The 57,671-nt window shown below is 59.7% G+C and carries 50 protein-coding genes (2 of these 50 running past the window's edge); 24 read left to right on the forward strand and 26 right to left on the reverse strand.

The genetic code is table 11. The features are described 5' to 3' along the window. The 6 genes from AKG12_RS13305 to AKG12_RS13330 form a co-directional block, all read left to right on the forward strand. Positions 1-274 carry the end of an ABC transporter substrate-binding protein gene (locus tag AKG12_RS13305; protein WP_080842915.1) on the forward strand. 638 nt of this gene lie to the left of the window's left edge, so 274 of the gene's 912 nt are visible here — the last part of the coding sequence; the start codon falls outside the window, past its left edge; the stop codon is at positions 272-274. Positions 275-345: 71 nt separating this feature from the next. Continuing rightward, a complete protein-coding gene (locus tag AKG12_RS13310; protein ID WP_046801039.1) occupies positions 346-1,848 on the forward strand; it encodes a sugar ABC transporter ATP-binding protein in 1,503 nt (500 codons plus the stop codon). Beyond that, the gene (locus AKG12_RS13315) at positions 1,838-2,815 is read left to right on the forward strand and encodes an ABC transporter permease (RefSeq protein ID WP_052819167.1); all 978 of its coding nucleotides are present in this window, start codon (positions 1,838-1,840) and stop codon (positions 2,813-2,815) included. The genes AKG12_RS13310 and AKG12_RS13315 overlap by 11 nt, the downstream gene beginning before the upstream one ends. Before the next feature lie 39 nt (positions 2,816-2,854). Continuing rightward, positions 2,855-3,586: an SDR family oxidoreductase gene (locus tag AKG12_RS13320; protein ID WP_052819168.1), complete on the forward strand. Its 732-nt coding sequence runs from the start codon at positions 2,855-2,857 to the stop codon at positions 3,584-3,586. Between the two features lie 89 nt (positions 3,587-3,675). Beyond that, positions 3,676-5,286 (forward strand): FGGY-family carbohydrate kinase, encoded by a 1,611-nt coding sequence (locus tag AKG12_RS13325; protein WP_052819169.1) that lies wholly within the window; start codon positions 3,676-3,678, stop codon positions 5,284-5,286. 57 nt (positions 5,287-5,343) lie between these two features. After that, positions 5,344-6,069, forward strand: a complete 726-nt coding sequence (locus AKG12_RS13330) for an SDR family oxidoreductase (protein ID WP_046801119.1) — start codon at positions 5,344-5,346, stop codon at positions 6,067-6,069. A gap of 70 nt (positions 6,070-6,139) precedes the next feature. Here AKG12_RS13330 and AKG12_RS13335 read toward each other — a convergent pair whose 3' ends face one another. Beyond that, the gene (locus AKG12_RS13335) at positions 6,140-6,436 is read right to left on the reverse strand and encodes a PRC-barrel domain-containing protein (protein ID WP_003522015.1); all 297 of its coding nucleotides are present in this window, start codon (positions 6,434-6,436) and stop codon (positions 6,140-6,142) included. A gap of 263 nt (positions 6,437-6,699) precedes the next feature. Here AKG12_RS13335 and AKG12_RS13340 point away from each other — a divergent pair, with 263 nt between their 5' ends. Further along, positions 6,700-7,836: a polysaccharide biosynthesis/export family protein gene (locus AKG12_RS13340; RefSeq protein ID WP_052819170.1), complete on the forward strand. Its 1,137-nt coding sequence runs from the start codon at positions 6,700-6,702 to the stop codon at positions 7,834-7,836. Between the two features lie 9 nt (positions 7,837-7,845). Here AKG12_RS13340 and AKG12_RS13345 read toward each other — a convergent pair whose 3' ends face one another. The 14 genes from AKG12_RS13345 to tssA all read right to left on the reverse strand — a co-directional run bounded on the left by AKG12_RS13345 (position 7,846) and on the right by tssA (position 26,521). Beyond that, positions 7,846-8,706, reverse strand: a complete 861-nt coding sequence (locus AKG12_RS13345) for a protein kinase domain-containing protein (protein ID WP_285277741.1) — start codon at positions 8,704-8,706, stop codon at positions 7,846-7,848. Between the two features lie 31 nt (positions 8,707-8,737). Then, positions 8,738-10,150: a type VI secretion system-associated protein TagF gene (gene tagF / locus AKG12_RS13350; protein ID WP_052819171.1), complete on the reverse strand. Its 1,413-nt coding sequence runs from the start codon at positions 10,148-10,150 to the stop codon at positions 8,738-8,740. 81 nt (positions 10,151-10,231) lie between these two features. Beyond that, a complete protein-coding gene (tssM, locus tag AKG12_RS13355; protein WP_052819172.1) occupies positions 10,232-13,720 on the reverse strand; it encodes a type VI secretion system membrane subunit TssM in 3,489 nt (1,162 codons plus the stop codon). Then, positions 13,717-15,219, reverse strand: coding sequence for a type VI secretion system protein TssL, long form (gene tssL, locus AKG12_RS13360; RefSeq protein ID WP_052819173.1), 1,503 nt, complete (start codon positions 15,217-15,219; stop codon positions 13,717-13,719). The genes tssM and tssL overlap by 4 nt, the downstream gene beginning before the upstream one ends. Further along, on the reverse strand, positions 15,216-16,556 hold the full coding sequence (tssK, locus tag AKG12_RS13365; RefSeq protein ID WP_052819174.1) for a type VI secretion system baseplate subunit TssK: 1,341 nt from the start codon (positions 16,554-16,556) through the stop codon (positions 15,216-15,218). The genes tssL and tssK overlap by 4 nt, the downstream gene beginning before the upstream one ends. Beyond that, positions 16,546-17,748, reverse strand: a complete 1,203-nt coding sequence (locus tag AKG12_RS13370) for a type VI secretion system-associated FHA domain protein (protein ID WP_046801030.1) — start codon at positions 17,746-17,748, stop codon at positions 16,546-16,548. The genes tssK and AKG12_RS13370 overlap by 11 nt, the downstream gene beginning before the upstream one ends. 9 nt (positions 17,749-17,757) lie before the next feature. After that, on the reverse strand, positions 17,758-18,759 hold the full coding sequence (gene tssG, locus AKG12_RS13375) for a type VI secretion system baseplate subunit TssG (protein WP_052819175.1): 1,002 nt from the start codon (positions 18,757-18,759) through the stop codon (positions 17,758-17,760). Positions 18,760-18,768: 9 nt separating this feature from the next. Continuing rightward, positions 18,769-20,550 (reverse strand): type VI secretion system baseplate subunit TssF, encoded by a 1,782-nt coding sequence (gene tssF / locus AKG12_RS13380; RefSeq protein WP_052819176.1) that lies wholly within the window; start codon positions 20,548-20,550, stop codon positions 18,769-18,771. Further along, positions 20,543-21,052, reverse strand: a complete 510-nt coding sequence (gene tssE, locus AKG12_RS13385) for a type VI secretion system baseplate subunit TssE (protein ID WP_046801027.1) — start codon at positions 21,050-21,052, stop codon at positions 20,543-20,545. Before tssE ends, tssF begins: the two co-directional genes overlap by 8 nt. After that, complete coding sequence (locus AKG12_RS13390) at positions 21,045-21,869, reverse strand: type VI secretion system accessory protein TagJ (protein WP_052819177.1); 825 nt, start codon at positions 21,867-21,869, stop codon at positions 21,045-21,047. The genes tssE and AKG12_RS13390 overlap by 8 nt, the downstream gene beginning before the upstream one ends. After that, positions 21,866-23,260 (reverse strand): type VI secretion system contractile sheath large subunit, encoded by a 1,395-nt coding sequence (gene tssC, locus AKG12_RS13395; protein ID WP_046801025.1) that lies wholly within the window; start codon positions 23,258-23,260, stop codon positions 21,866-21,868. Before tssC (AKG12_RS13395) ends, AKG12_RS13390 begins: the two co-directional genes overlap by 4 nt. Positions 23,261-23,315: 55 nt before the next feature. Beyond that, positions 23,316-24,797, reverse strand: coding sequence for a type VI secretion system contractile sheath large subunit (tssC, locus tag AKG12_RS13400; RefSeq protein ID WP_046801024.1), 1,482 nt, complete (start codon positions 24,795-24,797; stop codon positions 23,316-23,318). 97 nt (positions 24,798-24,894) lie between these two features. Beyond that, on the reverse strand, positions 24,895-25,404 hold the full coding sequence (gene tssB, locus AKG12_RS13405; RefSeq protein WP_020010212.1) for a type VI secretion system contractile sheath small subunit: 510 nt from the start codon (positions 25,402-25,404) through the stop codon (positions 24,895-24,897). Between the two features lie 64 nt (positions 25,405-25,468). After that, a complete protein-coding gene (tssA, locus tag AKG12_RS13410) occupies positions 25,469-26,521 on the reverse strand; it encodes a type VI secretion system protein TssA (RefSeq protein ID WP_082178842.1) in 1,053 nt (350 codons plus the stop codon). A 220-nt stretch (positions 26,522-26,741) separates the two neighbouring features. Here tssA and tssH point away from each other — a divergent pair, with 220 nt between their 5' ends. From tssH to AKG12_RS13430, 4 genes are all read left to right on the forward strand, one after another. After that, positions 26,742-29,408, forward strand: coding sequence for a type VI secretion system ATPase TssH (gene tssH / locus AKG12_RS13415; RefSeq protein ID WP_052819179.1), 2,667 nt, complete (start codon positions 26,742-26,744; stop codon positions 29,406-29,408). A gap of 57 nt (positions 29,409-29,465) precedes the next feature. After that, on the forward strand, positions 29,466-29,942 hold the full coding sequence (locus AKG12_RS13420; protein WP_046801021.1) for an Hcp family type VI secretion system effector: 477 nt from the start codon (positions 29,466-29,468) through the stop codon (positions 29,940-29,942). 109 nt (positions 29,943-30,051) lie between these two features. Next, a complete protein-coding gene (locus tag AKG12_RS13425) occupies positions 30,052-30,441 on the forward strand; it encodes a Rap1a/Tai family immunity protein (protein WP_052819301.1) in 390 nt (129 codons plus the stop codon). An 11-nt stretch (positions 30,442-30,452) separates the two neighbouring features. Beyond that, complete coding sequence (locus AKG12_RS13430; protein WP_052819180.1) at positions 30,453-30,953, forward strand: type VI secretion system amidase effector protein Tae4; 501 nt, start codon at positions 30,453-30,455, stop codon at positions 30,951-30,953. Between the two features lie 137 nt (positions 30,954-31,090). Here AKG12_RS13430 and AKG12_RS13435 read toward each other — a convergent pair whose 3' ends face one another. Beyond that, complete coding sequence (locus AKG12_RS13435) at positions 31,091-33,037, reverse strand: putative bifunctional diguanylate cyclase/phosphodiesterase (RefSeq protein WP_052819181.1); 1,947 nt, start codon at positions 33,035-33,037, stop codon at positions 31,091-31,093. Positions 33,038-33,375: 338 nt separating this feature from the next. Here AKG12_RS13435 and AKG12_RS13440 point away from each other — a divergent pair, with 338 nt between their 5' ends. From AKG12_RS13440 to AKG12_RS13455, 4 genes are all read left to right on the forward strand, one after another. Beyond that, positions 33,376-34,215 carry an inositol monophosphatase family protein gene (locus tag AKG12_RS13440; protein WP_052819182.1) on the forward strand — a complete coding sequence of 280 codons (840 nt, stop codon included), beginning with the start codon at positions 33,376-33,378 and terminating at the stop codon, positions 34,213-34,215. Positions 34,216-34,270: 55 nt separating this feature from the next. Next, entirely contained in the window at positions 34,271-34,879 is a 609-nt protein-coding gene (locus AKG12_RS13445) for a dual specificity protein phosphatase family protein (RefSeq protein WP_052819183.1), read from the forward strand. Next, complete coding sequence (locus AKG12_RS13450) at positions 34,873-36,558, forward strand: metallophosphoesterase family protein (RefSeq protein WP_052819184.1); 1,686 nt, start codon at positions 34,873-34,875, stop codon at positions 36,556-36,558. Before AKG12_RS13445 ends, AKG12_RS13450 begins: the two co-directional genes overlap by 7 nt. An 80-nt stretch (positions 36,559-36,638) precedes the next feature. Beyond that, positions 36,639-38,282, forward strand: a complete 1,644-nt coding sequence (locus tag AKG12_RS13455) for a Na/Pi cotransporter family protein (RefSeq protein ID WP_052819185.1) — start codon at positions 36,639-36,641, stop codon at positions 38,280-38,282. Here the strand turns inward: AKG12_RS13455 and AKG12_RS13460 are convergent. Next, on the reverse strand, positions 38,279-39,265 hold the full coding sequence (locus AKG12_RS13460; RefSeq protein WP_046801013.1) for a LacI family DNA-binding transcriptional regulator: 987 nt from the start codon (positions 39,263-39,265) through the stop codon (positions 38,279-38,281). The genes AKG12_RS13455 and AKG12_RS13460 overlap by 4 nt on opposite strands. A 25-nt stretch (positions 39,266-39,290) precedes the next feature. On the opposite strand from AKG12_RS13460, the gene AKG12_RS30235 reads away from it, so the two are divergent. The 8 genes from AKG12_RS30235 (at position 39,291) to AKG12_RS13495 (ending at position 47,898) form a co-directional block, all read left to right on the forward strand. After that, entirely contained in the window at positions 39,291-39,488 is a 198-nt protein-coding gene (locus AKG12_RS30235) for a hypothetical protein (RefSeq protein ID WP_156316050.1), read from the forward strand. 294 nt (positions 39,489-39,782) lie between these two features. Beyond that, the gene (locus AKG12_RS13465) at positions 39,783-41,636 is read left to right on the forward strand and encodes an ABC transporter permease (RefSeq protein WP_046801012.1); all 1,854 of its coding nucleotides are present in this window, start codon (positions 39,783-39,785) and stop codon (positions 41,634-41,636) included. Continuing rightward, positions 41,636-42,769: an ABC transporter ATP-binding protein gene (locus AKG12_RS13470; RefSeq protein WP_052819186.1), complete on the forward strand. Its 1,134-nt coding sequence runs from the start codon at positions 41,636-41,638 to the stop codon at positions 42,767-42,769. Before AKG12_RS13465 ends, AKG12_RS13470 begins: the two co-directional genes overlap by 1 nt. A 34-nt stretch (positions 42,770-42,803) precedes the next feature. Then, on the forward strand, positions 42,804-43,928 hold the full coding sequence (locus AKG12_RS13475; RefSeq protein ID WP_052819187.1) for an ABC transporter substrate-binding protein: 1,125 nt from the start codon (positions 42,804-42,806) through the stop codon (positions 43,926-43,928). 25 nt (positions 43,929-43,953) lie between these two features. After that, complete coding sequence (locus AKG12_RS13480; RefSeq protein ID WP_197283323.1) at positions 43,954-45,093, forward strand: ABC transporter substrate-binding protein; 1,140 nt, start codon at positions 43,954-43,956, stop codon at positions 45,091-45,093. A gap of 50 nt (positions 45,094-45,143) precedes the next feature. Continuing rightward, positions 45,144-46,259: an ABC transporter substrate-binding protein gene (locus AKG12_RS13485; RefSeq protein WP_052819189.1), complete on the forward strand. Its 1,116-nt coding sequence runs from the start codon at positions 45,144-45,146 to the stop codon at positions 46,257-46,259. 62 nt (positions 46,260-46,321) lie between these two features. Then, positions 46,322-47,239 (forward strand): inositol monophosphatase family protein, encoded by a 918-nt coding sequence (locus AKG12_RS13490; RefSeq protein WP_052819190.1) that lies wholly within the window; start codon positions 46,322-46,324, stop codon positions 47,237-47,239. Positions 47,240-47,271: 32 nt separating this feature from the next. After that, complete coding sequence (locus AKG12_RS13495; protein ID WP_052819191.1) at positions 47,272-47,898, forward strand: dual specificity protein phosphatase family protein; 627 nt, start codon at positions 47,272-47,274, stop codon at positions 47,896-47,898. A 119-nt stretch (positions 47,899-48,017) separates the two neighbouring features. On the opposite strand, the gene AKG12_RS13500 is transcribed toward AKG12_RS13495, so the two are convergent. Both AKG12_RS13500 and AKG12_RS13505 read right to left on the reverse strand, forming a co-directional pair. Further along, entirely contained in the window at positions 48,018-49,574 is a 1,557-nt protein-coding gene (locus tag AKG12_RS13500) for a TerC family protein (RefSeq protein WP_052819192.1), read from the reverse strand. A 378-nt stretch (positions 49,575-49,952) separates the two neighbouring features. Next, on the reverse strand, positions 49,953-50,969 hold the full coding sequence (locus tag AKG12_RS13505; RefSeq protein ID WP_052819193.1) for a DUF1402 family protein: 1,017 nt from the start codon (positions 50,967-50,969) through the stop codon (positions 49,953-49,955). A gap of 230 nt (positions 50,970-51,199) precedes the next feature. On the opposite strand from AKG12_RS13505, the gene AKG12_RS13510 reads away from it, so the two are divergent. Next, positions 51,200-51,868: a transglutaminase-like cysteine peptidase gene (locus AKG12_RS13510; RefSeq protein ID WP_052819194.1), complete on the forward strand. Its 669-nt coding sequence runs from the start codon at positions 51,200-51,202 to the stop codon at positions 51,866-51,868. 46 nt (positions 51,869-51,914) lie between these two features. On the opposite strand, the gene AKG12_RS13515 is transcribed toward AKG12_RS13510, so the two are convergent. From AKG12_RS13515 to AKG12_RS13545, 7 genes are all read right to left on the reverse strand, one after another. Then, positions 51,915-52,127, reverse strand: a complete 213-nt coding sequence (locus AKG12_RS13515) for a hypothetical protein (protein ID WP_225338387.1) — start codon at positions 52,125-52,127, stop codon at positions 51,915-51,917. A gap of 265 nt (positions 52,128-52,392) precedes the next feature. Beyond that, positions 52,393-53,478 (reverse strand): ABC transporter ATP-binding protein, encoded by a 1,086-nt coding sequence (locus AKG12_RS13520; protein ID WP_052819195.1) that lies wholly within the window; start codon positions 53,476-53,478, stop codon positions 52,393-52,395. Next, positions 53,475-54,302, reverse strand: coding sequence for a carbohydrate ABC transporter permease (locus AKG12_RS13525; RefSeq protein ID WP_046801001.1), 828 nt, complete (start codon positions 54,300-54,302; stop codon positions 53,475-53,477). The genes AKG12_RS13520 and AKG12_RS13525 overlap by 4 nt, the downstream gene beginning before the upstream one ends. Next, positions 54,299-55,201: a carbohydrate ABC transporter permease gene (locus AKG12_RS13530; protein WP_046801000.1), complete on the reverse strand. Its 903-nt coding sequence runs from the start codon at positions 55,199-55,201 to the stop codon at positions 54,299-54,301. The genes AKG12_RS13525 and AKG12_RS13530 overlap by 4 nt, the downstream gene beginning before the upstream one ends. A gap of 113 nt (positions 55,202-55,314) precedes the next feature. Further along, the gene (locus AKG12_RS13535; RefSeq protein ID WP_052819196.1) at positions 55,315-56,547 is read right to left on the reverse strand and encodes an ABC transporter substrate-binding protein; all 1,233 of its coding nucleotides are present in this window, start codon (positions 56,545-56,547) and stop codon (positions 55,315-55,317) included. Positions 56,548-56,608: 61 nt separating this feature from the next. Continuing rightward, on the reverse strand, positions 56,609-57,511 hold the full coding sequence (locus AKG12_RS13540; protein WP_046800998.1) for a sugar phosphate isomerase/epimerase family protein: 903 nt from the start codon (positions 57,509-57,511) through the stop codon (positions 56,609-56,611). 12 nt (positions 57,512-57,523) lie between these two features. Beyond that, a protein-coding gene (locus AKG12_RS13545) for a Gfo/Idh/MocA family protein (RefSeq protein WP_052819197.1) crosses the window boundary here: on the reverse strand, positions 57,524-57,671 show its final stretch. 887 nt of this gene lie beyond the right edge of the window; 148 of the gene's 1,035 nt are visible here — the last part of the coding sequence; its start codon lies off the right edge, out of view — the gene reads right to left on this strand; the stop codon is at positions 57,524-57,526.

Genomic DNA, 57,671 nt, shown 5'->3' on the forward strand with positions numbered 1-57,671 from the left:
GAATGACGGCGGTGCGATGGGCGCTCTGGCTGCTATTCAGGGTTCCGGCAAGGACATCAAGCTGACCTCGGTGGACGGCGCTCCGGAAGCGGTGAAGGCAATTGCTGACGGTGGTCCTTTCATCGAAACCACGGCGCAGTTCCCGCGTGACCAGGTGCGTGTCGGCCTTGCCATGGCGCTTGCCCAGAAGTGGGGCGCACGCGTCGTGCCGAAGGAAGTCCCGATCGACGTCATGGTCGTCGACAGCAAAAACGCCGGCGAGTTCAGCTGGTAAGAACTCCTCCCAAGCCCCGTCCCCATCTAGTATGGGGGCGGGGTTAAATCCCGACCATTGAGGAGGGTGAAATGCTGGAACTGAATGGAATAAGAAAAAGCTTTGGCAAGATCGAAGTCCTGCGTGGCGTCGACCTTGAGGCGCGCGCCGGCGAGGTGCATGCGCTTCTGGGCGAAAACGGCGCCGGCAAGTCGACTTTGATGAAGATCCTGTGCGGCATTTTGCAGCCATCGGAGGGAACGATCCGCATTGACGGCAAGGATCGCCGCTTCGCCAATTATGATGAGGCGATTGCCGCCGGCGTCGGCATCGTGTTTCAGGAATTCAGCCTGATCCCCTATCTCAATGCCGTGGAAAACATGTTCCTCGCCCGCGAAATCCGCGGGCCGCTTCGCCTTTTGAACAAGGGCGCCATGCGCAAGCGTGCGGCCGAGATCATGAGCCGTCTGGCAGTGGATGTTCCGCTCGATGTGCCCGTCCATCACCTTTCGGTTGCCCAGCAACAATTTGTCGAAATTGCCAAGGCACTGTCGCTGGATGCTCGCATCCTCGTTCTCGACGAGCCGACCGCGACACTCACCCCGTCCGAGACCGAACACCTCTTCAAGGTCATGCGCGAGCTGCGGCGTCAGGGTGTGGCGATCATCTTCATTTCGCATCACCTCGAGGAAATATTCGAGATTTGCGACCGCATCACCGTTCTGCGCGATGGCGAACTGATCGGCTCCTGCCTGACTTCGGAGGTCGATAACGACCGTCTGGTCGAGATGATGGTCGGCCGGCGCATCGAATCCAGCTTCCCGCCGAAGCCGCAGCTCGATCCTTCCGCCGCAAGCGTGATCGAAGTGGAAGAGCTGCAATTGAAGAAGGGCGGCCCCGTCTCGCGCTTTGCGCTGCGCAAGGGTGAAATTCTCGGCTTTGCCGGCCTTGTCGGCTCCGGTCGCACGGAAACGGTGCTGGCGATGCTCGGCGCGCACTCCGCTTCGCGCCGCAAGGTCAAGGTCGACGGCGTGGACACGCGTTTTTCCGGCCCTGATGAAGCGCTGATGCGCGGTATCGGCCTGTTGCCGGAGAGCCGCAAGGAGGAGGGGCTGATCACCAGCTTCTCCATCCTGCAGAATATTTCGCTCAACAACTATCGCAAATACCGCAAGGCCCACTGGTTCCTCGACCTCAAAAAGGAACTGGAGCACACGACAAAGGCCATGGCGCAAGTGCAGGTGAAGGCGCAAGGGCCCTACGCCCGCGTCGACACGCTGTCCGGCGGCAACCAGCAGAAGATCGTGATTGCCCGCTGGCTGAACCATGACATGCGTGTGCTGATCTTCGATGAGCCGACGCGCGGCATCGATGTGGGCGCCAAGGCGGAAATCTATTCGCTGATGCGCGAATTTGCCGCCAGGGGACATTCCATCATCATGATCTCCTCGGAGCTGCCGGAAGTGATCGGCATGTCCGACAGGGTCTGCGTCTTCCGCTCCGGCGGCATCGTCGCCACCGTGGAAGGTGACGACATCAATTCAGAAACAATAATGACAAACGCCACCACCGGGAGAGTTGAACATGTCGCTTGATGCAAACACCGGCATTGCCGCGAAAACGGGCGGCTTCAGTCTCAGTGCCATGCTGCGCTCGCCGCTCGCCCTGCCTCTGGCGGGCCTGATTGTCGTATCGATCCTGATGGGGCTTGCGAGCGACAATTTCTTCAGTGTCAACAACATCATGAACGTGCTGCGGCAGGTTTCCGTCGTCGGCATTCTCGCCGTCGGCATGACCTTCGTCATCCTCACCGGTGGCATCGACCTGTCTGTCGGTGCGGTCATGGCGCTTGTCGGCACGCTGTCCGCCGGCCTCATGGTGAACACCGGCCTGTCTCCCGCAGTTGCCTTGCCGGCTGGCCTGTTCATCGGGTTAGGCATCGGCATCTTCAACGGTGCGCTTGTCGCCTGGGGCAAGATGCCCGCCATCATCGTCACGCTTGCCACCATGGGCATGGCGCGTGGCCTCGGCCTCATCTATTCCGGTGGTTATCCGGTCAGCGGCATTCCGAGCTGGATCTCCTGGTTCGGCGTCGGCCGTGTCGGCGTCGTTCCGGTGCCGGTCATCATCATGGTGGTGATTTACGCGGTAGCATGGGTGCTGTTGCAGCGCACGGCCTTCGGCCGTCACGTCTACGCACTTGGCGGCAACGAGTTGGCGGCCCGCCTTTCGGGCGTAAAGACCCGGCGCGTCAAGCTTGCCGTCTATGGCATCTCGGGCGTCACGGCAGCACTTGCGGCCCTTATCCTCACGGGCCGCCTGATGAGCGGTCAGCCGAATGCCGGCGTCGGTTTTGAACTGGATGCCATTGCAGCGGTCGTTCTCGGCGGTACGGCGATTGCCGGCGGCAGGGGTCTCATCCTCGGCACGCTCATCGGTGCGGTGCTGCTCGGTATTCTCAATAACGGCCTCAATCTGATGGGCATCAACCCCTATCTGCAGGATGTCATCAAGGGCGGCATCATCCTGCTGGCTATCTATATCGGGCGCGATTGGCGCTGAGCCGGCCCGGAAATATCTTCATAAACGCAGGAGAATTAAATGTCTGAATCGCTGCAAGGCAAGATCGCGGTCATCACCGGCGCCGCATCCGGCATCGGGCTTGCCACAACAGAAGCGCTCTTGGAACAGGGCGCAACCGTGGTCATGGTCGACTGGAACGAGAAAGCCTTGAAAGATCTGGCCGCCAAGCTCGGCGAGCGCGCCATTCCGCAGGTCACCAACCTTCTGGATGCCGACAGCTGCAACGCCATGATCCCCGAAATCCTTGGGAAGGTCGATCATATCGACATTCTCTACTGCAATGCCGGCACTTATATCGGCGGTGAGCTGACCGAAACAACGCCGGAAGCCATCGACAAGATGCTGAACCTCAACGTCAACGCCGTGATGAAGAATGTGCAGGCCGTCGTGCCGCATATGTCTGCGCGCAAGACCGGCGATATCGTTGTCACCTGCTCGATCGCCGGCCATTTTCCGACCTATTGGGAACCGGTCTATTCGGGCTCGAAATGGGCGATCACCAGCTTCGTGCAGGGCATGCGCCGCCAGATGATCCCGCACGGCGTGCGCGTCGCGCAGGTCTCTCCCGGCCCGGTCGTCTCCGCACTTCTGGCGGACTGGCCGGAGGAAAACCTCCGCAAGGCCAAGGAATCGGGTAGCCTTATTGATGCGAGCGAAGTGGCGGATGCCGTTATCTACATGCTGACGCGCAAGCGCACCGTCACCATCCGCGACATGCTGGTTCTCCCGACCAACTTCGACCGCGTCTAAAAACTTCAGGGGCGGCTGGAAAAATCGGACCGGTCCAGCCGCTCCATATCGTTCAAGCACCGGATGATCCGCTCCGAGGAGTATCGCAAATGGCTTCCTACCTTGTTGGCGTCGATGTCGGGACAGGCTCGGCGCGGGCCGGTGTCTTCGATGTCGCGGGCAAGCTTCTCGCTACTGCCAAGCGCCCGATCGGCATGCACCGCGAGGATGGTGGCATTGCCGAGCAATCGAGCGGCGAGGTGTGGCTGGCGGTTTGCGATAGTGTCCGTGAAAGCGTTTCGCGCGCCGGTATCGATCCGGCCGAGGTTGCCGGCATCGGTTTCGACGCGACCTGCTCGCTCGTCGTTCGCGGGCCTGATGATGAGACCCTGCCGGTCGGCGCTGCCGATCATCCCGAACGCGATATCATCGTCTGGATGGATCACCGCGCCGTTGAACAGGCTGAACGCATCAATGCCGGTGAACATGCCGTCCTGAAATATGTCGGCGGCCGCATTTCCCCGGAAATGCAGACGCCCAAGCTGCTGTGGCTCAGCGAAAACAGGCCGGATATTTATGCGCGTGCCGAGCATTTCTTCGACCTGACGGATTTTCTGACATGGAAGGCTTCCGGTGCGCTCGATCGTTCCGCCTGCACGGTAACCTGCAAGTGGACTTATCTTGCCCATGAAAACCGCTGGGATGCGGAATATTTCAACCGCATCGGGCTTGGTGATCTGGCGGAGCAGGGCTTCCGCCGCATCGGTGAAAACGTCGTGCATCCCGGTACGGCACTGGGCGCTGGCCTGACCGAAGATGCGGCGAAAGCCATGGGGCTGGTGGCAGGCACCGCCGTCGCCGCAGGTCTTATCGATGCCCATGCCGGCGGCGTCGGCACGGTGGCTGCAGGCGGTGATGCCTCGCGATGCCTCGGTTATGTCTTCGGCACCTCATCCTGCACCATGACCACCACCGCCGAACCCGCTTTCGTGCCGGGTGTCTGGGGTCCCTATTATTCCGCTATGGTTCCCGGCGCGTGGCTCAACGAAGGCGGCCAGTCTGCCGCCGGTGCGGCCATCGATTATCTGGTGCAGTTGCACCCCGCCTTTGCCGAGGCGAAGGCGCTTGCGGAGAAGGAAGGCAAAGCCTTGCCGGTTTGGCTTGCCGACCGCGCGCTCGGAATTGCCGCATCCGCTTCCGCCGCAGCTGAGATCGCCGAGGATTTTCATGTGGTGCCGGAGTTTCTCGGTAACCGTGCCCCCTTTGCCGATCCCCATGCCCGCGCGGTCATTGCCGGTTATGGCATGGAGACCGGCGTCGATTCGCTCGTCGCGCTCTACGTCGCGGGGCTTCTCGGCCTCGGTTACGGGCTTCGCCAGATCATCGAGACCCAGGCTCGCAACGGCGCGCCTGTCGAAACCATCAGTGTCAGCGGCGGGGCAGGCGCTCATCCGCTTGCCAGGCAATTGCTGGCGGACGCGACGGGGCTTCCGGTCGAACTCACCGAATGCGAAGAGCCGGTGCTTCTTGGATCTGCGATGCTCGGTGCGGTTGCTGCCGGAAGCTATCCGGACCTGATGGCAGCGATGCCCGCCATGTCGCGTATCGCCAGCTGTGCAACGCCTGATCCTGCTTTTCAGAAGGTCCACCAGTCGCGTTACGACGCCTTTCTGGCGTTGCAGAATGCGGCGCGCGCCATTCGATCCGCCAGCCATTCCTGAGCCGCGTCACTAGTTTAGATCATCCGGCCGTATTGGCCGCAAAATAACGAGGATTCCATGCAGTTTTCCGGAAAATCCGTCATCATCACCGGCGCAGGTAAAGGCATCGGCCGCGCCTGTGCGCAGTTGATGGCCGCACGCGGTGCGGAAGTCGTGGCGATCAGCCGCACGCAGTCCGATCTCGACAGCCTGAAAAGCGAAATCGGCGGCCGTTCGATCCGTGTCGATCTTGCCGATGTCGCCGCCACCCGCGCCGCCATGGCGGAGGCTGGTCCTTGCGATTTCCTGATCAACAGCGCCGGCATCAACGTGCTGGAAAGCGTGCTTGACATGAGCGATGCCGGTTACGAGGCCGTGCTGGGCATCAACCTGCGTGCCGCTCTCGTCACCTGCCAGGAATTTGCCCGCGCGCGCGTTGCGCTGGGTGGCGGTGGCGCAATCGTCAACATCACGTCTATCGCCGGCCACCGCGGTTTTCAGGATCATCTATGCTATGCGGCGTCGAAGGCCGGGCTTGAAGGCGCAACCCGTGTTCTCGCCAAGGAGCTTGGCGCGCACGGTATCCGCGTTAACGCTGTTGCGCCGACCATTACGCTCACCGAACTGGCGGCGGAAGCCTGGAACGATCCCGTCAAGAGCCAGCCGATGATGGTTCGCCATCCGCTCAACCGTTTTGCCGAAGCTGAAGAGGTGGCACAGAGCATCGCGCTGCTGCTATCCGATGACAGCAAGATGATTTCCGGTGCCGTGTTGCCTGTGGATGGCGGTTTCCTCGCCGTCTGACGTTTGGCAGACGCAAGTGCCGCCTGTAAGCGGAGAAAACGCCCGGCAAATCGCCGGGCGTTTTTTTAGATCAATGACGATGCTCGGGCATGTCCTTCAGCTGGTCCTTCGTCCATGAGGTAACCGCGTGGACATCGCCGTCCTCATCCCGCATGAAATCGAGATCGCTGAGCGGCACGGCGACGGGCTTTGCGCCGATGCCGAGAAAGCCGCCGACATCGATGATTGCGGTGCTGCCGGCTCCAACGCCGTGGACATGGTCAACCTTGCCGACCTTGTGGTCGTCCGCACCATAAACGGTCGCTCCTTCGAGCACCGAAGGTGTGAGTTCCGTTTCAACCAGACGTACGTGATTGGTGTGATCCATTGTTCTTCCTCCTGTCTTGGTTTGCAGAAAACAAACTCCCGCATTGCAAAACCGTTCCATCCAATTTTGCGGCGGGCGGAGGCAGGTTATTTCTCATCGGTACATTGTTGGGGTCTCGGGTGAATGCCGGTGAAAAGGTTGCGGAATGGTCACACCTTTTCTTTGGAAAACAAGCATTCTCTGAATTACAACCGCCAAAGTTGTTGCGGTGACGTATCGTGATGTTATCTCTGCGTCAGGTTGAATCATCGAGGGGATGCGGGATGAAAAAGTTGGGGGCGGTTCTGCTGGTTGCTCTGCTGAGCGCATGTGCAAAACCATCTGACGGGCCGACTGCGGGCAATATCCGGTCTGCGACTTTCCCTCGAACCAACGAAAAAATCCCGGTCATCGAACTGGCGAACGCACCTGCGGCCACCGTCTCCGCGTCAGGCCTGCAGAGTGCTTCCGGCCCTGGGCTCACCGCGCTTCGCAATACCGGTTACAACGCCCAGAGATTGCGGCGCGGCGACGTGATCGACATCACCGTGCTGGATACGGGTGAGGACGGGCTTTTCTCCCCGACACAAAGCAAGACCCTCAACCTTGGCCGCTTCACTGTGGATCAAAGCGGGTCGGTCAATATTCCGTTCGTCGGCAAGCAGAGAGTGGTGGATTCGACGCCTGAGGGGCTGCAATCCCAGGTCGTCGCCGGGCTCAAGGGCTCGGCCGTCAACCCGCAGGCGGTCGTCACCGTCGTCGACAAGCCGACGAGTGCAGTGATGCTCAGCGGTGCGGTCAAGACCCCCGGAAAGATCGTGCTCACCGCCCGTCAGGAGCGGGTGCTCGATGCACTCAATCAGGCCGGTGGCCCGACGGTTGCCCCGGGTGCAGCCACGGTCACCGTCGTTCGCGGCTCGCAGAGAGCCAGTGCACCGCTTGACCGCGTCATGCGGGAAGATCGCCAGAATATCCGTCTTTCGCCTGATGATCAGGTCATGATCGATGGCGATGCCGCCAGCTACACGGCGCTTGGCGCTTTCAAGAGCGCCGGGGAATTCCAGTTCGAAACCGGGAAGCTGACATTGGCGCAGGCTGTCGGCCGCGCTGGCGGTTTGCTGGATGACCGCGCCGACGCCCGCAATGTCTATGTCTTCCGCAACGAGATCACTCAGGTTCCGGCAGCGACTGCTTCCGGCGCCAAGGGTCCGGTTGCGACGGCAACGAGCATGCGGCCGGTGATCTACCACGTCAATATGCGGGATGCGTCCAGCATCGCGCTCATGCAGCTCTTCCAGATGCAGAAGGGCGACGTGCTTTACGCCAGCAACGCACCGCTGGTGGATTCGGCAAAGCTGCTGACCGTGTTCCAGAAGAGTGTGCCGACGGCTGCCGCTCCTCAACCCGGCAGTGGCAACTGACAGGCTGCGCTACAAAAGCTGTAGCGCATCCATTACCGATTGCGGCCGCGAAGCGGGATCGTCATGGCAACAGGCGGAGGCGAAATGCGAAAGCTTTTCCGTTGCCTGCTCCCCCATTGTTGCGATGAGCCGTGAGGCAAGTCGTCCGACTGAGAATATATCCTGATTTGGGTTTGCTGCCGCACCCTGCATCTGCTCCGGTGACGCAAAGCCGGCCGAGGCGGCAAATGCCATGCCCCGTTGCCTGTGCTTCTGGCCAATTTCCAGCGCAATGCCGAAATCGCCGAGCCTGCCGGTTGTGACGTCGTCCTCCTGCAGCATAATATTGGCAGGCGTCACATCGCAATGAACATATCCCTGCATATGCATGGCGTTCAGGCCGTCCAGAACACGGCGAAGCACAACAACCGCATCCTGCAAGGTGATTGGCCGGATGTTGGTCTGCGACGCCAGCGATAACGGGAGCCATGGCTGCAAAAGTCCCGGCCGCCCATCGGGCAATCGCAACAGCGCGGATGTTTCCACAAGGCACGGATGGCGCAGGGCAAGCCCGATCTGCGCCTCCTCCCGTAGCCTTTGCACCAGCGTGGCATCGTCCGCCAATGCCGGCGGCACGGTTTTCAGGGCGTGAAGGGAGCCGGTGTCGCGGTGTCGCAATTTCAAGAGCAGCGTCGTCTCGCTCTCATGGGCAATCCCCTCGACGGCAAAGCTGTCGGCAATCCAGACGGGTTTTACTGCGGAAAAATGCGAGACCTTTCGATCGAGCGCATTTCGCAGCTGATCGATCAGGTCGTTCTGTTCTTCGGTGGGCCTTTCCCGCGCGCCGTCATGGCGAATACTCCTCCACAGTTCAGAAAAGCGCGCGCTCACCTGCAAATATGCAGAATCCCGGCCTTGCAGCTCATCGTTGCTCACGCTCGTTTCCAATCACGATGGCGCTGATGTTTTCGCGTGCGTTTTCGATCAGCGCTTCCTGTATCAACGCGCCGGCGCATTCCTTGAGAAGCGTGCCGCTGATGACCTCGGCAATTGTTCGCTCTTTCAGGATCTGTACCAGCGGTGCGCTGCACAGAAGCAGCCTGTCCTGCGGCCCCCAGTCTTCATGAATGATATCCGGACGGAACTGCTGGGAAAGTCCGACACATTGGGACAGCTGCTTTTTCATGCCGACAACGACGTGATCGCGGGAAAGCTGATGCATCGTTCCGTTTTTCAGAAGGTAGGCGCGTGCGTCGCCGGACCAGACGATGCTCAGCCTGTCGCCGCTGATATGGGCGATGACCACACTGGCGGCCGGCCTGTTTTCTGCTGCTGCGGCCTGCCGTGACAAAAGAAGGCTGTTAACGGTGCCGAGCTTTCCCCGGATGTTCTGCGTCATTATCTCCGGATTGTCGGCATCCGGCGTCTCCGCCAGAATATTGGTGACCTGACGGGCAGCCTCCACGGCGGCGTGCGTATCGCCCTGTCCGTCGGCTATGGCGAAAAGGGCGGGGTTTCTGGAAACGAACAGCGAATCCGCATTCAGTGAAAACCGCGTTCCCGCGTGCGTCGCGTAGCTGTAGATGACCGGCGACGGCTGCTCGGCAGAGCGCGCAGGCCGAATGGGTGGAGGCGCTTGCGCGGGCACACTGTCTTGGGTTGGCGCATGGGCGCGCGCGGCACCCGTCCCTTCCTCATCGTTCTTGCCCGCCATTTCGCTGAACAGGCGCATGAAATCGGCAGCCTTCGGCTTGCCATCGAATTTGAGCCCCCGCGGGCGGCGACTGTGGGGATCGATATGCCACCAGAGACTGGTTGGCGGTCGGCCCCGCACCATCTCCGGTTCGTCATCCTCCTCCCGGGGTTTGGGCAGCCGCAGTTTCCTGACCGCGGTGTTGAAGCGCGCAATCTCGAAATCGCCGGTCGTGGATGTCTCGGCCAGGGCCTCGGCCGCCATGAACCAGGTATCGTCCAGATAGAGCGTTCTTGGGTGTTTCCGGAAATTGTTAAGCTGGGCGATGATGGCCAGCGGATATTTCCGCCCCACCCGGTCCGTGCTGGGCAGCAGCACGCCCACATAGGCGCAGTTTCCCCAGATGCCCCTTTCGACAATGAAGCGTATGGGCGGCGACGATGAGAATATGGCTGGCCAGCGGCCCGCGAACATATCCGCACAGGCATGCAGGCCGGATCGCATCCAGTCGTCAAAGGTGCTGATCAATTCCCGTTCAAGGCCGTCGGAGATGAAATCGCCGTGGCTGGGTACCTTGCCGAAGAAACCGATGCGGTCGCTTTCCGCTGCGGTTTCCGCGGGTCTCGATGCCTGATTGACCATCAGACGGAAACGACCGCTGAGGTTGTCGTCATCGCTGCCATCCTTACTCCCCTCCGTTGCAAATCCATATGCCGCCTGCCGTCAAAACTGCTGAGGGCAGGCAAAGCTCGACATCGCCTCCAGTCTGAATGGGTTGAGAACCGAGCCGAACTGAATATCGAATTCCGCCGTCTGGCCGCTATTATCAAACCGTACCCGCAAAAGATCACCCGATTGGCTTTCGATATTGGCGCCGTCGAACAGGCGGAATGGCGACCAGTCGCCGTTTTCGGTTTTCGCCTGCTGCCAGCCGCCCGGTTGGAAGGCGATGCGCGACAGGCTGGCCGTGTTCTCACGGGATGGCCAGGTGATCGACTTCGCCTGTATTGGACCGTGATAATAAACCACGCGCTCACCCTCGATTTCCAGCATGACGGCGCTGGAGGCATTGGTGAGCGAAACGGGTTTGACATTGATCGCAACCGCCGGCGTCTCGCTGCCATTCGGGAAGAAGGCACGCGAAATCTTGTCGGCATTTTCGAACTGGGCGATGGCGCTGCTTGGAATGCCGGCGGCGCCGAAAGTGCCTTTCCAGCTCCAGGGGGTTGTCGTCTTGTCGACGAAAGGCTCCATGCGCTGCTTGAAGAAGCTTTGGAAAACCCCGGTCGGGCCGAAGAGACGGGTAAAATCCGCAATGGCGACATCGCGGGAAGACGACCGGTCGAAAGGATAACGCCCCGTCACGATCGAAGAGCAGAGAGATGCTGAATCGGCCGCCCAGAGGTCCGCAATACGGCTGCGTGCGGATTTGACCGCCAGCGAGCCGACATCGGCGGCCACACCCGCCACCCAGACATCGAGCGGCGCCGGCAGTTCGCGTGCCTGTTGCAGCAGGTCCTGATTGGCCTTGGTCAGCTGGCTGTCCACATCGAACACCTTGGCAACCTCATCGGAGGTCGTTGCCGAGCGGGCGAGCTGCTCGTTCAGCATCTTGAAATTCGAAAGCAGCTGCTCCGCTGGAGAACCCGCAGCCTTGCCGCCATTGGTTTCCGCGCCCGTTGCCGGGGCCGTTCCCTTGGCTGCCAGCATATCCCGCAATCGCGCATAGGGGTCCGCCGCATTCACGGTGGCGGCAAGAACGGCTGCCGTTGCATCGCCTTCGGTGGCGGAAGCGAGGCTGGCCGGATTTGCTCCCACGCTCGGGCGCAGATCGGTCGCTTCGGCGATGGATTTTGCCGCCTCCACCAGAATGTTGCGTTCATTGGCAAGTGCGCGGGTTGTTTCCACCGCGTCGCCCAGGGTCTGGGAGGGCTTGACCCTTAGATCGGCCAGCGTATCGGCCCATCTCTTCTCGAAACGGTCGAAATAGATTTGCAGCGCGGCCTGTGCCACCTGTTCGACAGTTGCGCCGCGGATCGCGTCGTCGGAACCACGCACCCATCCCTCTGAAAGCGCAATACGCGCTGCGTTGGCGACCTGTGGAATGACGACGCTGCGATATCCTTGCGCCGTGAAGAGGCCTTCTATGCCCTCCGCCATCGGCGCTTTGCTGCGGCGTTCGAAGGCGCGTTCTCCCAGCGGGCCGAAGGCCGTGGCGGGCGTCCATTCCATCAGCTCCTGCGCCTGCGGAAGGCCGGCGAGAATATCATAGGCACGTGTACCGATCGCCTGATCCCGGATGGTTTCGCGGGCGGTGGCGATGAGGCGGGCATCAAGCTCGATCGGGGCGAGTACGCCATCCGCCAGTGCCTTTGCGTGCTGGTCAAGTGCCTCCCGGGCTGCCCCTCTTCCGTCGCCGGGATAAAGGGACGCGAACATCTGATGCGTCTGCATGGTCAGGAAATCCCGGTCCAATGCGCCCATGCCGCCAAGCATTCCATAGAGCTTCAGCGAATTGAACGTGCGGGTCACATCCTTTTCGTCCTTCAGCTGTTTCTGCAATTGCACGATCATGCGTGGCAGCAGAAGGGCGTTGAGCGCGCGCTGATAGGCATCGCGCTGCCGCCCGGCGATCTTGTCTTCCTGATCGAGGCCGAAACTGACATTCCACACGCGCTCCCGTGCAAAGCCGGAGTTGACATCGCGCAGATTGTCGAGCGCCGGAAGAATACGCAGGAAATCGGCGTCGGCGACATCGCGCACGGGAATACCCTGAACCAGCTGCTCATAGGCTCCGAGTTTGCGGTCGGCTTCAGCCAGCGCCTGCGTGTTGGCGAAATAGGTGAAAATCCAGCCCGTGAAGACGACGGCAACCGCGACGGCGCACGCCGTATAGGCAATGCGCCGGACAAGCAGCTGCCGCCTCGAAAGGCGTTTGTCGCGCATTACCAGCGCGGCTTCCGGGAAGATGACGTCCTTGAAGAGCCGCGAAAGGAAATAGCTCCGGCGAGCCCGCGGCGCGCTGACGGGACGTTCCGTTTCCGGCTGTGTTCCCGAAGCGAGGTAGACACCACGCAGAAGCGGCGCTTCGATCAGCGGGGAACTTGCGCAAAGTTCGGTCAGAGCCTCGTGAAGCCGGTCTTTAAGCCGCGCCAGTTCCGCCGGGAACCGGAAGATGCGTCCGCGTATCTCCGCATTCTGTTCCTGCTGCAGGCGTTCGATCAACATCGCATCGACCCGTTGCTGCAGCAGTTCGAACTCTTCCGTCAGCCGTTGCGGCAGGTCCTTTGCGGAATAGCTCTCATCCAGCTTGAAGGTCGTGCCCCAGACCTGCTGGCGATCGGTCTTGTTGAAACCGTCGAAGAATTCCACGAAGCCATGCAGGAGGTCTGCCTTCGTCAGCACTATATAGACCGGCACGCGGGCGTGCAGATATTCATCCAGTTCGGAAAGCCGCTGACGGATGGAGCGCAGCTCCTGCCGCTGCTCCTCGGGATCACGGGTGAGAAGATCGGGGATGGACAAGGTCACCAAAGCGCCGTTGATCGGCTGCGAACGGCGATATCGCCTCAGAAGGCCGAGGAAACCTTCCCAGCCCGCTTTCGATGAGCCATCGAGATCATCCTGCGTGGTGTAGCGCCCTGCCGTGTCGATCAGTATCGCCTCGTCGGCGAACCACCAATTGCAGTTGCGCGTGCCGCCGATGCCTTTCACCGCGTTTTCGCCAAGCGCATCGCCAAGCGGGAACTGCAGGTCGGAATTGGTGAGCGCGGTCGTCTTGCCGGAGCCCGGTGCGCCGAAAATCACGTACCAGGGCAGATCGTATATATAACCGAACCGCTTTTTCGTGACACGCCGCAACAGCGCCAGGGCTTCTTTCAGGCGTGTCTGGATTTCGCCGATTTCAGCCTGACGGTTGGCGAGAGCCTCCCGCTCGATGCTGTCGACGAGTTCCTTGTCCTGCTTGCGGCCGCGGTAAATCGTGACGACGATATAGACCAGCCAGATGGCCACAATGATGCCGATGGCGATAATCCGGGCCTGTGTCGTTCCCAGCGGCTTGAAATCGCCGAGCGCGATCAGATAGCCGTAAAACCAGATAACGACGCAAAGCGCGATCACCCATAGAAGCGACAGGAAGCGGCGTCCGACGAGGGCAGCATAGCTCTCGACATAAGATCGGATCGTATAAAAATAACTCAGCGGATTCATGGGTTTGCATCTCCCGGCTGCTGTCCCGAACTGTTCTCTATGGTCGGCGAGAGAATGCCGGCGTCGCTCAGTTTTTCATCGGGGTTGGTCAGGACCATGATCTCGGTTCTGCGGTTCGTCTCGCGGCCTTCCTGCGTCTTGTTGTCGGCGATGGGATCGCTATCGGCGCGCCCTTCCGTCAGGATCGCCTCGGGTCCGGCAAATTGCGATAGAATGTCTCCGACCGCCTTCGCACGCGCCTCGGAAAGGTGCCAGTTGGATGGGAATTCCACGGTCTTGATCGGCACGTTATCGGTATAGCCGATGACGACGGCGCGGAATTTTTCGGCGGCGAGTGCTCCGCCGATACGCTGGATCAGATCGCGGAACTGCGGGCTGACCTCGGCGCTGCCGGTGGCAAAAAGGCCTGAATTGTTGATGCGCACACGCAGCCGCCCGTTGACGTCAGCCAGTGTGACCAGCTTCTTTTCGACCTCCGGCTGCAGGAAGGCCATCAGCTTTTCAAGCCGGGAAGGCTGCTTCGGTTCCACGATCTTGGGTGGTTCGACAATCTTCGGGACTTCGGTTTTCACCGGTGGCGCTGGAGGGCTCGCGATCAGCACGCTAGGTGTTTCGGTGGGCGGCAAGTGGGTCAGCCTTTCGAAAGTGACATCGGATGCGTTGTTGAGCGACAGTGTGAAGAAAAGATAGCCAAGCGCGAAGGCGAGCGCCATCAGCGACAGCAGCGTCCAGAGTGCCGCCATCGTCCGTAATGGCGTATGCCGGGCCTCGACGCCTTTCCAGTGCGGTGAAAGTTCCCGCTCAAAGGCGCCATATTGGCCGATCAGCGTCTTGTAGAGACTGTCGCGGATGCGCGAAAGCTCCAGAGCCCCCTTCGGTGAAACGCGGGTGCGCCCTTCGAAGGCGAGCGACAGGCACAGATAGATCAGCAGCAGCAGATCCTTGTTGGCGCCGGGCGACTGGTGGAAATGGTCGAGAATGTCGAAAACCCGGTCGCCGCCGGTGACATCATTGTGGAAGGTGGAGACAAGGCCGGAGCGCGCCCAGCCTGCCCGCACGCCCCACGGCTTGCTGAGAATGACATCGTCCACGGTCGCACAGACGACATAATGCGCCGCCCGTGCCCGCTCGGCGCTGATGCGGGCGGAAGAGAGATCGCGCTCATAACGGGTGATCGCCTCAAGGCAGGCGCGGCGCAGATGCTCCGGGTCCGGCTGGGCGTCGCTGAAGCGCAGGAGGTGCGCGAGGTTGAGAAGAGGCGCTGCCGATTGCACCAGCGTCGGCACATCCTCGCCGCCGAAGCGGAAACCGGAAAGCAGCTGGTCGACCGGCATGGCGGCCGTATTGCCCTTCGGCCGCGCGGCCGGCTCGTCGGTCTCGATGATGTCTTCGAGGATCGTCGCCATGTTGCGGGCGTTCTGGTTGCGGCGGCGGCTTTCCTCGGTGATTTCAACCACCGTCGGCAAATCCTGCCAGGAGGAGGGCTTTTCGTTGCTCATTCGCGTAACGCCCACATTTCCAGCTCAAGTCCGGGAAATTCGCCCGCCAGATGCAGGGCGATGGCGCCTGATGTCTCGAGCTGTTTCCAAAGCGGTGATGTCGTGTCGATTTCGAAATAGACGGTGCCCGAACGATAGGGCAATTGCCGCGGCAGAACGGGCAGCGAGCGCACGGGAATGCCCGGCAGCGCGACATTGACCAGTTCCGAAATCCGCTCCACCGGCCCGACTTTGATCTGTGCCGGCAACCGGCGGCGAATGTCCTCGGCGGCCATATCAGCACGCACCGCAAGCACGAAGCCGGCATCGCGCAGCAGGGTGCGGTCGTGGATGGTGCCGACACGCACGCCGTGGCGGCGTTCCACCAGTTCGATGGCAACGGCCGCCTGTTCCAGAACCGCCGAGAGTGAAGTGCGCAGATCATCGAAAACCGCGCCGAAGGTGGCCTTCAGATCATCATGACGATAGGGCGGGAAATTCGTCGCCCGTTTTTTGTCCGTCGTGAAGGTGGCGAGTTCGCCGGCAAGCTGGATGCAGTCCTCGTAAAACCGGATGGGGTGAAAACGCGTGGCGTTGGCGCCGCGATGCGAAAGCAGCGGATCCGCCCGGTTGAGGATTTGCAGCAGGAAATAGTCGCCTACTTCCGCAGTTCCGCGGATCGTCGGGTCACCGATGCGCTCGGCGATCGCCTGGGCGCGGTGGCGCACGATTCCCAAAAGCTCCGTCAGCAACTCGTTGAGACGAGGTGCTGCGGCGCAGGTGAGGCTGGGTGGAATGAAATCCGGATCGAGGATGACAGCACGGTCGGAGCGAACCTCGATCACCCGCGCCAGTCCAATGAGATCGTAACCGGAAAGATCGTCGCCGGTCTTGAGGAATTTCAGGCTGAGGCGACCGACATCAATGGGCGCAATGAAATCCGTCTCGATATTGGTGTCGGAGACCTCATAGCTTGAGGCGGTGAAGCGCACATTGTTGATGTCGTTGCGGCCCGACGCGGACATGTCCGCCTTTCCGGGCTGACGGGCGGGCAGGGCGAGATAGATGATGGCATCCTTGACGCTGTCATCGAGATCAAGCGGCGGCGGCAGATCGGAATCCTCCGGCGCCTCGAAAGGGGTGCCGTCAGGAAGGACACCGCGAAGGTTCGACAGGGCAAACTGCCCGATCGACAGCGCGCTGCGATCCATGCCGATCTCGGCAATGCCCCAGGGATAGGGAGAAAGATTGCGCGTCGTATTGCGCACGAGGCGCTCCGTCCAGCGGTCGGATTGCTGGAAATGCTGGACGCGAAGAAACATGCCTTCGCTCCAGGCAACACGGTTTTCATGTCTCATCGTGGTTGTTTACCCCCTTGGCATCGGTCGTCATCGCGTCAGGCTCTGCAACAGGCGCGGCGTCACCGCGCGCTGCCCGCTGCAGAAACTGCCTGACCGGCAATTGACGACCGTTTTCTTCAAATTGCTTTTTGTAGGCGGACCAGTAGTCGGTCCTGGTGATCAGCGCCTGCCAGTCCCTGCGCTCGATTTTCGAGCGAATATCGTTTCCGGCATCGACCGAAGCTTCGAGAAGCCGCGGCTCGAGTTTCTGCGTGCATGTGTGAATGAGTGTTTCAAGAGAGGCGGTAAGCCGACGCTGCTGATGAATGAGGGTTTCCAGACGCTCGCTCAGCGACGCATGTGGTGCGGCAGCGGCATGATCGCCCTCGATGTCGAGAACGGCCAGGCACTCGGCATTCTCCCTTTCGAGCGCGGACAGAAGATCACTGATCCCAGCCTGTGCGCCGGATGTTTCCGCCGGCCATGTCTCTTCTGCGGTCGGCTCTTCATTTTTATCCGGAAAGACGCTGTCGAAATCCTCGCCCTGCGACGATGATGCCGGACGTGCGATCATGACCGGTGTGTTCAGCGCGTCGGTGTGCTCGTGCCTGCTGCTTGCGGCCGGCTCTTCATCCCAGTCTTCCGGAAGTACCATACCCATTCCACCGGCCTTGGGCGGAGCGCTCCAGCCGATCTCGACATTACGCGAAATGGATTTGGGCTTCTGGCCGGCAGCACTGCCGCTCGTTTCCATCCAGTCATCCTGCGGCAGCGTGCCGCCCAGCACCCCGCCGGCGGAACGCCCGTTCGGGGCGATATCGGCAAGGATTGCGGAAATGGTCAGGGGCTCGTCGCTCATCCGCAGGGAGGCATCGGGATCGGAAAAATCCAGGTCGGCATCGCCGCTGATGGCCACGTGGAAAATCTGCCCGCCGATGTTGATCTGCGAGCCATCCTGCAGGCGCGCGCTTTCTCCTTCGAGCAGCAGCCGGCCATCGACAAGCGTGCCGTTCGCACTCTGGTCGATGATCGTAAAACCTTCGCCGTCGCGGCTTAGCGTGCAATGCAGCTTGGAAACACGCCGTTCATTGTCGTCGATCTGCCAGTCGCAATCCCGCGACCGGCCGATCGCGCGGCGGCCGCGCTCGAAGCTCCATTGGCCGGGTTTTGTGGCCCCGATATTCTGTGTGTGCCTGAGCGCCAGTTTCATGTCATGCCCTCACACGGAGATTACCGAGCCTTCCCGCTCGGTCACGATGGCGTCGGTGCTGTCTTTTTCTGCCGGTGCCACACGGGCCCAGCTGTTCCAGCCAAGACGGGCGGGAGCATCGGGCTGGCCCAGCCGGCAGAAGGGAATATCCTCCTTTTTCAGAATCACCTGCACATCGAAATCGAGCGCGTTTCCGACGAAGAGCCGCGTCAGCGAAAATATCTCGGCCAGCCGTTTCGATCCGGGCGTCAGCGCCAGATAATCCGCATAGGCAACCGGACCGATGACGACCCGGAAGCCGCCGCTCATATCCTCCACGGCGCTACCAGCCGTGGTATTCTGCCCCAGCTGCAGCCCTGATGCCTGTCCGAGCTGGCTTTGTTCGTGAAGCGGGAGCGGCACCCATCGCCTTCGGAACTGTTCGACGACCACCGGAAGCCCGGTAAATTCGCAAAGGGTCGAGGTTAGTGCCGAGACATTGCGATTGCGGCTGGCGAAAAGCCCGCTGAAGCGCAGAAGCGTATCTTCGGTCACCCCGGCCTTCTCGGTCAGGCCGGCCGTGCGAAACCCGGTAAGCGCAAGCAGCGTCTTGCGGAAACCGTTGTTTTTTTCCTGATTGGACCAGCGTAATCCCCTGGCGAGGCGATATTTTTCCGAAGCGGTTACAAACAGCTCGCTGAATCTGGCTGCGAACAGATTGAAGAAGCTTGCCAGTGCGCCGGAGCGACTGCGCTCTTCCCGTTGCAGCAATTCGCCATAGGCTGGCGGCAGCGAACCAAGTGGCCCGACAATCGGGGCGAAGGCCGATTTCAGCTGGGAAATACCGTGTTTGCGGCCGAACCCGCTGATTGCCAGCGCGGTGGGCTGCACACCGCCGTGCGCCGCAATCGTCAGCCCGTCATCCGAGACATGCTGGGCAACGCGAAAAGCGGTGGCGGGGTCGAAACGGCCGGGATCGGCGCTGAGAAGGGCGGCCTGCTGATCTTTCAGTGTCGGTATTTGCTGTTCCATCCCGATCTCCTAGAGCAAAGGCCGGTCTGCCGCGCGGGCTGGCCAGCGGGCAATCGGTTTGGAATGGCCGCGCATCGTCGCCGTCAGCCGGGTGAAACTGTTGATCGAGGTATAGAGGCCGAAGAAGTGGTTCAGCACACTGGCGAAAATGAAGGCGGCGGGGCGTGCGATGAGCGCCGGATCGAATTCCACGGTGATGTCCGTTCCCGGCACCATCGCCGAGCCGATCCGTGCGTGGGAATTCTGGGCCTCGACATTGCTGATCGATTCAACCAGCTGCCGGGTTTCCGGGCTGTCCCTGAAGGAATAAAGCGACAGAATATCCTTCAGCGGAGCCCCGCCATTGTCTGAAAGCGAGAGATGATTGAGCAGCAGATGCGAGATCAGCCGCCATTCGCGCGCCGAGCGTTCGTTGACGCGGATGGCCGCCGTTGGCGGCATCAGGGCATGGATGGACTTCACGGCTTCGTTGCCGGCCGAAAGCTGGAGGAAGGGGTGTCCACCGCCAAAGGGAAGCTGGCTCGGCAATTCGCGGTTGATGCAGAGCGTATCGACGCTTGCCACCATGTCGAGCGGTCCGAGCGGCCCGCGCTTTTGATCCACGAAGGCGATATCGGTATCGGAAGAGCCATCGTCGTCAAAGCGGCGCTGGATCTGCCAGAACACATTCGAGCCGTTATTGCGCTGGGTGCGCCCGAAAAACGGCGAGGTCTTTTCCGTCTGCCCGGAGCGGCTGGTCAGCTCGACATTTTCGACGGCGTAGATTTCACGGGTCCGCTGCCGCCTTGCGTCCGGCAGAAGGCGATATTCCGTGCGTGTTCCATCCAGGCTCAGCGGTTCGCAATTCTGCTTGAACAGGTTGATAACGGGTGAGGCGTTCAGCACGAAATCCTTGACGGAGACCATGCGCTCCAGCCGCGTATCCGCCGCATCCAGATAGATATAGAGTTCACAATTGCCGCCGCTCCATCTGTGCAGACCGTCAATATCGAGAAAGAGGAATTTCTGCGGCAGCGCGAAAAATTCGGTGAGAAGCCGGTATCCGTCAAAACTGTTGGCCGGATAGGGCAGCATGGCCTGATCGCGTGTATAACCCGATGGCCTGAGATTGGCGGCGGGCAGGAAAACCGCCTCCTTGTCTTCGGAGTGACGTGCCAGCGCCATGCCCACGCAGTGGTTGGTCAAAAGCTCGTAAAGCGCTGTTGCCTGCTGCCAGGCGGCAGACAGGAAGATCTGGAGTTTTGTCAGCCCCATTTCCGGGAAGGTGCTGCCGCGTGGCGCCGTGCTACGCAGGGAAAGCCGCAGGCAACTCGCCGCACCGGCGAAGGACGCCGAAAAAGGCGCATCGATCGGCTGGCCGGAAAGCGTCGCCGCGGTGATTTGCAGCGGAACGATCTCCACCTCCTGCGTCGTGCGGAAACGGCAGCTCTCGCCGCCCACCGGTTCGGCGAGAATTTCGCTGTGGCGCGGAAGCGGCTGCACGGTCGCCAGTGCGGGGCTGGGTGCAAACTGAACGACGCTCATCGAAGGGATCGGCGCAAGATAATGCGGATAGAGCGTTTCCAGCAGGCTGTCCGTCAGTTCCGGAAACTCGTCGTCCAGCTTCTGGCGTACACGGGCGGCGGAATAGGCGAAGCTCTGGATCAGCCGCTCGACATGCGGATCGTCGGCGACATCGCCCGTCATGCGTAGCCTGCCGGCGATTTTCGGAAACGCCGCTGCGAAACGCGATGCGCGTTTTCGGAGCGCGAAAAGCTCGTCATTGTATTTTTCGAGAAAGCCGTCAGCCATTCGTCGCCTCCACCAGGAAACGCTGCGTGGACGGATCGATGCGGGATTCAAAGCTGATCGGCGGCATGCCTTCCTGAAGGCGGAAGCTTGCCTGTATGCGCATGCGAAGCGCCCGGTCGCCATCTGTGCGGTTTTTCAGGATCGTCACATGCACGTCGGCCAGACGGGTTTCGAACAGCGAAATCCGTCGCTCGATGCTGCGTGCGAGCCGCGCCTTGGAGGCATCCGTCACCAGATTGGCCGAAAGAATGCCGTCCACGCCATAGCTCACCAGCGCATCGGTAAGCTCTTTCAGCGCTGTCGGCGGGCCGGCGGGGTTGCGGCGGGTATTGAGCAATGCCTCGAGATCGCGGCGGATCACCTCGCGCATCTCGCGCGCCTGATCCGTCAGGCTGACGAGCGCATCCGTTTCAGCATCCGGTGCATCATCCAGCAGCCGGTCCAGAACGGAGCGTGACAGCGTTCGCTGCCGCGCGCGATATTGCTCGAGCGGATCAACCACGGGCGATCTGCCTTTCATCGTCGGAGGCGGCGGAAAGGGAACCGATCTCGTGGAATGGCACAACATCGTCGCCGATCAGCAGGCAGCGCTGGCCTTGCCCCGTCGCCAGCGGTTGGTCGCCTTCGCTCCAGCGCGTTTCGCGGCCGAGGAGAAGGCCGACATCGTCCTTCGCACCGTGATAGATGGCCGGAAGCAGCACGGATGCGACCGCGCCGTCGCGCAGCGTCAGTTCGCCGCCGCGGAAAGCAAGATCACGCGGGCGGCTCATGGGGTCGATGGTGAGGCTCTCGATGCGACCGTAATCGATCCAGAGGTAGCGGCCACCATTGGTCAGCACTTCCAGCGCATGCGGAATCCGATCGTCCAGGTCGCGAATATCGCCGGCGCTCTTGCCATTATGGCTGATCGGCACATTGCCGCGTTTTTCATCGAGTTCAGCCAGTGCGGCTTTGGCGGCATCCGCATCACCGCTGCGTGCGGCGATATTCGCCCTGATCGCCAGCTGATCGAGTTCCGACGGACCGCCGGGGAAATCCGGCACCGCGCCGGTTTCGAACCAGGCATTGCGTGCGGCCATGGCGCGCAGCTGGTGGCGGAAGAGGGAAAAGCCGACGCTTTCCTGCGGCGAGAATGTTGCGGCCAGATTGCATTGCGCATCGGCCTTCTCATAGTCGCCGGCAAGCACAAGCAGGTCGATATAGAAGTGCCGGCCGTCCTTGTCGGTAGGCTTCGTCTTGACGTGTTCGCGCGCAAGACCGATCGCGTCCTGCAGCCGGTCATCATCGAGAAGGCGGGAAATGTCGTCGCGCAGCGTCATGCGGATATCCTTTGCGGCTCGGCTGAAGGCCCGGATGCGGCGGTGGGCTGCATCATGGTTTCGGCAATGAGATGGAAGCTCGTGGAGACGTCATCGAGCTGGAAATGCGGCTGAAGGCGCACGGTGCAGGAGAATGTTCCGGGCTTGCCGGGAACCTCGAAGACGTTGATCCCGGCAGAGCGCAGCGGGTAGCGCGTGCGCAGCGCCGCTTCCGCATCGTCATTGCCGAGTGTGTAGGAGGAAAGCCAGCTTTCCAGCTTGCGCTCGATCGTCGAGGCATCGCTCAGCTGGCCGATATCATCGCGCATGATGACCTTGAGGTAATGCGAGAACCGGGAGGCGCACAGCACATATTGCAGCATGGCAGCCAAGCGAGCGTTTTGCCGCGCCGCTTCGCTGGAATAATGGCCGGGCGCATGCAGGGACTGGTTGGCGTTAAGGATCGCCATGCCGGACAGATAGGTGGTGGAGACGGGCACGATGCCGAGATCGGAAAATTGCTGTTCCTGCCCCGTCGTCAGCTGCACCTCGACGGGTGGCTGAGCGGAAAGGCCGTTGCTCTCGATGCCGAGATCGAGCGGCGGCAATTGCCGGGACGAGAGCATGCCGCCATCCACGGCGTCCTGCGTCACACCGCGCAAATCCGCAAACCAGCCAGAATCGACGAAATTGCGCACAACCACGGTCGCAAAGGCGAAGGCGGCGTTGCCCCACAGCAGGGTCTCTCCACTTTCCACCACTTGCTCGCGGAAGGGAAAACCGTCATCCCGTTCGCGCGCATAGGGCCTGTAGGGGGAGCGCAGCAGGATGCGCGGCGCAACAAGGCCGATGAAGCGAGAATCGTCGCGGGCGCGAAGCGCATTCCATCGCAGCCGGGATTTATCCTGCTTCAGCGAGGAAAAATCGTGAACCCGGCTGAGTTCGGTAAAGTCTTCCAGCCCGACGGCGGAAGGTGCGGCCGCGGCCACGAAGGGGCAAAAGGCCGCTGCCGCCACCATGCCGATCTGCGACAGCGTGGTAATGGAATCGGCGCCTTCGACATCATCGGGGGAAAACGCGTAGTCACCGATCAAAAGGCCGACCGGTTCGCCGCCCGGCATGCCGAATTCGCGGTTATAGACGACTTCGAAAAGATGGCTCTGGTCGAAGTCGGTGGCGCGTTCCGTGTTGCGGGCAAGGTCGCGCCAGCTGGCGTTCAGCAGTTTCACCTTCACGTCGCTGCTTCGGCCTGCCTCGCGAACGACCATGGCAAGCCCGCGCCATCTCGCCTCCATCGCCTGAAAATCGGCATGGTGGAGAATGGCGTTCACTTGGCCGCTCAGCGCATCGTCGATGAGAGCGATGAGCTGGTCGGCGAAAAGACGGGCGTCCGGAAAGGACTGATGCGCCATGAGCGGGCTCCGGATGATGAACGGGGCCGGGGTGGCGGACCACCCCGGTCCGAGCTCAGTTCTTGGACGGAATGCGGGCGACCATGCGCAGCGAGGTCGTCAGTTCTTCCATCTGCAACCAGGGCCGCATCCATGCGACGGCATTATAGGCGCCCGGCTTGCCGGGCACTTCCTGCACGGTCACCTTGGCGTCACGCAGCGGATATTTGGCGCGGCTTTCCTCGCCGGCCTCGTCATTGGCATTGACGTAGTTGGCGATCCAGCGATTGAGCCAGACTTCGCAATCCGACGCTTCCATGAAGGAGCCGATCTTGTCGCGGCCCATCACTTTGAGATAATGCGCAAAGCGCGACGTCGCCATGATGTAGGGCAGGCGGGCCGAAACGGCGGCGTTGGCCGTTGCCTCCGGCTTGTCGTAGAGCTTCGGCTTGTGCGCGGTCTGGGCACCGAAAAACACCGCATAATCCGTGTTCTTGTAGTGGCAGAGCGGCAGGAAGCCGAGCTTGCCGAGTTCGGCGTCGCGGCGGTCGGTAATGCCCACTTCCGTCGGGCATTTCAGGTCGAGATCGCCGTCATCGCTGGAGAAGACGTGCATGGGCAGATTTTCCACCCGGCCGCCATTTTCCGCGCCACGGATTGCCGTGCACCAGCCGCTTTTTGCAAAAGCCTCTGTCAGCTTCGTGCCCATGACGTAGGCGGCGTTCATCCAGCAATATTCATCATGCTGCAGATCGCCGTTCACCGCACCCTTGGTTTCGTCATAGGCGAAATCATCAATGGGGTTGGTCTTCGGGCCATAGGGCATGCGTGCCAGAACACGCGGCAGAGCGAGCGTCACGAAACGGGAATCGTCGCTTTCGCGGAAGCTGCGCCACTTGGCATATTCCACCGTGTCGAAGATCTTTTCCAGATCGCGCGGCCGGGCGAGATCGCGATAGTCCTCGAAGCCGAACATGCGCGGGCTGGCGGCGGAAATGAACGGTGCAAAGGCCGCCGCTGCAATCGACGAGACACCCTGAAGCAGCTGCACGTCATCGAAAGAGTTGTCGAATTCGTAATCGCCGATGATGGCGCCGAGCGGTTCGCCGCCGGGGGTGCCGAATTCGTCTTCGTAGATCGCCTTGAAAAGCCTTGACTGATCGAACTCGACGGCCTTTTCGAGATCCCTTGCGAGTTCCCGCTTGCCGGCGTTCATGACGCGGATCTTGAGGTTGACGCTCGTTTCGGAATTCTTGACGAGATAGTTGAGCCCCCGCCAGGTGCCTTCCAGCTTGGCGAATTCCGGCGCTTGCATGATCGCGGCGAGCTGTTCGGAAATCGTCCGATCCAGCTCGGCGATCGCGTGGTTGAGGGTGACGGTGAGGTTGCGGTCGTATTTGACCGTTCCTTTCAGGGCCTGATCGGTCAGCGTGCGCAGCAGATTTTGTGCGCGGTCCGGTTCGGTCTGGCGGGTTGCGGCAACCACCTTGGACAACAGTCCCTGATCTTCGGCGGTCGTTGCCTGTGCTTCATTCTTCAGCAGGCTTTCAGCGCTCATGTTCCAGTCCTTCCACATGCGGCTTTAAAATGCCGCTTGAACAGTTGAGGCCCTCGCTACAAGGGCCGCTCGGGGAGGTTTTCCTCCGCACAGGCGATTATTTGCTTGCGCCGTTCTTTTCCTTCAGTTCGGAAACCAGCGTTGCGAGGTCCGTCTTGTTCTGAAGGATATCTTCGAGCATCCGCTCCAGATCTTCCGAACGGTCGGCCTTGGAAAGCAGGTCACGCAGCTCGTTGCGTGCATCCAGAAGCGCCTTGAGCGCGGGAACCTGCTGCACGACGGCGCCGGGTTCGAAATCGTCCATGCTCTCGAATTTCAGGTTGACCTGCATGTCCGTCCCGTCTTTCTGCAGCGTATTGGCCACGGAAATGTTGAGGCCCGGCGTCATGCGACGCATCACTTCATCGAAATTGTCACGGTCGATCTGAACGAATTTGCGCTCCCCGAACGGCTTCAGGGGCTGGGTCGGATTGCCCGAGAAATCACCCAGCACGCCGACGACGAAGGGCAGTTCCTTGACCACCATCGCGCCTTCGGTTTCAACTTCGTATTTGATGTGGACGCGGGGCTTGCGAACCCGTTCCAGCTTTTCGTGTACACTTGCCATTTCAACCTCCTTGATGCCCTTTGGCATGGATGACTGTTATGGGGCGGTGTCTGCCCCGAGTTTGTTATTTTCCGTTGTTTTCTCCGCCGGGTTTGATGCCGGCGGCCGTCAGAACTGCGTTGCGGGCCTGCGTTTCGGGCAGAAGCTCGGCCAGCAGTTCCGAAAAATCCATGCGTCCCCTGCGAACCAGCGTTTCGATGGAGAGCGAGATCGGTGAGTGCGGCTCGGTACGGCGAAAGTAACGCGCAACTGAAAGAAGAGTTTCAAAAGCTTCGTCGCGCGATGATATGCCTTCCGGGGAGGCCACGGGTGCGCGCATGACAGGTTGCCCAATTTCATCCGTGCTCGCGGCGGCTGCGGCCGCTTCAACCGGCGCCGGCTCCAGGTCCCGCCCGCCAAGCGTGCGAATGGCGGCGGCTGCTTCGATGAGCGTGTTTCGTATGTTCGAACTCGGGGGAGCGGCCTGGCCGCAACGCTCGGAAAGAACGGCCATGATCGCATCAAATGCTAAGAGACAGGCATTCACCTCCGCCAGATGTGAAGACATGGCGGCAACGCCCGCCTCGGACGCCAGCCGATACAGTTCCTCGCGGCGTTTGCTCTCGTTCGGCCGCTGCGCCAGCTGGAAATCCCAGAGACTGTGTTCGGCAAATTTCCCTCCGGGGATCAGCGGCGCGAGCCGGAGCGGCTGAACAAGCGTTCCTTCGCTGCCAATGCCATTTAATCCCGCGAAAGGTGCGAATTTTTCTTCGTCATTGTCGTCGCTGATCGACCGCAATGAGTCCCAGTGGTTGTAAAAAAGATCACTGCAAAGGTCGTAGATTTCACGTAGTCCGTGAAATCCCCGCAGCCGCAGGCTTGCTTCGGCGAGCCATGCCAATATTTCTATGTCCTTGCTTTCGGAATATATAATCTGCAATCCAAGATTGCTGACACTGTCCCAGCTACTGGAAATCTTCAGGTTATCTTGAGGGGATGCAGCGCGCTCTTCTGTGCGTGCCTGGTTTCTTTCATCCTTAATTCTATAGTATATTTCACGCGTTCTTGAATCGATGCGGATGTTTTCTCCGCAATCTCCAAAAAATTCTATATCTCTTTTAACATGCGGCGCGTTCAAGAGCAGTCTATCCCCAGAAAATAGTAATGGATTTTTTGTAGTTACTTCCCTTACGTAAGGCTATTCCTCAGACAGACTTATTCAAAATGTGTCTAAATTGTGGCGTCTACTGCTTAATCTCACCCGACAAAAAATAAACTTCGGGGTGGACAACTCGGTTTCATCATCATAGTTATTCCACGTCACGTTGTGGAATGGACCGGGGCAGGAGGCTCATTGCATGTCGCATATCGATCTCAATCGCCTCATCGAAGCGCTTGAGCCTGACCTGCGCGTCACCCTTGAAGCTGCGGCTTCTGTCGCGGTGCGTCGGGGGCACAGGTACGTGGATATCCCGCATTGGCTGCTGGCGGTTGTAGATGCCGGTATCTATGCGGAAACATTCGAAGAATTAAAAATTCCACTTCCGGTATTGCAGGCTGAAATCGGCCGCAGTCTCGACGAGGCGATTATCGGGGACGGCGACGCATTGTCGCTCTCGCAGAACGTTCTGACAGCGGGCCGGGAGGCCTGGGTCCTCGCTTCGCTGGAGGCTGGGCGGGACCGGGTGACACTTTGCGACCTGCTGCTGGCGATGGATGAGGAAACCTCGCTCCGTTCCTTCGTCCGCTCTGCATTTCCGTCGCTGAAGGCGATGGATCGTGCGGCGCTGGAGCGCCTCCGCAGTTCAGTTGAAGGCGATACCGGTGCGAATGTGTCTTCCGCGCCTGCAAGTTCCGGACAGGCCGCCGGCCAGAACGATTTTTTGCGCCTTTACACCCAGGATATGACCGCCGATGCCCGCAACGGCAAGGTTGATCCGGTGATCGGCCGCGATGATGAACTGCGCCAACTCGTCGATATTCTTACGCGCCGCCGACAGAACAATCCTATTCTGGTGGGCGAGGCAGGTGTCGGCAAAACGGCGGTTGCGGAAGCGCTGGCGTTGGAGATCATCTCCGGAAACGTTCCGGAAAAACTGCGTAACGTCCGTCTTCTGAACCTCGACATTTCGCTGCTTCAGGCCGGCGCCGGTGTGAAGGGCGAGTTCGAGCGTCGTCTTCATGGTGTGATCGATGCGGTAAAACGCTCGGCGGAACCCGTCATCCTGTTCATCGACGAGGCCCACGGCCTGGTTGGGGCAGGTGGTGCCGCCGGTCAGGGCGATGCGGCAAATATTCTTAAACCCGCTCTCGCAAGGGGCGAGGTGCGGACCGTCGCGGCGACGACGTGGAGCGAATACAAGAAATATTTCGAAAAGGACGCGGCGCTGACGCGTCGTTTCCAGCCCGTGCACGTGCGTGAGCCGGATGAGGCGACCGCAATACGCATGTTGCGTGGTGTCGCCGACACCTTCGTCAGCCATCACAACGTTGTCGTTCGTGATGAGGCGATCGTGGCGGCTGTGCAGCTATCCGCGCGTTATATGCCGGCACGGCAATTGCCGGACAAGGCGGTGAGCCTTCTCGACACGGCAGCCGCCGCCGTTTCGCTGGCGCGGCAGACCCTGCCCGAACGGCTGCGCGCCATGGAAAGCGAACACCGCCTTCTGTCCGATGAGCTGAACTGGCTTCTGCGGGAACCGCAGGATGAAGACATGCAAGGCCGTATCCAGTCGATACGCGACGAGCTTGAGAGGCTTGAAAGCGGGATTGATGATCTGCGCGGCCGTTATGATGCGGAAATGGCCGAACTGGCGGCGCTGGGCGAAGAGCAGTCGGCGCAGCAAACCGACGCATCGAATGTTTCCCGTCTGCGACCCATCGGCGAAGCACAGCCAGCAAACGCGGAAAGACTTGTGCCGACGGTGGTTGACCGGGATGCGATTGCATCTGTGGTGTCCCGATGGACCGGTATTCCGCTTGGCAAGCTTTTGGCGGACCAGATCGAAAGTGCGCGCACGCTGGATGATCGCATGCGGCAGCGGGTTGTGGGGCAGGATGCCGCTATTGCGCGGATTGCCGATGCCATGCGCACCGCCCGCGCCGGTTTGTCCGATCCTCGCCGTCCGCCCGCCGTGTTTTTCCTTGTCGGCATGTCCGGAACCGGCAAGACCGAAACCGCACTGTCGCTGGCCGATCTGCTCTATGGCGGCAACAGCCACCTGACGACGATCAACATGTCGGAGTTCAAGGAGGAGCACAAGGTTTCGCTGCTTCTCGGCTCACCACCCGGCTATGTCGGTTTCGGTGAAGGCGGCGTGCTGACCGAGGCGGTGCGGCGCAGGCCGTTCGGCGTTCTGCTCCTTGATGAAATCGACAAGGCCCATCCCGGCGTCCAGGATATCTTCTATCAGGTGTTCGACAAGGGCGTGCTTCGTGATGGCGAAGGCCGCGATGTCGATTTCAAGAACACCACGATCTTCATGACGGCCAATACCGGCTCGGAACTGCTTTCGGTACTTTCGGCCGATCCCGAAACGATGCCGGAGGGCGAGGCGCTGGAAGCGCTTCTGATGCCGGAGCTGACGAAACAGTTCAAGCCCGCTTTCCTCGGGCGCACGATCATTCTTCCCTTCATGCCGCTGGGTACGGAGGAGCTCTCGAGGATCGTGGATATGCAGATTGGCAAGATCAGCGAGCGCGTCCTTGCAACATATGGCGCCGACCTGAGCTTGTCCGATGTGGCGCGTGACGCACTGGTGGCGCGCGCCGGCGCGAGCGACATCGGCGCGCGCGCCATCGAAATCATGATCGGCAAGGATCTCCTGCCGCCGCTTTCCAGCTTTTTCCTTGAGAAGGTCGTTGCCGGAGAGCGGGTCGGAGAGGTCACTGTCGATTTTGACGGAATCAGGTTCGGCATTCGTGCCGAAGCGGCTGGGGAAACGAATGAATTCGTCGCAACCGAAAGGGTTGGGATGGGTGAAGTTGCCGCGTCGGAAGGGTCTACCCGACGCATGCGGCATTAGACGAAGGGTAACTCGGCCTCGAAGCAAGAGGTCATTTCAGCTACAGGAGCTTACAGCATGCCAATTTATCTGCAGATTGACGGTATCCAGGGCGACGCCACACATGAAGAACATCGCAAGTGGATGGATATCGAGGCCATTCACTGGAACGTGGCCCGCAACATGAACACCTCTGCTGGTTCTGCTGCAAACCGCGAAGCATCCGAACCGACGATTTCGGAAGTCATTCTGACCAAGGTTAGCGATTCTTCTTCCACCAAGCTTTTCCAGGAAGCCTGCGCCGGCCGCACGGGCAAGCTCGCAACGGTCCACATGGTAACCACGGGCAATCCCGGTAACACCTATATCGAGTACCTGCTGACGAATACGCTGATCGCCAGCTACTCGGTGGATTCCAGCGGTGACCGTCCGGTTGAGACCATCAAGCTCAACTTCACCAAAATGGAAGTGAAGTACACACCGTTCGACGACAACAACTCGCCGCAGTCTCCGATGATCGCTTCTTACGATCTGGCGACGACAAAGGCCGCCTGATAGCGACGCGACCCGGTGCCGGTATCGGCCGGCACCGGGTCGTTTTCATCAAAGTTTTGAAGCTCACGTCGTGATGTTTCTCATCCACGTTGGACGAGGCGGGTTTGTCATGCGCTCCCCATTTGCGTTTCTTGTTTCCGTGCCCTTTGTTTTGGCTCTGTCCGGTCTTTCATCGGCTGGCGCGGCCGAGCGGACATGGATTTTCTCCGGTGCCGAACTGAAACAGGCAATCGAAGGAAAACTTGCCCCGGAAGTATCCGATCCGGAAATGCGCCGGCTGGTTTCCATCGCGAAATCCAGCGCCTATATCGCCGGTGTGGCCGATCTGACGAGTGGATCGGACTGGTGCGGTGCGGGTGCCGTGGCGCCCCATGAACTCACCGATCGGATCTACACCTATCTCGGCGATATCCCTGCGGAAAAACTGGATGAACAGGCAGCCACTCTCGTGCGGGAGGCGCTCAAGGTCTCCTTTCCCTGTGAGCAGAAAAGTAACTAGTGGGACAAGCCATGCGCGTTAACTTTGACACTCTATACGGCAATTATCCGAGCAGCGAGCCGTCACATTCCAACTATATCAGCCAGCGTGATCTTTTCACGGAAATCGGCTGGGAAGATTATATCGGCAACCCGAACTACCATAATACCTGCGCGATCCGCGTCAGCATCGCCTTCATAAAATCGGGCATCAACATCGTGCCCGGTTCGCATCGCATCCAGAAGGGCTCCTATGCCGGCAAGGGCATCGAGGTCAATATGCGCCGCCTGGCCAATCTATTGAAAAGAACGGGCTATCTCGGCGAGCCTGAGCCTTTTACACCAGCAACGGCACGAACCGGAATTGGCGCGCGCAACGGCGTCGTGGCGTTCCACAATATCCCCGGCTATAGCGGTGGCGGTCATATCGACCTCGTGCGGGGTGGTGCGGAAGCAGCCCAATGCGCCTCGGCCTGCTATTATAATTCGGAAACGATCTGGTTCTGGCCGCTTCAGTCCGGCCGTGTATCCTGATCAGGACAGGTCCTGAAAACAACCAGCCATCGTCCTGCGATTTCGTTCAGGCGAAGGGTGTTCTGAAAAATTGTCTTCGCCGCCCGGCGAGGACCAGCTTCTGCCGTGGGCAGTTGCGATGAACGGTCGCGATTTTCCTATAATGCGGTGCGTCTTGCCTGGCGCTCGGAAAGAAATTCATCGACATCTTCTTCTCGCAACGGCGGCGCATAAACATAGCCCTGCACCAGCGTGGCGCCGAGGCCTTCCAGGGCTGCAAGCTCTTCCGGTGTTTCAACCCCCTCCACCACACATTCCAGTTCCATATCCCGGCTGAGGGTGAGAAGAGATTTCACGATCTTGTAGCTCGCCGGCTTTTCGTGCAGATTCGTAACGAAACTGCGGTCGATCTTGATCTTGGTGAGAGGCAGGGCATGCAGCCGCGTCAGGCTGGAATAACCAGTGCCGAAATCGTCCAGCGAAATGCCGCAGCCAAGACGCCGCAACATTTCGACCGATTGCCTGACCTGTTCGAAATCATGTGCAAAGGCGGTCTCGGTAATTTCCAAATCCAGACGACGTGCGTCGAAACCGCTGTTTTCAATAATGCCGATCAGCGACAGTACGCCTTCGCAGGAATTGAGATCATGGGCCGAGAGGTTGAATGATAGCCTGAGGGACGGCTCCCATCGTGACGCGGAAGCCAGTGCCTTCTTGAGAAGCGGCCGCGTCAGTGAACTGACGATGCCGGCTCGCTCGGCGATGGAGAAAAATTGGGCGGGCGGCACATGCCCGAGGATCGGGCTATGCCAGCGCGCCAGCGCTTCAAAACCGTCGGTCCCTCCATCGCGTATATCGACGATCGGCTGGAACACAGCTGAAAGCTCGTTTTCCATATCGCGCTGCTTGAGCAGATGCTCGATGCGGGCTTCGATATTGATCTGCTTTTCGTGTTCCGCGTCGAAGAGGACGGCATCGCCGCGCCGGGTCTTCTTGGCATGGTAAAGGGCATAATCTGCCCTGTCGAAAAGTTGTTCCAGCGTGGAGGCGAGATTTGGAAAGACGGCTATCCCCATTGAGGCGGAAACATGCACCGTTCCCTCCGGCATATGGTAAGGTGCTCTCAGCTGTTCCGAAATTGCATTGGCATTGGCAACGAGCTGCGCATCATCAGGTATGATCGGAGCAACGATGGCAAATTCGTCGCCGCCCAGCCGGAACGCCTTGCTGGCTTTCAGACAGACGGTAAGGCGTTTGCTGACATTGACCAGCAGTCTGTCGCCGACGGAGTGTCCGTAGAGGTCGTTGACCGGCTTGAAGCCGTCGAGATCGATAACGCCCAGCGCCAGACGGGTTCCTGCGGCTCTGGCCTTTTCCAGCTCGACTTCCAGATGGGTGAAAAAAGCACGGCGATTGGGTAGCTCGGTCAGGCTATCCATATTGGCGAGCAGCAGGTTCTCGTTGCTCAGCGCTTCCGTACGCTGCTGGGAGACGACCATACGCTCGAAATTGCGGTAGTTGGTCAACAGGATGGACATCATGCCGGCGCAGACCAAGAGAACATTGATGGCAATGGCGATGAATGTCGGTTGCCGTGACGCCAGAAAGAAGACGATGAATGCGCCGTTGACGATGAGGGTAACAATGAAGGCGGCAGAGCGCACATACATCAGACAGAAGATGCAGGAAATCACGGTAATCGCCATGTAGAAGGCGACGTGAGACTGCGTATAGGCGTCCCCGTAAGGCACCAGCGAAAAAGACCAGAGCGTGAATGCCATGGCGATGCCGACCGCCAGGCGGTTTGTGCGCTGGAGTGCCGCGTGCGCCATTTTCGGATTCGGGTCGATGCCGCGTGTCTTCCACCAGAATGCGACCCTGAGGGTGCAGCCAAGGGTGAAAAGAGCAGGAATTCCAACGGTGAGCCAAAACGGCGCCAATTGCATATGCGTAGTGGCAAGCGCCCAAGTACTTGAAAGCAGTATGAAATACATCATCGGCATCTGCCGTGTGAAGGCGCGATACTGTGCTTTCAGCAAGTCCGGATTGTCAGATCGAACAGACATGAAATTTTGAATTTTTTGTTTGGCACTCAGTATTTTCATTGGCCGCTCATCAAGTACAGAGCGGCGTTCATAACATAAGTGCGGTTACATCATTGGAAATACACAGGGTTAATTGAGGAAGAACCAAATCAACCTCGAGATGCATGTGGTTGTCTTTCGCAACATCCCATTTGCATTGAACAAAGCGCGCTGATACGTCTTGAACGATCCAAGACAAGCGTTTAATTCGGCGTCATCAATTGCGATGGATATCGTGCGCTGACAGGATTGGCGATGTCCGATCCGACACAATCAATTCCTCCAAAATCGGGCTTGAAAACAGTGAACACGTGTGCAATATGAACACGCGTTCACTCTAAGGGAAATGGTTGTTGCGCATGGACTCGATGCCTTATCCGGATACATTGACGGCTCGCGCCGAACTCTGCCGCAGCGTTATTCTTTCCGCCGGGGAACTGGTGCTGAAAGGCTTTCAGGGCGAAGCGACGCGCAGCTTTTCGATGAAGGGGCCGCAGGATTTCCTGACGGTGACGGATGCTGCCTCCGAAGCGCATATTCGCGGCGCCATCGCGGCGTGTTTTCCTGACGACAGTTTTTTCGGGGAAGAAGGCGGCGGGGAGATTGGCGAGCGCGTCTGGGTCGTGGATCCCATCGACGGGACTGCGAATTTCGCACGCGGCATTCCGCATTTCTGCATCTCGATCGCTTATGTCGAAAACGGGCAGACCGAGCTCGGCGCGATCTATAACCCCGCCCTTGATGAGCTTTATTTTGCCCGCCGCGGCGAGGGGGCGACGCGTAACGGCTTGCCGATCCGGGTGTCGGAGACGAAACGTTTCGATGCGGCGTCGATCGAAATGGGCTGGTCGACCCGCGTGGCGAATGAGATCTATCTCGATGTCGTCAAGAACCTGCTCGATATGGGCGCCAATGTCCGCCGCGCCGGCTCCGGGGCCATGGCGCTTGCCTATGTGGCTGATGGCCGTTCCGATGCCTATCTCGAATTGCATATGAATTCATGGGATTGTCTTGCGGGACTGCTACTCGTCAGCGAAGCTGGCGGCGATGTCTGCCCCTTCCTGGAAGTCGGTAGTCTTGAGGATGGCGGGCCGGTGCTGGCGGCAGCCGGCGGTGTTGCCAAAGGTGTCAGTGAGGCATCGAGCATACCTTTGGCCGGGCGGCAGCCGTCGGGTGGGCAGCAGGCCGCATCGGCCTGATTTTAGGCGAAGCTTGGTCCTTGAAAGGGCGGCTTGGTGCATGTGGAGGAATGACATGGATGGACCCGTTTATGCCCGGCCTGCAATCAGCCTGATCGCGGAAGGGCTTGGCCCGCATAATGCTGCGCTTTATATCGGCGGCAGCGATGGTGCGAGCGATCTCGGGCTCCTGCGCCGCCACGGCATTACCACCGTTGTCAATTGCGCCGTCAACCTCGATATCAATCTCGTGCAGGCAATGGCGGAAGAGGGCGACAAACGCGCTGTGGGTTATGGCGATATCCGCTATTACAAGCTTGGCCTGATCGACGGGGAGGGCAGCCCCGACACGATGATGCTGGGGGCCTATTATATTCTTGACGGCGCGCTTCGCCAGACCATGCCGAAACGCGAGACCTATCCGTTTCCAGATGGCGGCAATGTGCTGGTCAACTGCCGCAGTGGCCGCAGCCGCTCCGTCTCGCTGGTGGCGCTTTTCCTCCATAAGCAGCAGCCGCATCTTTACCCCACCCTTGACGACGCGGTTTCCGTGATCCGCACCAGGCGGGAATTGCGGCCCGATGAATGGTTCGAGACGCCGAAACCCATGCTTTATGCCGCCGCCCGCCGTGCTTCCGACTGGATCGACATGGTTGAGGGCAGAAAGACCGCCCAATCATGCTGACACGTGCGCTTCCCTCCGTTGCCGTCATTGCAGACGCGCATTTTCATGACACGGCCGCCGATTTCGGATTTCCGGGCATCGAGATCGATGGTGAGCGCATCACCATGCGCAGCTGGTCGGACACACGCGAATCCACCCGGGTTTTCAACGAGAGCGCCGATGCGCTGCATGCCGCACTCGAAGCGGTTCGGCAACGCGGCATCCGCCATGTCGTGCTGCTTGGCGATTATACCGATGACGGCCAGCGGGCGACCACCGAAACGCTGAAGGGCATTCTCGAGCGTCATCGTGACGCCCATGGCACCGCTTTTTATGCATTGCCCGGAAACCACGATATTTTCGGCCCGCGCGGCCGGCACCATACCAAGGAGTTCCTGACGGAAAATGGCCGATGCGTTTCTGTTTCGAGCGATGCACGGCGAGCTGGAGAGCGGGTTGTTATTAGCGACCGGATGTATTGCGAGGGCTATCCAGTGGGCCTCGGGCCCATGTCGGCTTTCGGATATTTCCGCCAGCCGGACTATATTCACTGGGAAACGCCGTTCGGCGTCTCCGACTTGGCGGAGGACCGCCTTTATGAGGTGCGCTCGCCCGATGGGCACAATGTCTACCAGCTGATGGACGCCTCCTATCTCGTCGAGCCGGAGCCGGGTCTCTGGCTACTGATGATCGACGCCAATATTTTCGAACCGCTCGACGGTGCGTTCGAAAAAGGTGAGGAAGCGGCCTTCACCGATAGCACCTCCGGTGGCTGGAACGCGCTTTTGCGCTGTAAACCTTTCATCATCGACTGGATTGCCGATGTGCGGCATAGGGCAGAGGCGCTCGGCAAGACATTGCTCGGCTTTTCCCACTATCCGGCGCTCGATCCGTTTGATGGCGCAAGCGGCGCCGAAGGTGCACTGTTTGGCGAAACCAATGTCGTGCGCCGCACGCCGCGCAAGGCGGTGGAGGATGCGTTGCGTAACGCCGGGCTTGCCATCCATTTCAGCGGGCACCTGCATGTGGAAGGTGTGACAAGGCGCGGGGACGGGGAGAATTCCCTCACCAATATCGCCGTGCCGTCGCTGGTTGCCTTCCCGCCCGCGTTCAAGGTTGTCCACACGTCGCGGCAGGAAATCACTGTGGAGACGGTGGAGATGGATGCTCTGCCGATCAACAGCCGCATTTGCCGAGGCTATGCGCAGGAAACGGCTCTGGCTGGCGAGGATGAGGACCAGGCGTTTGCGGCGGGCACCTACGGTGATTTTCTGCTTGGCCACAAACGGGCGCTGGTCAGGTACCGTTATTTCATCAAGGAATGGCCGGCGGAGGTTGTGGCGGCCATTGCCAATAAAACCGTGCAGGACGTTATTGGCTTGATCGGAAAAAAAGGCGGCTCCCCATCTGATGGCCTCGTGCTGGCTTCTGAACTGCCGATGTTCGAGCTGATTGCCGATTGGTATTGCCTTCGTCAGGGCGCGGGTCTTGCCCTGCCGCATATCCAGCCGGAGCGGCTTTCCCTCTATCGGGTGCTGGCGGAACGCTTCGGCCGTGAGGCGGATCGTCACGACGGTTCCGTTCAAAGCTTTATCGAAATCTTCTTCGGTGCGCTCGGCCTGTTTATAGAGCGTGCTGAAGGCAGTTCGCGTGATCTCACGCTTCAGCTCGCTCCACAATATGAGCGCGTAGCGGTTTGATCTGAAGGTTTTGCAACGGGCCGCTGCATCGCAGCCCTGAGTGCAGAGCGGGCGGCAGGAACGACACGCGAGGTGATCCGATGGAATCGGTCGTTGTCAGCATCAATCTGTTCGGCGCGGTGGCATTGCTGCTTTTCGGCCTTGCGCAGATTAAGGACGGCATGTCGCGCGCATTTGGCGCCAGGCTTCGCACCGGTCTTGCCGCCGGCACGCGGGGCGGATTTCGCTCCTTCTTTGCCGGTCTCGTGGCGACGATCGCCTTGCAGAGTTCGACCGCGACCGCGCTGATGGTCGCGTCCTTCGTTGAAAAAGACCTTATCGCGCCGGCCATGGCGCAGGTTGTGCTGCTGGGGGCCAATGTTGGCACCGCGATGACCGCGTGGATTGTAGCGCTCGGGCTTGGCTGGCTGTCGCCAATGCTCATCCTCGCGGGTGTCATCCTGCTACGGGGGAAATCGGCGCAGCGGCAGGGAGCGGGTGCGGCCCTTGCCGGTGTCGGCCTGATGCTGCTTTCCCTGCATCTTCTTTCCGCGGCGACCGATCCGATCAGACAATCACCGGCGCTTGGTCTCTTCATTTCATTGCTTGGCAATGCCTGGCCGGTGGCGCTGATTTTCTCCGCCGTCCTGGCGGTGCTGGCCTCTTCCAGTCTTGCGATTGTCGTTCTCATCCTGTCGCTCGCGGCAAGTGGCGGCATCGAAACGAGCTTAATCATCGTGCTGGTTCTCGGCGCCAATCTCGGCGGTGCGGTTCCGCCGGTGCTGGCAACGCTGAAAGCGCCGATTGCGGCGCGGCGGGTGACTGTCGGTAACCTTATCGTCAGGGCCATCGGCTGTCTTCTGGCCCTGCCTCTTGCCGGTTACGGTGCGGCGCTTCTGGATATGTCACCCTTTTCGCACGCCAATCTCGCTGTTGATGCGCATCTTTTCTTCAATCTGGCTGTTGCCGCCATAGCATGGCCGCTCTCGCCGCTGCTTTTGCGGGTAACGAAGGCAATGCTGCCGGAAAAAGAGGGAAGCGAAAGCAGCCGCAGCTATCTCGACAGTCACGATCTCGATCAGCCGGTTGCAGCACTTGCCGGTGCGAGCCGCGAGGTGCTGCTGGTCGGCGATCTGATCGAGCGCATGCTACGGCAGGCAAGCGAAGCGATGCGCGATAGCGACGTCTCGAAACTCAACGATATCAGCATGCTGGAAGGCCGGGTCGACCGTATCCAGCATGACATCAAGGTCTATGTCTCCAAGGTCGGGCAGGACGGTCTTTGCCGGAAAGACCAGCGCCGCGCGATGGATATCGTCGAATATGCCATCAATCTCGAACATATTGGCGATATCATCGAGAAAGGCATCCGTCCGGAAATCGCCAAGAAGATCGATCTTGGCCTGCAGTTTTCCGCTGACGGCAAGAGTGAGCTGGAGCGTCTTTTCGCCGTCACACTCGACAATATCCGCATGGCGCAATCGGTTTTCGCGACCCGCAATGCCGATCTTGCCCGGCGGCTGGTGGAAGTGAAGGAAGATGTGCGGCGCCTCGAAAAGCAGTCTTCGGAGCGCCATCTGCAACGCCTGCGTGATGGCCGGGCCGATAGCATCCAGACCAGTTCCGTGCATCTGGACATGCTGCGCGATCTCAAACGCATCAACGCCCATATCGCCGCCGTCGCTCATCCGATCCTTGATGAAAGCGGCCTCCTCATCGAAAGCCGCATCAAGCAGGCGAGTTAGCGCGCGGTGATGCGCTCGACCATGGAAACGGGCACGACCTGAAGCCGGGTTTCCGGCAGGTCGCTGTCGAGCGCGGTCAGGACTTTCTCGGTCAACGCGTCGAAGGATTGGGCAACGGTGGTCAGCTGATAGCTTTTCCAGCCAGCCTGTGGAATATCATCGAAACCGACGATCGAGAGATCTTCCGGCACCCGGCGACCCATTTCCAGACGCGCGGCGTCCATAAAACCCAGCGCCAGCAGATCGGTCACGCAGAAAGCGCCATCGATCGCCTTGTCGGCCAGCAATTCGCAGCCGGCCTGATAACCGCTGTCATAACTTGTCGGCCCGCCGGACCAGGCAACGACCTCGATGCCTTCTATGGTCATGCGCTGGGTGAAGGCGCCGGCGCGGCGCAGCTGCGCCGGGGTCTGGCTGCCGCTGGAAATGACCGCGACCTTCCGGCATTTGGCCGCCACGAGCCGCATGGCGGCAAGGTCGGCACCGTGGGAATCGTCGCTCAGCACCATATTGGTATCGGTGCGGTCGAGACGCTGGTTGATGAGGATGAGGCGCACGCCATTGGCAATACATTCGTCGACGATTGAAGCCGGCGGTTCACCGGAGAGAACGACGATTGCCTGGGCGCGGAACTCGAAAAGAAGCTCGATCAGCGGTGCGATGTCCTTGCGCGCATCCGCCGCATTCAAGAGCAGGCATTGCAGGCCGCGACGCAGAAGGCCGATGCTGAGCAGATCGAGCTGCTTTGAAATAAAGGGCGAACTCAGGTTGGCGCCGACGACACCGATGAGGTTGGAGCGATCATTATTAAGGCCCTGCGCCAGACGATTGACGCGATAGCCAAGTTCCTGCGCGGCTTTCAGCACTTTGCGCCGCACCACCTTCGAAACGCTGCCGCCGGGAGTGAAGGTGCGCGAGACGGCGGAGCGCGAGACCCCGGCCTTTTTTGCCACCTCTTCGGCTGTCACGAACCCTCTCGCCATTCAACTTCCCCGGTTGCGAAATCCTATGCCTGATATCACAGGCGATGTGGCGTCGGCTATTCCTATCGAAATTTTTCGACTGCCTGCCGCTGCGCTGGAGCAGGATGACCTGGCATATCCCGGTGAAACGTCTCATTCGTTCCATTGTCGTCGCGCCGGGAAAAACATTCCGTTGAATTGCGCACTCAAAAAATTACAGTTTTGTGACAAAAAGACGTTTTAAAACAAATAAATAAGATAGTGATCACGTGTGCATTTTTTCGTTGACAAAACATCTTTTAAGACGGATCATGCATTCCAAGGTGAAGTGAGTTATGGAATTTTTATTCCACTTCCGCTTTGCCGGCGATGTTTTCGGGAGGAGCTGGGATCATCGTTGTGGGCGGGTTGGAAGCCCGCTTCTGAAGCATTGATGCATTGTTGAAGGTCACGCACGCGCCGTCTGTTTTTCAGGCTGCGCGAAGGCAGGTGCTTGCCGGCGTGTCGGGGCAATGGTGTGGCCATACGGGGAGAGATAATGGCTCTTTTAAGCGAATCAACGAAGGCGGAGGCATTGGGGCGTCCCCCTGCGACCGCGCCTTCGGCATGGCAGGCCTGGCGATATCGACTCAAGGTCGCGCTCCGGGAGCCGACGACGCTGATCGGCGTTCTGACGGCCCTGCTTTTTACCTATCTGATCGTCGTTCCGATCATTTCGATCATTCTCGACGCTGTCCGCGTCCAGTTTGGCCATGAAAGGCGCCTTGGCAAGGATGTTGGCGACCTCACGCTTTATTATCTCGACAGGGCGTTTTTCTCGCCTGTCGCGACTGACCTCTTCTGGCGGCCGCTCTTTAACACGCTGACAGTGGCTTTCGGGGCGATTTCGCTTTCGCTGGTCATCGGTACCGTGCTTGCCTGGCTTATCAGCCGCACGGATATGTTCGGTCGGCGCTGGTTCGCCACCGCGCTGATTGTGCCTTATATGCTGCCGGCCTGGACCTTTGCGCTGGCCTGGACGACCCTGTTCAAGAACCGCACCGTTGGCGGCCAGCCCGGCTGGTTTGAGGCAATCGGCCTGACGCCGCCGGACTGGGTTGCATATGGGCGTTTCCCGATCACCATCATCCTTGCGCTGCATTATACGCCATTCGTCATCCTGCTGTTCGGCTCGGCGCTTCGCCGTTTCGATTCGCAGCTTGAAGATTCCGCGCGTATTCTCGGTGCACACCGCTATCAGGTGGCCTTGCAGGTCATCATGCCGCTGATGCGCCCGGCGCTGTTGTCTTCCATGGTGCTGATCTTTGCGAAGTGCCTCGGTGAATTCGGCGTACCCTATGTTCTCGGGCTGCCCGTGAAGTTCGAAGTCCTGTCCACCTCGCTGTTTCGCAGCATCGCCTCGCGCCAGACCGGTGTTGCCGGTGTCGTTGCGGCCTCGATCATGCTCATCGGTATCATCACGCTGATGATCGATGCGCGCCTCGTTCGCGAAGCGCGCCGGTTCGTGACCATCGGTTCGAAGGGCTCGATGAACCGGCAAAACCGCCTCGGCAAGATGCGGCTTCCGGCAACCGGCTTTGCGGCCGCCATCTTCATCCTCAGCGTCGGCCTGCCGCTTCTGACGCTGGCGCTCTCGACCATCATGAAAATGCCGGCCAAATTCACGCTCGACAACTTCACGCTCGATTACTGGATTGGCACCAACCTCAATACCGTGGCCTTGCAGACCGGCGTTCTTTTGAGCCCCGATCTATGGGCGGCGGCGAAAAACACGATGATGATCGTCGGGCTTGCCTCGCTGACATCAGGCGTTCTCGGTCTCCTGGTCGGTTATGTTGTCATCCGCACGCCGGTGCGCGCCCTGTCGGTCTATTTGCGACAGGTAACGTTCCTGCCCTATCTCGTGCCTGGCATCGCTTTTGCCGCCGCTTATCTGTCGCTCTTTGCCGTTCCGCGCGGGCCGATGCCGGCGCTCTATGGCACGGTGACGATCCTTATCCTGGCGCTGATTGCCGACCAGATGCCCTATGCCTCACGCGCCGGCATCTCGGCTATGACGCAGCTTGGAAAGGACCCGGAAGAGGCGGCGCAGATTGCCGGCGCCGGCTGGTTCCGCCGCATGATCTCCATTGTGATCCCGATCCAGAAGGGATCGCTGGTGACCGGGGTTCTCCTGCCCTTTATTTCGGGCATCAAGGGCTTGAGCCTTTTCGTGATCCTTGCCGTGCCGAGCACGGACGTGTTGACCACCTATTCGCTGCGGCTGGTCGATTACCACTACACGCAGGCCGCCAACGCCGTGGTGCTGATCATCGCCGGCATCGCCTATTTCGGCACGCTGCTGGCCCAGAAACTGACCCGCACAAATCTTGCAGAAGGACTTGGAAGCTGATGCCTACCATCAACCTGCGCGGTGCGCAGAAAAACTATGGTGTAAATTCCGCAAATGCGGTTTCCGATCTCGATCTCGAAATCCGCGACGGCGAATTCATGTGCCTGCTCGGCCCTTCCGGCTGCGGCAAGACCACGACGCTGCGGATGATCGCCGGCCTTGAAAACCTCTCCGGCGGGGAAATCCGCGTCGGCGACCGGGTGATCGATTCCGTTACCGATGGCATCTTCGTGCCGCCGGAAAAGCGTGAAATGGGCCTCGTCTTCCAGAGCTACGCGCTGTGGCCGCACCTGACGATCGAACGCAACACGGATTTCGGTCTGCGCCTGCGCAAGCTGCCGAAGGCCGAGCGCGAAGCCCGTGTCGAACGCGTCATGCAGGCGCTCGACATCGCCAAATATCGCGATCGTTATCCGTCGCAGCTCTCCGGTGGGCAGCAGCAGCGCGTGGCGCTTGCCCGTATGCTTGCTGTCAATCCCGGCGTTCTGCTTCTGGACGAGCCGCTCTCCAATCTGGATGCGCGGCTGCGGCTGGAAATGCGCGCCGAACTGAAGCGGCTGCACAAGGAGTTCAAGACCACCATCGTCTTCGTGACGCATGACCAGTGGGAAGCCATGACGCTTGCCACCACCATTGCCGTCATGAACGAGGGCACGCTGCAGCAGATGGGCACGCCGAACGACATTTACGACCGCCCGGCCAACCGCTTCGTTGCCGAATTCGTTGGCAGCCCGCCGATCAATATCCTGACCTTCGGCCAGCCTGGCATCTCTGATGTTGCCGACAAGGGGGAAGCCTATTTTGCAGCGCGTTATCCGCAGCTGCGCGGCATTGCCTCGATCGGCATGCGGCCGGAGGCGATGGGTTACGTAATGAAGCCGGAAGATGTGCCGCAGGGCAGCTTCTCCGGTGAAATGACGGTGACGGGCGTGCTGCCGACCGGCGGCAGCTGGATTCTTGAGCTGAGAAGCGAAAACCACACGCTGTTCCTCACCACCCATTCACTGCCGCGTATCGACAGCGGCGACCGCGTGTTTTTCCACGTGCCGCCGGAGGCCCTGCACGCTTTCGATGCAAAGGGGCAGCGGGTCACCGAGGCGGACGCCGTTCTACGCAACAGCACCTACAACTGAAAACGCCGGCAAAAACGGCTGAAGGAGAAACAGTATGAAGCGGACAAAGACGGGTTTGAGCCGGCTGTTATGTGCAACGGCAATTGTCGCAACGTTTGGCGGGGCGGCGAAGGCGGAAGAGCCGTTCGACCTCAATGCCCTGATCGAGGCGGCAAAAAAGGAAAAACCGATCACCGTTTATGACAGCACCGGCAAGATCGTCGAAATGGCGAAAGACTTCGCCGCGAAATATGGCGTGGGCGCCGAGGGTGCGAAGGTCAAGGCCTCGGCCCAGCTGGAAATGATCATCCGCGAGGCGCGCGCCAACAATATTCAGGGCGACGTTTCGATCATCAGCGATGCGCCGGCGGCGATGGCTCAGCTTATTCCTATGGGTTTTGTCGAAAGCTGGTTGCCGCCGGATATGGCCGGCAATATTCCGCCGGAATATCAGGATCCGCTTACCGTCGTCACCAGCGCCAATGTCTGGGCCTATAATAGCGAGCTTTTCGACAAATGCCCCGTTTCCAACATCTGGGAACTGACCGACCCGAAGTGGAAGGGCAAGGTGGCGATGCAGGATCCGCTCGGCAAGGCATCCTATGTCGACTGGTTCAACCAGATGGCCAAGCACGGCGATGGCGAGGTGAAGGCGGCCTACAAGGCGCTCTACGGCAAGGATCTCGAAACCGCAGAGACGAGCGCGACCGCAGCGTGGGTAAAGGCGCTTGCCGCCAACGCCCCGCTTCTGACCGATGCCGATGCGGCGGCCGCTGAAGCCGTGGGTTCGCCCGGCCAGAAGGACGCGTTCATGGGCCTTATCAGCTCGGCCAAGTTCCGTGACAACGCCGAAAAGGGCATGAAACTCGGCCTCTGCAAGGAGCTGAAGCCGTGGGCCGGCTGGCTTTATCCGGGCGTCGGCCTGATTACCAAGGGCACTAACAGCCCGAACGCGGCGAAGCTCTTCATTCACTACATCATGACCGCTGAAGGCATCGCGCCGCAGGCAATCGACGGCAAGATGTCGACGAACAAGGAGGTGAGCCTGCCTGCCGACGAGCCTTCGGGTATCGGCGCGGTTCTCGATGACATCCTGCCATACAGCATGGCCACCAGCCTTGACGACTGGGATGCACGCGAAACCTGGCAGGACTTCTGGCGTGTGAACTACAAAAAATAACGGGGGGACCGACGCAGTGACTACAATGAAGCAGAACCGATATGGTGGGCAGCGTGGGCGGCGAATGGCCGCCTCCGCGCTCTCCCTCATCTTCTCGCTGGCAGTTGGCGCTGCCGCGCATGCGCAGGACGCTTTTAATCTCGATGCGCTGATCGATGCCGCGAAGAAGGAAAAGCCGATCACCGTTTATGCGGTGACCGGCAAGATCGTCGATACGGCGCAGGCCTTCACCGCCAAATACGGCGTGCAGGCCAGCGGCAAGAAGGTGAACGAGGCGACGCAGGTTGAGCTGATGATCCGCGAGCATCGGGCCGGCAATGTTGTCGGCGATGTCAGCGTCGCAACGGATGTCGCCTCCGCCATGGGCGAGCTTCTGCCGGAAGGCATCGCCACCAGTTGGTCGCCGCCGGATATGGAAGGCGATATTCCGCAAAAGCTGCGCGATCCGCTCGTGGTCGTCTCGGACCCGCATGTGTGGACCTACAATACCGAGAAATACGGCACATGCCCGGTCACCAACATCTGGCAGCTGACGGAGCCGAAGTGGAAGGGCAAGCTTGCCATGCTCGATCTCTTCGACAAGCCGCTTTATGCCGACTGGTTCAACCAGATCGAAACCCACCACGATGCCGATGTCGCCAGGGCCTATGAGGACCTCTACGGCAAGAAGCTGGAAACGGGCGAAAAAAGCGCAACCGCGGCCTGGGTAAAAGCCTTTGCCGAAAATGCGCCTTTGCTGACGGATTCGAGTTCGGTTGCGGATGCGGCCGGTGCGCCGGGGCAGGCGGATCCTTTCTTCGTCATTACCTCTGTGGCGAAATATCGTGACAACGAGGCCAAGGGGCTGAAGCTCGGGCTTTGCAGCGGCGTAAAGCCCTTTTCCGGATTTCTCTATCCCGGTTTCGGCCTGATTGCCGGGCAGACGAAAAGCCCGAATGCGGCAAAGCTCTTCCTGCATTACCTGATGACGCAAGAGGGCATCGCACCCCAGACCGCCGATGGCAAACTCTCCGGCAATACGAAAATCGCCCTGCCGACGGATGAGCCCTCGAAGGTCGCCGATCATCTCGATGAGCTGATGGCGTTCGATGCCGCAACGGCGGCCGACGACCTCGACAAGCGCGAAGGCTGGCAGGATTTCTGGCGTGTGAACTACAAAAAATAAACGGAAGGCGGGTGCCAAGCCCGCCTGTCTTTTCCTTGGGAGGGGAAACGATGAAAAGAACGAATTTGAGAACGGCGTCAGTCATTGCTGCGGCAATGATCGGACTGTCTGCCATGACTGCTGCGGCCGAAGAGGCATTCGATCTGGATACGATCCTGGCGGCGGCGAAGCAGGAAACGCCGATCAATATCTATGACAGCACCGGCAAGATCGTCGAAATGGCCGAGAAGTTCAGCGCCAAATACGGGCTGAAGGCAACGGGTGTAAAGGTTTCCGCCAATAGCCAGCTGGAGATGATCATCCGCGAAAGCCAGTCCGGCAATGTGCAGGGCGATGTGGTGCTGATCACCGATGCGCCATCGGCGCTCGCGCAGCTTCTGCCGGCGGGTTTTGTCGAGAACTACCTGCCAGGCGACATGGTGGCGAAAATCCCGGCGCAGTTTCAGAACCCGCTCGCAATTTCCACCAACGCCAATGTCTGGGCCTATAATACCGAAGCCCATGACAAATGCCCGGTGGGCAATATCTGGGAACTGACCGAGCCGCAATGGAAAGGCAAGGTCGCCATGGTCGATCCCTTGAGCAAGAGCACCTATACGGACTGGTTCAACCAGCTCGAAGCCCATGGAAATCAGAAGGTGGCGGCAGCCTACAAGGCCCATTTCGGCAAGGAGATAGAGGAAAAGGGCGCGTCGGCCGCATGGATCAAGGCAATGGCTGCAAACGGCCCGCTTGCCACCGAAGGTGATGATCCGGTGGCGGAAGCTGTCGGTGCGCCCGGCCAGAAACAGCCTTTCTTCGGCCTGCTCAGTTCGGCCAAGTTCCGCGACAATGCCGACAAGGGTTACAAGCTCGGCCTCTGCACGGGCCTCGATCCATGGGTCGGCTGGACCTACATCAAGCTTGGGTTGATCGCCTCCAGGACCAAGAGCCCGAATATGGCGAAGCTCTTCATCCATTATGTCCTGACGGAAGAGGGCATCGCCCCGCAGATGAAGGACGGCAAGCTGCCGACCAATATCGACATCAAGATGCCGGCTGACGAACCCTCGGGGCTTATGAAGGTCGCCGACAGGCTGATGGGCTATGATTCCGCCACCGGCCTTGATGACTTCGACCGGCGGGAGGAATGGCAGGACGTCTGGCGCGTCAACTACAGGAAATAATCCCGGCTGGCGCGGCCAAGCCGCGCCGCCGCCTCCTTCTTTTTTGAACGAACAGACTGGATATGCCAATGCACACCTCATCTTCAACCGAGCGAAAATCTGGAAATGAGGCGGCGCTTTCCCGCTCGATGCGGCTGATGAAAATCGCCGAGACGGCGGCGCGCGCCGTGCGCGATCCGCTGCTTTCGGCGTTCCGCTCGGAAATGGCGGTGGACTATAAAGTCGATCTCCACGACATCGTCACCATTCATGACAAGCGTGCTGAAGCTGCCATTCGTGCCATCATTCTCGCAAGCGAACCTGATTCAGCGATCATGGGCGAAGAAGGCGGCCAGATCGGCAGCGGCGAGGTGCAATGGTATGTCGATCCGATCGACGGCACTGCGAATTTCGCCCGTGGCCTTGCCTTCTGGTGCGTGTCGATTGCCGCCGTCATTGACGGCGAGGCCGTTGCCGGCGTGGTCTATGATCCCGTGGCGGAGCAGATGTTTTCCGCCAACCTTGAAGCTTCCTATCTGGACGGAGACAAGCTGCGCTCCCGCAGTGTTGCAGACGAGACCCGGGCGACCTTGATCACCGGTTATCCTGTCTCGCGTGATTTCCGGCTGGATGGGCGGGAAGCGGCGCTCGCCAATTTCGGCGCTCTTGTCGAGACCTTCTCGACATTGCGCCGGCCTGGCAGCGCCGCGCTCAGCATCGCCCATGTTGCGGCGGGCTGGACGGATGCGGCCGCCGGTTTTGGCGTTAATGCCTGGGATGTGGCGGCAGCCATTCTTATCCTCAAGAATGCGGGCGGAACCTATGAGCCGCTCACCCTCGGAAAGGTGGCGCAGGGTTCCGCAGATTTCCTCTGCCCCGGTTATATCGCCACGGGCAAGGGGGCGAATTACCCGACATTGCAGCGGGTGGCGCGATCCATATCCGCAGACCGCATCGCAAAGGCGGCAGCGCAGCATAGCCAGCCGGCCACAAAGGCCTGAAGACGTAATATCGGCACCGACGGAGACATGACATGCCACAACCGGAAAAGATCCAATCCCCAGAGCAGGAATCCGGCGAATTGCCGAAGCTCAGCCGCATCTATGAGCGGCATCCGCTTTATGGCGTCGATCTGTTCATTTCGGGTAAGGAGGGCGCAAGCGACCTCAACCTTCTGCGTGAGAACGGCATCACCACCGTCGTCAATTGCGCCGTCAATCTCGATTTCAATTTTGTGGAGCAGCCGCAAATCATTTCCGATCATGAGGGCAGTGTCTATGGGCCGGGCGAAATCCGCTATTACAAGATCGGCCTGATCGATGGCGCCGGAAACCCCGATACACAGATGGTGGCTGCCCACTACATTCTGCGGGCGGCGCTGGAGCAGATATTGCCCGACAAGCCGTCCTATCCCCGGCGGGAGCGCGGCAGCGTGCTCATCAATTGCCGGGGAGGGCGTTCGCGTTCCGTCGCCGTCGTTGCGCTCTTTCTGCACCTGACGCTGCCTGCGGATTTCCCGACGCTCGATGATGCGATCAGCTTCGTTCGCGTGAAGCGTGAACTGCCGGAAAACGAATGGTTCAAGGCACCGAAGCCCGTGCTTGCGGACGCTGCCCGCCGTGCCGCCGGCTGGATCTCGATGATCGACGCCGCGCACTAAAGAAAGACCGTCTCGGTCCTCGCTGATTTCGGGGCAGTGACAAACCCTCGGCACGAGGCCGAGGGTGACGCCTTGTGTGCCGAGAGGTTGCCCGTTTAGCATCCTCTCGGCGTTCGGTTTTAAGCTTCGCTCACCGCGTCATTCCACGCCCGGACCTTCTCGATGTTCCGTTCCGAGCGGGATACGATCTCGAAAGCGAAGCCTTCGCCGGAAACACGCTCGCCGACCTCGGGGAGGCGATTGAGACGCCACAGAATGTAACCCGCGACGGTGGAATAACGATCGGCCTCGTCCACCAGATCGATGTCGAGAAGATAAGATGCCCTTCTGACATCGACGGCGCCATCGATAAGCCAGGAGCCGTCTTCCGCCTTTTCCGAAATCAGCAGTTCTTCGCCTTCTTCAGGGAATTCGCCGGCGATCGCCTCGAGAATATCCGTCGGCGTGGCGATACCCTGCAGCGTACCGTATTCATCGATGATGACGGCCATCTGCAACGGGGATTTGCGCAGCTGTTCCATGACCTGCAGGGCCGTGGCGCTCTCATGCACCACAAGCGGCTGCCGCAGCGAGCTTTCGAGGTTCAGGCTGCCGTCACGCAGAAGATCGCGCAGCAGGTCCTTTGTGGCCGCGACGCCGAGGAAGGAGTCCAGCTTGCCCTGCGCGAGCATCAGCCGGGAATGGTCGAGTTCCAGCAGGCGGTGGCGCAGCGTCTCCGGGTCGGCGTCGATATCCAGCCAGTCGATCTCGGTGCGTGGTGTCATGATCGACACGACAGGGCGTTCGGCAAGTGTCAGAACGCCGCGGATCATGTCCTTTTCTTCGGATTTGAAAAGGTCGCTGAGGGTGGCCTGTTCGGCGATAAGATCGGCCGTCTCGCCACGCGGCTGTTCACCGACCCGGCCGCCGAGAAGCCGCAGAATGGCGTCGGAGGTGCGCTCACGCATATCACCGGCGGTGATGCGCTTTTCGCGGTTGCGCCTGCCAAGCTGGTTTGCCGCCTCAATGAGCACGGAAAAGCCGATGGCCGCATAGAGATAACCCTTCGGAAGATGGAAACCGAAACCTTCGACGATCAGGCTGAAGCCGATCATCAACAGGAAGCCAAGGCAGAGAATGACCACGGTCGGATGTTTCGAGACGAATGTCATCAGCGGCCTGGAGGCCGCCATCATCACGGCCATGGCCACGCAGACGGCGGTGATCATTACCCAGAGATTGTTGACCATGCCGACGGCGGTAATGACGCTGTCGAGCGAAAACACGGCGTCGAGCACGACGATCTGCACGATGACCTGCCAGAAGACCGCATGGACCACCTTGCCCTGTTTCGGCTTGTGGTCACCTTCAAGCCGTTCGTGCAGCTCCATGGTTCCCTTGGCAAGCAGGAAGGCGCCGCCGATGATGAGGATGAGATCGCGTCCGGAGAAGGAGAAATCCGCGATTGTAAACAGTGGCCGCGTCAGCGTGACGATCCATGAGATCGAAAACAGCAGCAGGATGCGCATGATGAGCGCCAGCGACAGGCCGATGACGCGAGCCTTGTGGCGCTGGTGTGGTGGTAGCTTGTCGGCAAGGATCGCGATGAAAACGAGATTGTCGATGCCGAGAACGACTTCGAGAACGATAAGGGTGACGAGGCCGATCCAGATGTTCGGATCTGCTAGGAATTCCATGTTCAGGAGCCTTTATGGGAATGGAGGCGAACACACAAAGCCCCGGACTGAACATCCGAGGCTGAAAGCTGTCGCGTTGAGGAAAACAAGAAAATTTGAGGCTGGCTACGCTTCACGCGAGCCAGCCTCGTTCGGTGTCGACTACTGTCGGTACTGTCGCCTTCGTCAGGCATAGAGCGAATTTATCCCGCTATCCGTGAATTCTTGTGCCGGCCGAATTAGCAGATTTCGGGCGGATGGAAAAGCGCTTTTTGCTTAAGGTTACATTGTGAAGGTACAGTTTGGCAATCTTTGCGTGTATATCTGTGGGTTTTTACCCGAGAACATCCGATCCTGTACAATCTAGGCGATTGACTACTATTCGAAAACAAAAAAGCGTTATCGCGTTTTTTTGCCGATGTCCGATGTCGTTCGCTGGTCGACGCCCTTGCCGTCAAGAATGTTTTTCAGGATATCGAGGCGGTCGTTGATCAGCCATCCATAATAATTTTCAACCGGCAGGCGGGTTTTTGCGCCCGCATCCACGGCTGCCCGCAGGCGTTCGGCGCGCCGCCTTGGCTGGCCGACATTGTAGAGCGTCGCGGTAATTCCGGGATTACCTGAGATATCGAAGCCCTTTTCCCGGTAGGCATCGATGGAATCCCTGAGGATGGCGGCGATGTAGATGATGCTGCGGTCGGGATCCATAACGTCGTGGTAGATGTCCTTCGGCCTCTCCGCCGTGAGTTTCGGCAGGCCGCTCGTCCTGTTGACGAGATCGGTGACCTGCAGGGCCGTCAGCGGGCTGATCTGGCCAAGCCCAAAGGTCTGCCCCGCATAAAACGGCTGGAAGAAGGCACGCTGGAACGAGATGGCCTCGTATCTCGCACCATCCACGACCTTGCCGCGAAAGTCCTCATCCCAGACGGTGTCGCGGCAGCTCCATTGTTCGGAGGTGGTGGGAAGCGGCTCGCAGGACCGGAATTCCGGCCGCTGGAGGAATGTCTTCAGGGAAACGCCATTATAGCTGAACCTGATATCGAGTTCGGCGTAGGAAATCGCCTTGACGTAATAGGTCTGCAGGCGATCCACGGCCGAGACGTTGAAGGTATGTTCTCCGACGATGGCGCCGACAATATGTATCGGATCGATGCCATAGGCCGCTGCTGCCTTCCTGATCTTGCTGAGAAGGGCGGGCTCGCTGTTCAGGAGATCAATCGTCTTGCCGAACTTTTCCTCGTAGGTTGTGTAGAAAGCCTTGGTCCGGATCGCCGAGGCTTGTGGTATTTCCGGCTGCTGGGCGGAGCGATTTCCGGGAGGAACGACAGTCATCTGCTGCGCGACGGCGTAAGAAGGAAGGCAGGCCAGCGTCATGATGACGGTGGCTGTGCGGGTGATCTTCGCAAACAGGCTCATGCAACGTTCTCTGTAACGTGGATTTATCGTGGGTGTCGGTCTTTCTTAGGCAGGCCATCCATGCATGGCAAGTTTGCCACCGCTCACATTCCCGTTGTTGGCCACTGCGAAGGGTGTCGCACGACCTGGCGGTAGCAGGCGCGCCAATTTTCCGGATCGTTAAAAGTCGAGTGGTTTGTTTCATTTGAACTCAAACCGGCAGCGATAGGTCATGTCATCAGGAGATGAACATGAGCTATTTCAACAAATTGCTGCAGGCATGTTTTGTTCTGACCGTTGCCGGTCTGCTTTCACCGGCGGAGGCTTCGCCGTCGATGGCGACGGGCGCGATAACCTCCCAGCCGGTTGGACATTATGAATTCTGCCAGCGGCATTCGGCCGAGTGCCAGCCCATGAAGGCCATGCCACCGCTTCATCTCACGCCCGACAACTGGAAAACCATGGTTGCGGTCAACAGCGCCGTCAATGTCGAAATCGACCAGCGTTCCGATATGGAAGTATGGGGTTACGAGGACTATTGGGAATATCCCTACAAGGGTGCCGGGGATTGCGACGACATCGTGCTGGAAAAGCGCAAGCGGCTGATGGATATCGGTCTGCCGGCCTCCAACCTGTTGATTACCGTTGTCCGTGACGAGCGGGGAGATGGCCATGCGATCCTCACGGTGAGGACGGATCGCGGTGATTTCATTCTCGACAATATGAAGCCGACAATCCTTCGCTGGGACGAAACGCCCTATAGCTATCTCAAGCGTCAATCCACCGATCATGCCGGTCGCTGGGTGGATATTGATGGCTCCGGTTCGCCGGTCATCGCCGCGCGCGAGGTCGATCGTGGTACCGCCGTGCCCGCAACCACCGCGCGCCGCAACATCATCGATCTGTTCAGGAACCGCTGAACCGGGCGGCTTTGCGGGAAAGCTGCGGCTGAAAGCGTCGTAACGATCAGTCGCGGCGTTTCAGGGCGTCGACAGCGGCTTCGGCGCGTGCAGCGGCCTCGCTTGCTTCACGCGCAGCGTCGGACACGGCCTGTGTGTCGGTTGAGGAACCGTCATAGCCGCCCATGGCGCGCTCGCCTATGCCGATGTGAAAATCTTTCAGCTGGAAAGCCGCAAATGCCAGTGTGCCGGCGGCGGCGATGATAAAGCAGGTCGTCATGTTCAGCTTCATCTGCGTTTGTCTGCTCTTCAGTCGGTGATGTGCAATTCGGTTGCCTGTGACGAAAGCAGCCGATGAAGCGGCATATCAGGTTACCGACGGCGGCGTGGTCGATCGCAGCATCCGACTGCGATCACAGGCGCTGTTATATGTTCTCGTCGAGGATAACGCCACCGGGAAAAGGGTCTGGTCTCTGGCCTTGCAGCGCTCCCCGAGGTCATTGGAAATATCGCTTGGGGAGCGCGCTTGTTTTCCTGCCCTGCGCTTACCGTTTTGCGAGACCGGTGCCTGTTTCCTCATCAAAGAGGTGCAGATCGGTGGGGGCGATATCGAGACCTATGACCTCGCCGGCCTTGACCTCGCTGCGTCCCTGCACCGCGATAACCAGCTCCGTGGATGTGCCTGTTGTGAGGAAGGTGGCTGAGCCGGTGGTTTCCACGGCGGAAACGGGCAGCGTCAATGCCGCCCCGTTTGCCGCTGCTGGCCTTATGTGCTCCGGCCTGATGCCGACGACCACATGTTTGCCTGGCGGCAGGGCGGCCGGATTCCTGATCTGCTGCTGCGGCTCACCTTCGCCGAACCGCAATTGAAGCGAAGCGCCGTCCGGGCTGACGATGGCCGGAATGAAATTCATCGCCGGTGAGCCAATGAAGCCCGCCACGAAGCGGTTGACCGGGTGATCGTATAGTTCCAGCGGCGTTCCCTGCTGTTCGATGATGCCATCGCGCATGACGACGACATGATCGGCCATGGTCATCGCCTCGATCTGGTCATGGGTGACATAGACCGAGGTTGCGTGCAGGCGGTCGTGAAGCGCGCGGATTTCCTTGCGCATGTGGACGCGCAGTGCGGCGTCGAGATTGGAGAGCGGCTCATCGAACAGGAAGGCCTGCGGATTGCGGATGATCGCCCGGCTCATGGCCACGCGCTGGCGCTGGCCGCCGGAGAGTTCACGCGGATAACGCTTCATCAGCTTGGAAAGTCCTGTCGTTGCGGCAACCTCTTCGGCTGCCTTGCGGGCCTCGGCCTTGGCGACGCCACGCATGCGCAGCGAATAGGTGAGGTTTTCCTCCACCGTCATATGCGGATAGAGCGCATAGGATTGGAACACCATCGCTACATCGCGTTTGCGCGGCGGCACGCCGTTCATGAGCGTGCCGGCGATGCGCATGTCACCGGCCGATATGGTCTCCAGCCCGGCCAGCGAACGCAAAAGTGTGGATTTACCGCAGCCGGAGGGGCCGACAAGTGCCACGAAGGTGCCCCTCTTGATGGAAAGGTCGATATTTTTCAGGGCATGAAAGGCGCCGTAATATTTGTTGACGCCGGAAAGTTCGATTTGAAGGGTCATTTGAGTGCTCCTGAGGTCAGGCCGGACACGATGCGGCGCTGCAAGAGAATGAAGAGGGCGAGAATGGGCGTCACATACATGGTCGCATAGGCCATGATGTTGTTCCATTCGCTGGTATTGGGGCCCATGAAGGAATTGAGGCCGACGCTGGCGGGCTGCAATTCGGCCGCCTGTATCATCGATTTCGAATAGACGAATTCCCCAAAGGCCTGCATGAAGATGAGGATGGCGCTGACGAGGATGCCGTTTCTGGCAAGGGGCAGCACGATGTTGAAGAAGGCGCCGACCCGGGAATTACCATCCACCAGTGCCGCCTCCTCCAGCTCCTGCGGCACGGCCATGAAGGTGGCGCGCACAAGGACCACGAAGAACGGCATGCTTTTCGCCGCAATGGCGAGAATGACCGACAGGCGCGGATAATCCAGAAGCCCGAATTGCGAGAAGCCGACGAAGATCGGTGTGATCATCAGCGATGCCGGCAGAACCTGCAGCATGAGGATGAGGAACAGACCGATATCCACCCAGACATTGCGATAGCGCGCCAGCACATAGGCGCAACCGACACCGAGAATGGTGATCAGCAGCACAGCGCCGGAGGCGATCAGTACCGAATTCCAGAGATATCGGCCCATGTTGCGGCTTTGCCAGACATAGGCATAGGTCTGCCATTGCGGGTCTGTCGGCCAGAAACCGGGCGGATTGGCGAACATCTCCGATCCGCTTTTGAGCGAGGTCAGATACATCCAGTAAAGCGGAAAGAGGTAGATGATGGCGAGCACGATGGCGATTGCCAGCATCAGGCGGTTACGGTTGGTGGTGCTCATCCGCGCACCTCATGTCGTGTGGAACGCACATAGACGATGGAAGCCAGCATGACGAAAACGATCATGATGACGGAGATTGTCGCGCCCTTGCCGAAATCATATTGCCGGAAGGACAGGTCCCAAGCCCAATATTGCGCCACGTTGGAGCTGTTGTTCGGTCCGCCATCGGTAATGGCGGCGAAAAGATCGAATTGCTGCAGGGTAAAGATCAGCCCGAGGGAGACGATCGCGCCGATGGTGGAGCGCATCATCGGCAGGGTGATGGTGTAGAAGCGTTGCCAGGCGTTCGCCCCGTCCAGTTCCGCCGCTTCGTAAAGATCGCCGGGGATTGAGGCGAGGCCGACGGAAAGCAGGATCATGTTGAAGGAAGTGCCGAGCCAGACATTGGCGATGACGACGGCCCAGAGCGAAAAATTCGCATCCGAACGCCAGAAGATATTGCCTGAAATCAGGCCGCTTTCCCGCAGGAAGAAATTCAGCACACCGAAGTCGCCGGACAGGATCCAGTTCCAGATGGCGCCGACGACGAGGCCGGGCATGACCCAGGACACGAGGAACAGGCCGCGCAGCCAGGTGGCGCCCGGAAAATTCACCCAGAAGAACAGCGCCAGTCCGAAGCCGATGGCGAATTGCCCGGCAATGGAGGCGACGACGAAGGTGACGGTGTTGAAGAGGATCGGCAGGGTTTCCGGCTGCCGGAACAGATCGAAGTAATTCTTGAAGCCGACGAAGGGGCGCACGAAGGTGCCCAGGCTGAACATGTCGACTTCCTGAAAGCTCATGACAATGTTGTAGAGCAGCGGCAGACCCGCCATGACGAACAGGAAACTCAAGGGCAGGGCGACAAGGACGATGTCGAAACCGCGACCGTCACTGACGCTGGAAAACAGTTTTTTCATGAAACATCCTCGCAAGCTCCGCTTGGGGCCGCCGTCGCATTTTGCGACAGGCGACCCCACCGGGAGGAACCCTGCGGATGGGCGTCGGACACTCCGCTCGCCCGTCCGTCCAATCAGCCTTCGACCAGCTTTATCTTTTCAGCGGCCTGATCGAGCGCGGCTTTCGGCGTCATCTGTCCCGACAGGGCGCCCTGGATAGCGTCCTGAATGGCCTTGGAAATCTTCGGCCATTCGGGTGAGGGGCCGCGCGGCTGCGCATATTTCAGCTGCTCGACAAAGGTCTTCAGCGCCTCATCCTTCAGTGCATTGCCGGTTGGCGGCACGGGAACATCCGAGCGCGCCGGCAATTGACCGAAGTTCTTGAACATGTCCTTGTCCTGCGATGCGAAGAATTCGATGGCCTTGAATGCTTCTTCGGGATGTTTGGTCTTGGAGAAGATCGCCCAGTTATAATCACCCATGGCCGATGACCGGGGGGCGTCAGGTGTGGGCACCGGCAGCAAGGCGACACCCCAGTCGAACTTGGCGTCTTTCAGCATACGATCGATTTCCCACGGGCCGGAAATGACCATGGCGGCATTGCCGGCGTTGAATGTGGCGGTGGAATCCCACTGGCTGCGTGTCAGCGTGTCCGGTGACGCGAGCTTTTCATCCAGCATCAGTTTCCACGTTTCGAGCGCTTTGACGGCACCCTCGGTATTGATGTTCTTGTAGGTTGCGCCTGCCATCTGCGCCCAGGGCAGGAACTGGAAGGTGCCTTCCTCATTGGCCTTGGCGCTGAAGCTGATGCCATAGACGTTCTTTGAAGGGTCGGTCAGCTTGCGGGCCGCTTCCACCAGCTCGTCCCAGGTCTGCGGCGGTTTTGCCGCATCGAGCCCTGCGGCCTTGAACAGGTCCTTGTTGTAATAAAGCGCGATCGTATTCGTCGCCTTCGGCACGCCGAAATACTTGCCGTCCCACATCACCGATTTCAGCGGTCCGGGAAAATAGTTTTCCGTCTTGATGACATCCGACTTGGCGATCATGTCGGTCACATCAAGAAAGGCGCCGCGGGCGGCGAACATGGCGTGGTTGGGGTTGTCGATGGCGATGATGTCGGGCGCATTGCCGGTCGAATAGGCGCGCATCGCTTCGCTCACCACGTCATCGAACTGCAATTGCCGATATTCGATCTTGATGCCGTTATTGAGCTTGTTGAACTCGTTTATGAGGTTCGGTGCCGGCTGGATATCACGATCCAGCGACCACAAGGTCAACGTCACGTCCTCCGCGTGGGCGGCAATCGCTCCGGCGGATACGCCCGCCAGCACAAATACGCCGGCCATCATGCATTTCGCGATACCCATAATCTCCTCCTCTTGGTTATCGTCGCTGCAATTTTCGGAAACCTTCTCCCAAAGGCGTCCGTTATGTCGGGTCGACGACGAAATCGCCGCCGCGGCATTTTTTCAGATAGTTCAAGCCATGCACCTGGCCCGTCATTTCCAGCGCGTCGCGATAGACGGGGTCATGCCAGCCTTCGATGTCGATGGAGCCGGACCAGCCGGCAAGGCGCAGTTCGGAAATAATGTCGGTCCAGTTGCTGTCGCCGAAGCCCGGCGTGCGCATGAAGACGAATTTCTCCCTGCCGAAAATGCCGTGTTCGCGAATGACGTCCCAGCGGATGGTCGCGTCCTTGCCGTGCACGTGGAAAATCTTGTCCGCCCATTTGCGGATCTGCGGCAGCGGATCGATGAGGTAAACCATCTGGTGGCAGGGTTCCCATTCGATGCCGATATTGTCCTCAGGCGTTTCGTTGAAGATCAGTTCCCATGCGTCGGGATTATGGGCAATGTTCCAGTCGCCGGTCTGCCAGTTGCCGTCCATGGCGCAGTTTTCGAAGGCGATCTTCACGCCCTTGTCGGCGGCGCGTTTTGCAAGTTCGCTCCAGATTTCCTTGTATCTTGGCAGGCTTTCCGGCAGCGGCCTGCCGCGCAGCCGGCCGGTGAAACCCGCAACGCAGGTGGCGCCGAAATGATGGGCATTGTCGATGCAGTCTTTCCAGCCCTGCAATGTCTGAAGGTCGATCTCGGTTTCTTCCAGCGGATTGCCGAACATGCCGAGCGTGCTGATGGTGATATCACGTTCGCCGATCGCCTCGCGGCAGCGCTTGCCGAGTTCAGCGATGTCCTGGCCGTTGGTCGTCTGCCAGAAGAACGGCTCGAAGCTTTCAAAGCCGAGATCGGCGATCTGGCCGATGCGCTCGGCCGCCTGTCCCTTGGTGGCGCTGACCATGGTGCCGATGCGGATGGATTTTGCCGGATTGCTCACGTCTTTCAGTCCTTATGCTGCAATGGAAACACGCTGACCAAGGCGGGCGCTTTCAATCGCGCCGATCACCATGGCAAGGCTGTTGATGTTGTCGAAAGAGGCTGTTTCCGGCATTCGGCCGGTGCGGATGGACTCCAGGAACGAGAGAATGACGCTGGCG

Source organism: Agrobacterium sp. SUL3, from assembly GCF_001263295.1.
In the GTDB taxonomy this organism is placed as follows: domain Bacteria; phylum Pseudomonadota; class Alphaproteobacteria; order Rhizobiales; family Rhizobiaceae; genus Agrobacterium; species Agrobacterium tomkonis.

Coding starts and splice junctions, on each gene's coding strand:
- AKG12_RS13310 (WP_046801039.1), top strand. CDS start 346: ATGCTGGAACTGAATGGAATAAGAAAAAGCTTTGGCAAGATCGAAGTC.
- AKG12_RS13315 (WP_052819167.1), top strand. CDS start 1,838: ATGTCGCTTGATGCAAACACCGGCATTGCCGCGAAAACGGGCGGCTTC.
- AKG12_RS13320 (WP_052819168.1), top strand. CDS start 2,855: ATGTCTGAATCGCTGCAAGGCAAGATCGCGGTCATCACCGGCGCCGCA.
- AKG12_RS13325 (WP_052819169.1), top strand. CDS start 3,676: ATGGCTTCCTACCTTGTTGGCGTCGATGTCGGGACAGGCTCGGCGCGG.
- AKG12_RS13330 (WP_046801119.1), top strand. CDS start 5,344: ATGCAGTTTTCCGGAAAATCCGTCATCATCACCGGCGCAGGTAAAGGC.
- AKG12_RS13335 (WP_003522015.1), bottom strand. CDS start 6,436: ATGGATCACACCAATCACGTACGTCTGGTTGAAACGGAACTCACACCT.
- AKG12_RS13340 (WP_052819170.1), top strand. CDS start 6,700: ATGAAAAAGTTGGGGGCGGTTCTGCTGGTTGCTCTGCTGAGCGCATGT.
- tagF (WP_052819171.1), bottom strand. CDS start 10,150: ATGGTCAATCAGGCATCGAGACCCGCGGAAACCGCAGCGGAAAGCGAC.
- tssM (WP_052819172.1), bottom strand. CDS start 13,720: ATGAATCCGCTGAGTTATTTTTATACGATCCGATCTTATGTCGAGAGC.
- tssL (WP_052819173.1), bottom strand. CDS start 15,219: ATGAGCAACGAAAAGCCCTCCTCCTGGCAGGATTTGCCGACGGTGGTT.
- tssK (WP_052819174.1), bottom strand. CDS start 16,556: ATGAGACATGAAAACCGTGTTGCCTGGAGCGAAGGCATGTTTCTTCGC.
- AKG12_RS13370 (WP_046801030.1), bottom strand. CDS start 17,748: ATGAAACTGGCGCTCAGGCACACACAGAATATCGGGGCCACAAAACCC.
- tssG (WP_052819175.1), bottom strand. CDS start 18,759: ATGGAACAGCAAATACCGACACTGAAAGATCAGCAGGCCGCCCTTCTC.
- tssF (WP_052819176.1), bottom strand. CDS start 20,550: ATGGCTGACGGCTTTCTCGAAAAATACAATGACGAGCTTTTCGCGCTC.
- AKG12_RS13390 (WP_052819177.1), bottom strand. CDS start 21,869: ATGACGCTGCGCGACGACATTTCCCGCCTTCTCGATGATGACCGGCTG.
- tssC (WP_046801025.1), bottom strand. CDS start 23,260: ATGGCGCATCAGTCCTTTCCGGACGCCCGTCTTTTCGCCGACCAGCTC.
- tssC (WP_046801024.1), bottom strand. CDS start 24,797: ATGAGCGCTGAAAGCCTGCTGAAGAATGAAGCACAGGCAACGACCGCC.
- tssB (WP_020010212.1), bottom strand. CDS start 25,404: ATGGCAAGTGTACACGAAAAGCTGGAACGGGTTCGCAAGCCCCGCGTC.
- tssH (WP_052819179.1), top strand. CDS start 26,742: ATGTCGCATATCGATCTCAATCGCCTCATCGAAGCGCTTGAGCCTGAC.
- AKG12_RS13420 (WP_046801021.1), top strand. CDS start 29,466: ATGCCAATTTATCTGCAGATTGACGGTATCCAGGGCGACGCCACACAT.
- AKG12_RS13425 (WP_052819301.1), top strand. CDS start 30,052: ATGCGCTCCCCATTTGCGTTTCTTGTTTCCGTGCCCTTTGTTTTGGCT.
- AKG12_RS13430 (WP_052819180.1), top strand. CDS start 30,453: ATGCGCGTTAACTTTGACACTCTATACGGCAATTATCCGAGCAGCGAG.
- AKG12_RS13435 (WP_052819181.1), bottom strand. CDS start 33,037: ATGAAAATACTGAGTGCCAAACAAAAAATTCAAAATTTCATGTCTGTT.
- AKG12_RS13440 (WP_052819182.1), top strand. CDS start 33,376: ATGGACTCGATGCCTTATCCGGATACATTGACGGCTCGCGCCGAACTC.
- AKG12_RS13445 (WP_052819183.1), top strand. CDS start 34,271: ATGGATGGACCCGTTTATGCCCGGCCTGCAATCAGCCTGATCGCGGAA.
- AKG12_RS13450 (WP_052819184.1), top strand. CDS start 34,873: ATGCTGACACGTGCGCTTCCCTCCGTTGCCGTCATTGCAGACGCGCAT.
- AKG12_RS13455 (WP_052819185.1), top strand. CDS start 36,639: ATGGAATCGGTCGTTGTCAGCATCAATCTGTTCGGCGCGGTGGCATTG.
- AKG12_RS13460 (WP_046801013.1), bottom strand. CDS start 39,265: ATGGCGAGAGGGTTCGTGACAGCCGAAGAGGTGGCAAAAAAGGCCGGG.
- AKG12_RS30235 (WP_156316050.1), top strand. CDS start 39,291: ATGCCTGATATCACAGGCGATGTGGCGTCGGCTATTCCTATCGAAATT.
- AKG12_RS13465 (WP_046801012.1), top strand. CDS start 39,783: ATGGCTCTTTTAAGCGAATCAACGAAGGCGGAGGCATTGGGGCGTCCC.
- AKG12_RS13470 (WP_052819186.1), top strand. CDS start 41,636: ATGCCTACCATCAACCTGCGCGGTGCGCAGAAAAACTATGGTGTAAAT.
- AKG12_RS13475 (WP_052819187.1), top strand. CDS start 42,804: ATGAAGCGGACAAAGACGGGTTTGAGCCGGCTGTTATGTGCAACGGCA.
- AKG12_RS13480 (WP_197283323.1), top strand. CDS start 43,954: ATGAAGCAGAACCGATATGGTGGGCAGCGTGGGCGGCGAATGGCCGCC.
- AKG12_RS13485 (WP_052819189.1), top strand. CDS start 45,144: ATGAAAAGAACGAATTTGAGAACGGCGTCAGTCATTGCTGCGGCAATG.
- AKG12_RS13490 (WP_052819190.1), top strand. CDS start 46,322: ATGCCAATGCACACCTCATCTTCAACCGAGCGAAAATCTGGAAATGAG.
- AKG12_RS13495 (WP_052819191.1), top strand. CDS start 47,272: ATGCCACAACCGGAAAAGATCCAATCCCCAGAGCAGGAATCCGGCGAA.
- AKG12_RS13500 (WP_052819192.1), bottom strand. CDS start 49,574: ATGGAATTCCTAGCAGATCCGAACATCTGGATCGGCCTCGTCACCCTT.
- AKG12_RS13505 (WP_052819193.1), bottom strand. CDS start 50,969: ATGAGCCTGTTTGCGAAGATCACCCGCACAGCCACCGTCATCATGACG.
- AKG12_RS13510 (WP_052819194.1), top strand. CDS start 51,200: ATGAGCTATTTCAACAAATTGCTGCAGGCATGTTTTGTTCTGACCGTT.
- AKG12_RS13515 (WP_225338387.1), bottom strand. CDS start 52,127: ATGACGACCTGCTTTATCATCGCCGCCGCCGGCACACTGGCATTTGCG.
- AKG12_RS13520 (WP_052819195.1), bottom strand. CDS start 53,478: ATGACCCTTCAAATCGAACTTTCCGGCGTCAACAAATATTACGGCGCC.
- AKG12_RS13525 (WP_046801001.1), bottom strand. CDS start 54,302: ATGAGCACCACCAACCGTAACCGCCTGATGCTGGCAATCGCCATCGTG.
- AKG12_RS13530 (WP_046801000.1), bottom strand. CDS start 55,201: ATGAAAAAACTGTTTTCCAGCGTCAGTGACGGTCGCGGTTTCGACATC.
- AKG12_RS13535 (WP_052819196.1), bottom strand. CDS start 56,547: ATGGGTATCGCGAAATGCATGATGGCCGGCGTATTTGTGCTGGCGGGC.